Below are 55,141 nucleotides of genomic sequence, written 5' to 3'. Positions count from 1 at the left end.
AGGAGCCAATCAGAAGTAAACGCGAGTCCGAAAACCCAGCAAAACAATACGCCAGCCGGAAATTAGCTGACAAAAATGTCCGACCCTCACACGGGGGGTGAAGATCGGAACCAAAAAATATTTGGCACTGACATTCATCGACACACTATTGAGTTCTCAAAGAACACACGCACACGCCATCGAACCGATCTGATCGATTGTCCAGCGAGGCAACTTTTCCAGCCTAACGGGCCGACTCCTCGGAGTCAAGTTCCCGTTTCGGACTGGGTGTTCGTGTCAGGCGCTCCTCGTCCAACCTCGTTCCCCGATCCCGTAATCCCTGCTCTGAGCTGGGGTTTCGGTCCCGGTCGGTGTCCGTGTCGCTCTGACCTGGAATAAGTTACGTGGCGGAAAACGGAACGTCAAATCGCCTGGTCACGAACGTGTTTGCGCAGGTAGCGCCGCCCCGGAACGACAAGATCGCCGGGCGGGACCACGAGTTTGTGACCCAGCTCTCGGCGATCTCTTCCACGCATGAAGCAGAAAGGGGTGGGACCGCGTCCCACCCCTATGTTCAGCCCGCTCGACGGACTCCCGCGAAGTTCTTCTTGCCGCGCCGCAGCACCAACCAGCGTCCGTGCAGGTAGTCACCCTCCGAGGGCGTCCACTCCAGATCGGAGACACGCTCGTTGTTCACCGACGCCCCGCCCTCGTTGACCGCGCGTCGGGCCGCGCCGCGGCTCTCGCACAGGCCGGAGGAGACCAGCAGATCCACGATGGTGGCGGTGCCGTCGGCCTCGGCCACCTTGCCCTCGACCGCCGCCTCGGTGAGCGCCGCGGCCAGCGTGGACTCGTCGAGTTCACGCAGTTCACCGCGACCGAACAGGGCCTGGCTGGCGAGCTGGACCGCGCGGGTGTGCTCCTCGCCGTGCACCAGCGTCGTCATCTCAGCGGCCAAGCGGCGCTGCGCCTCGCGGGCGTGCGGGCGCTCGGCGGTGGCCTGCTCCAGCTCGTCCAACTCCTCCTTGGTGAGGAAGGTGAACCAGCGCAGGTAGCGCACCACATCGGCGTCGGCGGTATTGACGAAGTACTGGTACCAGGCGTACGGGCTGGTCATCTCCGGATCCAGCCACAGGCTGCCGCCACCGGTGGACTTGCCGAACTTCTTGCCGTCGGCCGAGGTGACCAGCGGGGTGGTCACGGCGTGGACGGATTCGCTGTCCACGCGGCGGTTCAGCTCCACGCCCGCGATGATGTTGCCCCACTGATCGGACCCGCCGACCTGCAGGCGACAGTCGTAGTTGCGGCGCAGCTGTACGAAGTCGTTGGCCTGCAGCAGCATGTAGCTGAACTCGGTGTAGGACATGCCGTCGGACTCGAGCCGCCGCTTGACGGTCTCGCGGGCCAGCATGACATTGACCGAGAAGTGCTTGCCGATATCGCGCAGGAAGGCGACGGCGCTCAGCGGACCGGTCCAGTCCATGTTGTCGGCGATGATCGCACCGGTCGGCGAATCGTCGAGGTCGACGAAACGCTCCAGCTGGGAACGGATGCGACCGGCCCACTCGGCCACGGTGTCGGTGGAGTTCATGGTGCGTTCGCCCACGTCGCGGGGGTCACCGATCAGACCGGTCGCGCCGCCCGCGAGCACGATCGGGCGGTGCCCGGCCTGCTGGAAGCGCCTCAGGGTCAGCAGCGGGACCAGATGTCCGGCGTGCAGGGAGGCCGCGGTCGGATCGAAGCCGGCATAGAGGGTCAGCGGGCCCTTCGCCAGGTCCGCCCGCAGGGCGTCCAGGTCGGTGGACTGTGCGATCAGTCCGCGCCAGGTCAGTTCATCGATGATGTCGCCGCTCACGTCACCCCATCTTTCCGCACGGATACCGCGGACCTGCGCAGAGGTCCGCCATTCGGGAATCGGACCCGGGAATCGGCGGGCGCGCCGGTGGTCCGCGGCCGAGTGTGCTCGACGGCGGGAAGTAGGGCGAGCGAATATCCGCGGCACACGGGGCGACGGAACCGGTCGGCCCCTTGCCCGGTCGGCGGGTCCGTCTTCAGGGCGGACGGATGGGCACGGCTGGCGATGGCCGCCGCGACGCGGGCACGACTGGCCTCCACCAGTTCATCGTGGGCGCGCGCGTCGGCCACGGGCCGGTTGCGCGGGGCGACGGTCACCCTTCTGGAATATCGGACCGCGGCCCGGGGGGCGGTGGGCCGTGCGAACAGGACCCGGACCGGGAAGCGGCCGTCTCAGGCTCCGGCGTCACGGGCTGAGGTGTCACCGGCCGAGGCGTCACCAGCGGAGCTTTCACCGACCGAGGTGTCACCAGCGGAGGTGTCACCGACCGAGGTTGCACCAGCAGAGGTGTCACCGGCCGGGGTATCACCGAGTCGCCGCTCCAGCTCGGCGACTCGATCCTCCAATGCCGTGATCCGCTGCCGCAGTTCGTGTTCGGCGGACGGCGGCGCATCGCGGGGTACGGGTCCGGCGGCGGCGAAGTGCGCGAGCACCGCCTTGCGCACGCGGTCGGCGTCGGCCCCCACCGCGACGAGGATCTGCGCGGCGACGCCCTCCCCTTCGCGGACGAGGGCGAGCAGCAGGTGCTCGGGTTGAATGGTGCTGTGGTGCAGCAGCAATGCCTCGCGCAGCGACAGCTCGAGCACCTTCTTGGCGCGCGGGGTGAAGGGAATGTGACCGGTGGGCTCGCCCTCGGCGGTGCCGATCATGGTCGCGACGCGTTCGCGCAGGGCTGGGAGTTCGACGCCGAGGTCGGCGAGCAGCGCCGCCGTGGTCCCGTCCGGCGCGGCCGCCAGGCCGAGCAGGATGTGCTCGGTGCCGATGTAGTTATGCCCGAGCAGGCGGGCTTCCTCCTGGGACAGCACGATGGCGCGGCGGGCGTTGTCGCTGAATCGTTCGAACATGGAACCGCCTGTGGGGTGTGGGTTCACTTCCACCGTAGTCCGTACGTCACCGCGCCGGGGGCGAAACTTCCAGCGTTCGCCGCGCGGGTCAGGCCGGGCGGTCGAGGCGCGGGGCGCGCGGACTGCGCCGGTAGGCCGAGACCGCCGGGGAGTCGCGCAGCCACAGCCGCCAGGGCTGATCGGCGGCGACACTGACGCCGACACGCGGGCCCACGCCGATGACGGAGGGGTCGGTGAGCTCCGGGCCGAGTTCGAGGCGGATCGGCGAGGCGGGATCGAAGAGCGGGGTTCCGTAGTCACCCAAGGCTATTCCGAGCGCGCTGCCGAGATTGCCGGGTCCGCGCGCCAGCGCGGCGTCGGTGCGGGCGGCGGGGCGTCGGGCGCGGGCCTGCTCGTGTCCGGCCGTGACCTCACCCGCGCGCAGCAGCACGGCGCCGGCGCTGCCGTCCGGACCGGTGGTGACGTTCACGCAGGTGTGCATGCCGTAACTGAGATAGACGTACAGCATTCCGGCCGGACCGAACATGACGGTATTGCGCGGGGTGCGGCCGGGGTACGAATGCGCGGCCGGGTCGGGCCACGGTCCGGACGGGTCGCTGCCGTATGCCTCGACCTCGACCAGGCGCAGGGCCACCGGACCGGACCACAGCGTCGCACCGAGCAGTCGCCGGGCGGCGGACAGGGGTTCCACGGCGAGTTCTGCAGCGCTCACGGGCATCCATTCTCCCCGATGCGTGATCTGGCCGAGCCGCCGCCGCTACCGAGCCTCTTCGGCCGGGCGCAGCCCACCGAGTTTGTCGGGGTTCACCTGGAAGCGCAGGTGCCGAATGCACCCGTCGAGAATGTCGAAGGTGATCACGCCCACCGGGTACCCGCCGAGTCGGCCGACAATGCCCAGTTCACCGTTGACGACGATGGTTTCGAGGCTGATGCCGGTGAGCACGGGTTTGTCCAGTACGCCCAGCAGCCAGCGGGCGACATGGTCGGGGCCGTGCAGCGGTCGGCGCGCCGCGGTGACCTTGCCGCCGCCGTCGTTCCAGAGGGTGACGTCCGGGGCGAGCAGTTCCATGAGCGCGTTGACGTCGCCGCCGTGGCAGGCCGCCAGGAAGCGGTCGGTGACCCGCGAGCGTGCCGCGGTATCGGTGTCGAAGCGGGGGCGGCGGGACCGGACGTGCCCGCGCGCCCGGTGCGAGATCTGCCGGACGGTGGCCTCCGGGCGGTCCAGGAATCCGGCGATCTCGGCGTGCGAGTAGCCGAACACCTCGCGCAGCACGAAGACCGCGCGCTCGACCGGGTTGAGGGTCTCGAGCACCACCAGCATGGCCGTCGATACGCTGTCGGCCGTCTCGGTCTCCTCGGCGGCCGAATCCGGTCCGGTGAGCAGGGGTTCGGGCAGCCACGGGCCGACATAGGTCTCACGGGTGGCGCGGGCGGAGGTGAGCCGGTTCAGCGACAGGTTGGTGACGGTCCGGACCAGGTAGGACTTCGGATGTTCGACCGAATCGCGATCCACCGTATGCCATTTCAGCCAGGCATCCTGCAGGATGTCCTCGGCGTCGGCGACGCTGCCCAGCATCCGGTAGGCGGTGCCGAACAGCAGGCGTCGGTGTTCGGCGAAGGGGTCGGCGGCCGCCGTATCGTGATTCTGGTCCCGCATGGTGCTCATCATCACCCGGCGCGCACACCCCTGCACGGATTCACCGGACCGGGGGTACTTGCGTGACAGTTCCGCCCATATGACCTGCGCCACTGCGCCCGGGGATGCGGGCGCGGGTGCCGGGGTGACGCGTGCCATGGAACATTCCCGCTGGTCACATGGTTGACCCTGAGCGGTGCCGCGGCACCCGCGGGCGGTGATCGGCGTCCGCGCCGAATCGTTGGAATGAGGTGTGATGGCCGTACAGGTCGAGGTCTGGACCGATATCAACTGCCCGTTCTGCTATCTGGGCAAGCGGCGGTTCGAGGAGGCGCTGCAGGGCTTCCCGCATCGGGACCAGGTACGGGTGGTGCACCGGTCCTTCGAACTGGATCCCACCCTGGACAAGGGGCACAGCGATGCGGTGATTGCGCATATCGCGGAGAAGTACGGGATCAGCGAGGCGCAGGCCGCGGCCAATGAGCGCGGTATCGGAGCACAGGCCGAGGCGGTGGGATTGACCTACCGAACCGAGGGGCGCGATTTCGGCAACAGCTTCGACATGCACCGGCTGCTGCACTTCGCGCTCGCGCAGGGACGGCAGGAAGCACTGCTGGACGCGCTGTACGAGGCCAATTTCGCGGATGCGCGGCCGCTGTTCGGCGATCCCGAGCGCTTGGTGGCGGTGGCGGTGGGTGCGGGATTCGACGCGGACCGGGTGCGTGCGGTACTCGCCGATCCGGACGCGTACGCCGAGGCGGTGCGCGCCGACGAGGCCGAGGCGGCCCGGCTGGGCGCGCGCGGTGTGCCGTTCTTCGTCTTCGATCGCACCTACGGCGTATCGGGCGCCCAGCCGTCCGAGGTGTTCGCGCAGGCGCTGGAGCGGGCGTGGAGCGAGCGGGAACCGGAACTCGAGGTGCTCGGCGGCGCGGATGCCTGCGGTCCGGACGGATGTGCTGTACCGCAGCGGGATTGAGCGGAGCCGGGTGGGATCGAAGGGCGGGATCGGGCGAGGGCGCGGTCGGCCGCCCCGCATCGGCGACCGACCGCGCGTGCCGCGACGCCTTGCGCGCGGTGGCGTGCGGCGGAAGGGGGATGCCCGGTTGTCCGGCACCCCCGAGAGTCGTCCAGGGCCGACGATAGTCCACCCGCCGCAGGTTGGAAGCTGAAGCGTTGCACTACTTTCTGGGGCTGGACGGCAAGTAGCGACTGTGCTCGCCGCCGCGGCGGGCAGTCGCTCATCGGCTCAGCGCCGCCCGGTGACCGCGCGGCGTGGCGCGCGAATTCAGGGTGTAGTCGGGGGCGATCTCCGGGCCTTGCCCGATGCGACTTCGACCTGCTGTTTTCTAGCGTCGAGGGATGTCATCGATACGCAGGTCGCGCATGCTGCGGCTATTCGTCGGCGCTGCCGCCGTGCTGGTGGTCGGCATCCTCACGCTCGCGGGCGGATTCGCCTGGATGTACTCGACGGCGGACATCTCCACCGTCGGGACGGTCGAGTTCGACCGTGAACTGGCGGTACCGCCGCTCGCGCCGTCCCGGGTGGAGGCCGACGGTACGCGCCTGTTCGAGCTCGAGATGCGTTCGGGACAGCGGGAATTCGAACCGGGCGTGGTCACGCCGACCTGGGGGTTCAATGGCGACCATCTCGGTCCGACGCTGCGGGCGCGGCGCGGTGAGCAGGTGCGGGTGACCGTGCGCAACTCGCTGCCGGAGACGTCGTCGGTGCATTGGCACGGCATGCACCTGCCCGCGGTGATGGACGGCGGACCGCATCAGCCGGTGGCGGCCGGGCAGACGTGGACGCCGCACTGGCTGGTCGATCAGCCCGCGGCGACACTCTGGTACCACCCGCATCCGCACGGGGAGACCGAATCCCACGTGCGGCGCGGACTGGCGGGCATGTTCATCCTCGATGACGACGCGGCCGACGGGTTGGCGCTGCCCCGCGACTACGGGGTGAACGATCTGCCGATCATCGTGCAGGACGTGCGTTTTCGCGATGGTGAGCTGAGTGGGGCCCACGAGATGTTCCGGGATGTCGGATTTCTCGGGGACCGGATCATGGTCAACGGCACGCTGTCGCCGTATCGCGAAGTGAGCGACGAGCTGATCCGATTGCGGCTGCTCAATGCCTCCACGGCTCGCATCTACAACTTCGGGTTCGCCGACGACCGGCGGTTCGCGCTGATCGGCACCGACGGCGGACTGCTGGAACAGCCGATCGAACTGGACCGCGTCCAACTGTCCCCGGCGGAGCGTGCCGAGATCGTGGTGCGGATGCGGCCCGGTGAGCGGCTGGTGCTGCGGGGACATCCGCTCGACGCCGGGTTGGACTTTTTCGGCCAGCGCTTCGCCGGTGGCGACGATCGCTTCGACATCCTCGAATTGCGAGCCGCCGAAACCCTGCGCCCCGCACCCGATGTGCCCGCCGCGCTGGTGTCCGCGCAGACACCCGACGGCTCGAACGCCGTGCGGGAGCGCACCTTCGACATCCGCTTCGCCCAGATCAACGGCCAGCCCATGGATATGAACCGCATCGACGAGACCGTCACCCGGGGCACCACCGAGATCTGGACGGTCCGCAATGCGGACGGCATGCCACACAACTTCCATGTGCACGATGTGCAGTTCCGGGTCCTCGCGGTGGACGGTTCACCACCGCCAGCCGCCCTGCGCGGGCCGAAGGATACCGTGTACATCGCACCGGGCGCGACCGTGCGGCTCGCTCTGCGATTCGACGGTCCCGCCGATCCGGACACGCCCTACATGTACCACTGCCATCTGCTCTGGCACGAGGATCTGGGCATGATGGGGCAGTTCGTGGTGGTCGACCCGGGTGGGTCCGCCGGGACGCCGGCACATCACGGCGACCACTGACGGAAGCGGTGACGCTCAGCGGTCGCCCAACCAGATCGGGCCCGCGAGCACCGGAGTGTGGGCGTCCACGATGTGCGCCGGCAGGTCGACGAGCCCCTGGGTGTTGCCGCGTTCCGGGGCCCGCTTCAGCGTGCGGTCGATGAACAGGGCGCGCAGGTCGCTGTAGTCGGGCACGGCTGGCTACCTTTCGAGAGTGCCGCGGTGCGCGCGGCCGCGGTGGACGGCGACCGTGGCCAGGGCGACCAGGGTCCAGACCGTGACGAGCGCTAGGCTCAGCCCGAGCAGATAGGGCCGATCGCGAATGGTGGGATTGTCGGCATTGGCGCCGCCGGGTGCGAGTACCGGTACGGCGATGAGCAGCAGGGTGACGGTGGCGACCGCACCACACGCGGCCGGAGCCCAGGCACGCGGCGGCAGCACCCGGCGGGCCGTGGTGCCGATGACCGCGCACAGGGGTGCGAAGACCGCGTCGTGGACGAGAATGCCGCCCGCGAACCAGAATACGATCGAGATGAGGTCGGTGCGGCTCATCGCCAGCAGATCGGTGATGCCCAGCGCCGCCAGCCACAGGCCGAGCAGCACGAGCAGGACGCGGATCGCGGTCACGGCAGCTCCTCGATGCGGGACAGCCATTTGGTCTGGAGGACGCCGGGGCGGTTGGGGGCGATGAGGCGGCACGGGTAGCCGTGGTCGAGGTTCAGGTCGGCACCGCCGATGCGGAGGGCGACGAGGGTGTCGGCGGCGATGACGTGCGGGCGCGGCAGCACCGAGACGCGGTAGATGCCGCTGTCCTCCAGCGAGGTGAATCGCACACCGCCGCCGCGGTATTCGCCGACCGCGGCGAGCAGGTCGCGCAGGCGCACCCCGGACCAGCGGGCGGTGGCGCTCCAGCCCTCCACGCATGTGATGGGGAGGTCGGCGTCATGCTGCGGCAGCCCCGCCAGTTCGGCCCGGGTGAAGGTGCGGCGGCGGTCGCCGACAGCGACGGTGAGGGTGTAGTCGGCCGCGGTGGCGCGCTGCTCCACGCCCGCCTCCAGGGCGGTGCGATTGATCGGAACTCCTTGGGGGCCTTGACCGCTGCGCGGGGCGAGGACGGCGATGCGGCGCAGGTACGGGACCGTCTGGCCCGCCGTCGACAGACCCGCCACCAGTGCGGCGACGGCGGCCGTACCCAGCAGTGTCCGACGTGAGATCCCGTGGCCCGCCGCGTTTTCGCTGTCGGCGGGTCGACGCAGGGCCGTTCGGATCACCGGCAGCTTCACCGCCAGGTGCACGGTGAGCGCGCCGACGGCGATATAGGCCATGGCGTAATGCGTGGTGGTGAAGAAGAACCGCCACGGGTAGTTCTGCGCGGTATTGAACAACCCGGTGACGAGCTGGAAGATCACCGAACCCACCAGCACCGCGATCGACACCCGCTCCAGGGCGCGCACCGGATCGCCCAGCAGCGGGCGGGCGAACAGGCGCGGATACACCGACCAGAGCTTGACCAGCAGCAGCGGAATGGCGACGACGCCGGATACGACGTGGGTGCCCTGGGTGACGCGGTAGAGCCAGACCGGATACGCGGGCCAGGCGAACCACTGCGGCGGATGCTGGATCCAGTGGCTCAGCAGGCCGGTGGCGAAGCAGACGAGTATCGCCGCGCCCAGGGCGATTCCGACCCGCGCGGCCACCTCCGGTCCGCGCGCGGGCGACACCCGGCGCGCGATGGCGGCGGGCAGCAGCGTCCCCCGCCCGCCCGCGACCGTGCTCGGCACCGCCGAACCGGCGGACGCGCTGTCCCCCACGCCCGCACCGGCAGCCGACGCCGCGGCACCCGCGGCATCGCCAACGCCCGGCGGTGTCGCCGCGGCTGGACGCGCACCGGTGGCCGCGCCACTCGGCGGCGGCTGCGCCGCGGCAGGCGGCGCGGTCGTTTCGGACGCGTGCGGGGCGATGTCGGGTGCCGGGATGTCGGGTGCCGGATCGTCCGGTGGTTCCGGGGTGGTCATGGGACGAGTTCCGGGTGGACCGCGCGGTGGTGGCGCATGGCCGTGGCGAAGCGGCCGTGTGCTCCGGCCGCGACCTGGAGGGCGTCGGCGTAGGTGTCGACATCGTTCAGCACGGGCAGTTCGTGGACGCGGTAGTGGCTGCGGTGCAGCATGTCTCGGGTCAGCTCGCCGGTGCGGGGGGTGGACATGGGCACCTCGGCGAGGGCGGGGGCGGCCCACGGGTCGGTCCAGCCCAGCGCCCACCAGCCGCCGTCGGCGGCGGGGCCGAAGACCGCGTCGGCGGGACCGGTGAGCTGGGCCGCCGCGCCGGTGAGCAGTTCCGGGGTGACCTGCGGGGTGTCCATGCCGATCTGCACGATGGGCAGGCCGAAGCAAGCCGCGTCGGCGTGGGCGTGCGCCAGGCGTTCGGCGAAACCGTCGCCGCGCTGCGGTACCACGGTGACATCGGCCAGCGCGCGGCCGATGTCGTCGGCCGCCTCGGCCGCCGTCAGGTCTCCCGTCCACGCGACCACCCGGTGCCGGACGGGGGCGGCGCGCATGGCGTCGAGGGTGTCCAGCAGGGCGGCGGCGGCCAGTCGCGCGCCCTCACGCGGCGTGAGCGGCGGGGTGAGACGGGTTTTGGCGAATCCCGCGATGGGGGCCTTCGCCACCACGAGCAGAGTGGCGGGCAGTGGTCCGGCGGTCGGTGCGGTCATCGAGTCCTCCTGCGGCCGTGGAATGCGGGCAGCGCGCCACAGGGCGCGAGTGGCAGCGTGCGGCGTGCGAGCCGCCGTCTGCGCGTCGGACTGCCCGCCCGGAGCACGGGGCCGTGCGGCGACTGTGGGCGCGCGTGTCGCGAGAGCCTCGGACCGCGCGGCGGGAGCGACAGAGTGCGTGGCGACAGCGGTGCGAGTGGTGTCATCGGACGCTCCAGAAATCGCGGATGGCGCGCAGGGTCCCGCGCACCGAGCCGGAGACCTTCGAGACGCCGTGGGTGCGGGGGCGGTAGGTGATATCGCGTTCGATGAGCGACCAGCCCGCTCCGGCCGCGGCCACCAGCAGTGCCAGCGGGTAACCGGAGCGCGGGTGCAGCGGGCCGAGGGCGAGCAGTCGGTCGCGGCGGGCGACGCGCATGGCCGCCACGTCGTGGACCGGCAGGCCGTAGCGGTGGCGCAGGCGGGCGGCCACCAGCACATTGCCCAGGCGGGCGTGCCAGGGCCAGGCGCCGCGGGCGGCGGGGCGGCGGCGGCCGACGACCATGTCGACCTCGGGTGCCAATTCGGCTACCAGCGTGGACAGCTCGCGGGGGTCCATGGAGCCGTCGCCGTCGAGGACGGCGACGATATCGGTGCGGGCGGACCGCACCCCGGCGTGCACGGCGCTGCCGTAGCCGGGGACGGATTCGGTGACGACGGTGGCCCCGGCGGTGCGGGCGACCGCGGCGGTGTCGTCGGTGGAACCGTTGTCCACCACGATCACCCGATAGCCCGCGGGGATTGCCGACAGTACGCCGGGTAGCGCACCGGCTTCATCGCGACACGGAATCACCACCGTGACGCAGGATTCCTCGTTCGATTCGGTCACGCCTAGACCGTAGGCCCGCGCGGGCCGGATGAACCCCAACACACCGATGACGAAAGTATGACGAGACCTGTGCGGATGCCCAGATCAAACGGTTGCCGGACGGTTGGCGGCCTAGGGTGGGTGCGTGCGGAAGACTGTCGTCATCGCTGCTGCCCGGCACCCGACGCGCCGGGCCGATCTCGGCTGGGCCCTGGCCGCGGCCGCCCTGGTGGCCGCGGCCATCATCGTCCCGCGAATCATGGGCAAACAATGGCGGGATCGGTTGTACGCCGGAGCCGCGCCACTGTTCGGCGAATGGCTGCCGCATATCGGCTGGGGCACCGGTCCGGTCATCGCCATCGCGGTGCTGGTGCTCGTGTACGGCCCCGGCCTCGCCGAACGCCTGTCCTGGCGGCGGCTGCTGGCCGCCACCTGGCTGACCGCGATCGCGTGGGCCGGTGCGCTCGCCCTGGTGGACGGCTGGCAGCGCGGCTTCGCGGGACGCCTCACCAGCCGCGACGAGTACCTGCACGAGGTCGGCGGGGTCACCGATATCGCGGCCATGCTGCGCGGATTCTCCGCGCGCATCCTGGATTTCCAGCCCGACTCCTGGACCACCCACGTCTCCGGACATCCGCCGGGGGCGCTGCTCGTCTTCGTCCTGCTGGACCGTCTCGGACTGAGCGGCGGCGGCTGGGCCGGGCTGCTGTGCGTGCTGGCCGGTTGTGGTGCGGCCGTGGCCATCCTGGTCACGCTGCGGGCGCTCGGCGCGGAGTGGCGCGCCCGCGCCGCGGCGCCGTTCCTGGCACTCGCCCCGGCGGCCGTCTGGCTGGCGGTGTCCGCGGACGCGCTGTTCGCGGGGGTCACCGCGTGGGCGGTGGCGCTGCTGGCGGTCGCGACCCGGCGCGGTGCGCGGTGGGTGCCGGCCGCGGTGGGATCCGGGCTGCTGTTCGGCTTCGGGCTCTACCTCAGCTACGGCCTGGTGCTGATGGCGGTGCCCGCCCTGGCGGTGCTCGCGGCGCGCGGGCTGCGACCCGTGCTCCCGGTGGTGGTCGGCATGCTGCTGGTGGTGGGCGCGTTCACGGCGGCCGGGTTCTGGTGGTTCGACGGTTACCACCTGGTGGTGGAGCGGTACTACCAGGGCATCGCCAGCGAGCGGCCGTACTCGTACTGGGTCTGGGGCAATCTCGCGGCCACGGTGTGCGCGGTCGGGCTGGCCTCGGTGGCCGCTCTGCACCGGGTCGCCCGCGAACTCCGTCCGTCCGCGCTGTGGCGAACGGCGGAAGCCTCCGCGAAACAGGCCGACGGCGCGGAGATGTCCCCGTCGGGGCCGCACCGGCACGACGATGGGGCTCCCGCTGCCGATCCCGTGCCGGAGGCGATCGCCGCGACACCGCGTTCGAGCGCGGCGAACGCCGCCGCACCGCAACCGAACACCGCGGCGCAGCCGCCGAGCGCATCGACGGCGAGTCTCCGCCGGGCGGCGTCATGGTCGGCCGCCGCGGACGAGCGCCCGGCGGCGAAGCGAGACGGCTCCGCTACCCGCAGACGACCGGCGGCCGTGCTCGGCGGTGCGCTGTCGGGGCTGCTGCGATGGCGGGCGATGGTCGATCCGGCGGCGCTCATGGCGGCCGCGGGGTTGGCGGCGTTGCTGCTGGCCGATCTCAGCGGGCTGAGCAAGGCCGAGACGGAACGGATCTGGCTGCCGTTCGGGCTGTGGGTGATCGCGGGGACCGCGCTGCTGCCGCGGCGGGATGTGCGGGCGTGGCTGGCCGTGCAGGCGGTCGGTGCACTGCTCGTCAACCATCTGGTACTCACGAATTGGTGACTGTCATGCGCATTCTGGTGGCCGATGATGATCCCGTGGTGCGGGAGGTGGTGCGGCGGTATCTGGAACGGGACGGACTGGAGGTCGTGGAGACGGCCGACGGTCCGCAGACCGCGGCGGTATTGGCGCGCAATGACATCGACCTCGCCATCCTCGATGTGATGATGCCGCCGCCGGACGGGATCGACCTGGTGCGCATGGTGCGCGGCGGACCGCATCCGGATACGCCGATCATCCTGCTCACCGCGCTCGGCGAGGAGGACGACCGGGTGCTCGGATTGCAGTCGGGCGCGGACGATTACGTGACCAAGCCGTTCAGCCCGCGCGAACTCGCCTTGCGCGTGGCCTCGGTGCTGCGGCGCGCCCGGCCCACTCCGAGCGCCGAGCAGGTGGTGCGCAGCGGGGAGATCGAACTGCGGCCCGCGGCCCGCGCCGTGCAGGTGGGTGGGGTGCCGGTGGAGTTGACCGCGCGCGAATTCGATCTGCTCACCTTTCTGCTGATCCATCCGCATCGGGTGTTCAGCCGCGACGAACTGCTCGCGGAGGTGTGGGGGTGGACCTTCGGTGACCTGTCCACCGTGACCGTGCACATCAAGCGGCTGCGCGCCAAACTCGGCGCGGCGCATCGCATCGACACCGTGTGGGGCCGCGGATACGCCTGGGGCCGCACCGAATCCGGTGAGGACGCGCCGCGTGCCGACTGATACGCCCGGCCTCATCGGCTACGCGCTCGCCGGATCGCTGCCGGTGGTCGTGGTCGGCGCACTGCTGCTGCGCTACACCCGCAATCGCGCCATGACCACGAGTATGGCCGTGCTGGTGTTGATTCCGACGTTGGCGACGCTCAGCGGCGTGGTCGCGGTGAGCGGGCTCATGTTCGACGACGCGCTGGCCCGCACCGCCACCGTGCTCGGGGTGGTCACGGCGGTGACGGTGCCCGCGGCCGTGCTGCTGGGGCGGGCGCAGGCGCGGGCCACGGTGTGGGAGAAGCAGATGCGCGAGCGGGAGCGGGCCGCGGAGCAGTCGCGGCGTGAGCTGATCGCGTGGGTGAGCCATGATCTGCGCACTCCGCTGGCGGGTATCCGGGCCATGGGTGAGGCGCTCGCCGACGGGGTGGTCGACGAGGGTGCGGAGGTGCGCCGGTACGCGGAGCGCATGGTGCGGGAGACCAATCGACTCTCCGCCATGGTGGACGACCTGTTCGAGATGTCGAAGATCAATGCCGGGGCGCTGCGGCTCACCCTGGAGCCGGTGGACCTGCGCGAGCTGATCGACGAGGTGCTGGCCGCCAACCAGCCGACCGCACAGCGCGCCGGAATCACCCTCACCGCACGTCAACCCGGGCACCGTATCGTGGTGGCGGGCAGCGACCGCGCCCTGACCCGGGTCCTCACCAATCTGGTCGCCAATGCCATCGCGCACACCCCACCCGGCGGCCGGATCGATATCGCGGCGGGCGCCTCCGACGGCCACGCCTGGACTCGCGTGGACGACACCGGCCCCGGCATCTCTCCCGTGGACCTGCCCCGCATCTTCGAAGCGGCCTACCGCGGCACCTCCGCCCGCTCCCCCGGCGCGGCCGAGCTGGGCAGCAGCAGCGGTATGGGCCTGGCCATCGCCGCCGGTCTGGTGGCGGCCCACGGCGGCGAGATCCACGCCGAGAACCGCGATCGCGGAGCCCGATTCGAGATCCGGCTGCCGCTGCTCGGCAACGGGGGGCAGTAGGCCGCGACGGCAGGGCGGGCCACTGTACGGACCCTGTTCCGCCGTCACAGCGAAGAATGCCCGCGACGGCCGAACCGTGCGGGGGTCCGTGGATACCGCGCCGAGGCCGCGAACCGACCGCGTGCGCACCTGCCGAGCGCGCGGCTCGCGGCTCGCGGCTCCGGGCTCACCGCACGGGAGCGCCGGGGTCACCAGGTGGGGGCACCGGCTCCCGGTGCCGGTCGCAGTGGGGCGGAGGCGAACTCGGTGAGGCCGAGGGTGGGGGTGACGGCGGCGGTGAAGTCGAGCATGCGGTGGGCGCGGGCGGGACTGGCGACGATGTGGCGGACGTCGCCGGGGCGGTAGTCGGCGGTGATCACCGGGGGTTTGCCGCCGTGGGCGGTGGCGAGGATCGCGGCCACCTCGCCGATGGTGACGGGGTGGCCGGAGGCGATGTTCAGCGGTACGAAGGCGTCCAGCGGGCGTTCGAGGGCGGCCAGGTTGGCGGCGGCGATATCGCGGACGTGCACGAAATCGCGGGCCTGGCGGCCGTCTTCGAAGACGCGGGGCGCCTCGCCCGCCTCCAGCGCCGAGCGGAAGATGGCCGCTACCCCGGAATACGGTGTATCCCTGGGCATTCCGTCACCGTAGACATTGTGGTAGCGCAGCGCCGTGACGGTGCAGCCGGTGGCGGTGGCCCATGCGGCGGCATAGTGCTCCTGCGCGAGTTTGCTCGCGGCGTAGAGGCTGCGTGGGCGCAGCGGGGCGTCCTCGTCGACCGGCGCCCAGGCCAGCGGTGCGCCGTCCGGGCCGAGCTGGTCGAAGCGGCCCTCGTCCAGATCCGCGCGGGTGCGGGGCGCGGGCTCGACGCGTTCGCCGCTCCGATCCACGTAGCTGCCCTCGCCGTACACCACCATGGACGAGGCCAGCACCAGGTGGCGGCACCGGGCCCGGTCCATGGCGGCCAGCAGGACGGCGGTGCCGAGATCATTGTGGCTGGCGTATGCGGGCGCGTCCTGCGCGCTGACGCCCGCGCCGACCACCGCGGCCTGATGGCAGACCGCGTCCACCCCGCGCAGCCGCGCGTCGAGCGCACCCGGATCGCGCACGTCCACCCGCTCGACGCCGGGTGGCGGCAGCGCCTCGGATCCGTGTGCGGCGGGCAGCATCAGATCCAGCGCGACCACCTCGTGCCCGGCGTCGGTGAGCGCGCGGTGGATGTGGGAACCGATGAAACCGGCCGCGCCGGTGAGCAATACACGCACGAATGTCCTCCGTCGATGTGGCTCGGCCCGGCACCGGAACACCGAGCGAGCGCGGGAATGTGGCCGCCCGGCGGCAACCCGGTCGAGCGTGCTGCGGGAACGCGCACGGTGGCCGTGGGCGCGGGTGTGACCGCTGATTCGGCGCAGTCCGGCACGCTCGACAGCCATCTGCACGATTGTGGTGCTTGTGCCCCTCCTTCGCCGCCGGACAGGCCGCCGACACGCGGTCCGTCAGCGTTTCGTCATCTCCGACCGCGCCGAACCGGTGTCGACCGCGCCGGTGCGGGCGGGTGGTTCCGAATCGGATCTTGCCCGCACGCCACATCCGGTGCAGAATTCATCACGTAGTGAATTCAACACTTGATGAATTGCAGGTGGCCCCATGACGGCACCCGATACCGCACCCGCCATCGACGTCGACGCCCTGTGCGTCGTGCGAGGTGGGCGGCGGGTACTCCACGACATCACGCTGACCGTGCCGCGCGGTCGCATCACCGGACTGCTCGGCCCCTCGGGCTGCGGAAAGACCACACTCATGCGCGGCATCGTCGGCACCCAGATCGTCGAATCGGGGACGGTGCGGGTGCTGGGTGAAGCGGCCGGATCGCGAGGGCTGCGCTCGCGGGTCGGCTATGTCACGCAGGCCCCGAGCATCTACGACGATCTCACCGTCACCGACAATGTCTCGTATTTCGCCGCGCTGTACGGCGCTTCGCGCGCTCAGGTGGCCGAGGCCATCGGCGCGGTGGGTTTGACCGATCATGCCGGGCAGCGCGGCAACCAGCTCTCCGGCGGGCAGCGCACCCGCACCTCGCTGGCCTGCGCCCTGGTGGCCGATCCGGAGGTGCTGATTCTCGACGAACCCACCGTCGGCCTGGATCCCGTACTGCGCGTGGAACTCTGGAAGGAATTCCACGCCCTGGCCGAGCAGGGCCGCACGCTGCTGGTCTCCAGCCATGTGATGGACGAGGCCGCGCACTGCGATCAACTGCTGCTCATGCGCGAGGGTCACCTGCTGGCCCAGCTCAGTCCCGACGAACTGCGCGCCGATACCGGCGAATCCAGTTTGGAGAACGCGTTTCTCGCCCTCATCGAGATGGGAGGACGGTCGTGACCACCCGCACCGGTCCCCGCCCGCTGGCCTGCTATGCGGCCACCACCGCGCGCATCCTGAAACAGCTGCGCGCCGACCATCGCACCGTGGCCATGCTGCTGCTGGTTCCGGCACTGCTGCTGACCCTGCTGTACTTCGTGTACCAGGATTCACCGACACCGCCGGGCGCGCCGCGGGTGTTCGATCGGGTCGGCATCAGCATGCTCGGCATTCTGCCGTTCATCGTCATGTTCCTGATCACGGCCATCGCCATGCAGCGTGAACGCAGCTCGGGCACCCTGGAACGGCTCATGACCACACCGCTGGCCAAGCTGGATCTGCTGGCCGGATACGGCTCGGCGTTCTCCCTGGCCGCGGGTGCGCAGGCGGGCGTCGCCTGCCTGGTGTCGTTCTGGCTGCTGGATCTGCGCGCCGCGGGCAGCGTCTGGCTGGTGCTGCTCATCGCGATCGTCGACGCCGTGCTCGGGGTGGCGCTCGGCCTGCTGGCCAGTGCCTTCGCGCGCACCGAATTCCAGGCCGTACAGTTCATGCCCGTGATCGTCGGGCCCCAGTTCTTCCTGTGCGGCCTGCTGGTGCCGCGTGAGCAGCTGCCCGACTGGCTGGAGGCGATCAGCGATGTGCTGCCGTTGAGCTACGCGGTGTCGGCGCTGCAAGAGGTGTCGAACAATCCCGGGGCCACCGGCGCGATGTGGCGGGATCTGCTCGTGGTGGCGCTGTTCGCCGCCGCCGCACTGGGTCTCGGCGCGGCGACGCTACGCCGGCGAACCGCGTGACGGAGCGCGGCGGACGCGGCGGGCGGCGGCCCGGTCGATCCGGCACCCGGGAGGCGATTCTCGACGCTGCCCGGGTGCGTTTCGCGGAGGTGGGATTCGACCGGGCGTCGATACGCTCCATCGCCGGCGCCGCCGGGGTGGATCCGGCGCTCGTGCACCACTACTTCGGCACCAAGCGGCAATTGCTCACGGCCGCATTGGATATCCCGGCCGACCCGAGCATCGTCACGGGGGCCATCGCGGCCGCGCCGCTGGATCGGTTGGGCGACACCATCGTCCGCACGGTGGTCGGCATCTGGGATTCGCCCATCGGCGTGCGGGCCGTGGCCGCCTTCCGCAGTATGCTGGGCGGCGGCGATCCGGCGCTGGCGCGGACCTTCCTGCTCGAGGTGGCGCTGAAAGACGTTCGCGCCCGGGTGGACTCACCCCCGGGCACTGGGACACAGCGGGTGGTGCTGGCCGCCTCGCAGCTCATCGGCGTGCTGGTGGCGCGCAAGATCCTCGAGGTCGAACCGCTCGCCTCCATGTCCGTGGACGAGCTGGCCGCCCAGGTGGGGCCGACGCTCCAGCGCTACCTGACCGGCGACCTGGCGACTTGACGGCTCCGAGCAGCAGGACCGCGGCGTGCCTCGATCCCCGGGGCCTCGGCGACCCAGCTGTCGAGGCGCACCATCATGCGCCGATTCGACGCCCCGGACGACGCTGTTATTCCGTGCCGCGATCCCCAGCTCCGGACCGGCCCCCGTACCCCGGCCGACGGACCCGTCAGTCCTGGAGGACGAACGCGGTGTGCTCCTCGTCCGACACCTCGCGGGCCTCGTCGACGAGCAGGACCGGGATGCCGTTGTCGACCGGGTACGCGCGGCGCAGGCGCGGGTTGTAGAGCACCGCGGCCCCCTGGTCGTCGTGGACCAGCAGCAGCGGGCCCTTGTCCTGCGGGCAGGCCAGCAGGCTGAGCAGGGTCGAGTCCAAGGTGATGTCCTCCGGCATGACCGATAACCTACCGGGCCGTCGCCGCGCGCTCACCGTCCGGTGCGGGCGGCGACGCGTCCTCGCCGTCGGTGCGCCTGACGCGCAGGTACCACCACTGCGATACCGCCAGGCCGAGCACTCCGGCCGCACCGGTGGCCAGCCCGATCTTCCAGCCCGGCGGACGCCAGGTCAGCACCAGTTCGGCGGAGTCCGTCCCGGCCGGAACATTCACCGCCACGAAGGATTTGGCGACGGTGGTGATCGGCACCGGCCGCCCGTCGAGGGTGGCGCGGTAGCCCGGCCAGCCGAGACGGGCGAACACCACCTGCCCGCCGCGCGCCGAGGACACCCGCACCCGGCTGGTGGTGTCGGTCTCCGCCACCGAGGCCGCGGTGACGTCGCGGGTGGCCGAGACGCGGCCGTTCGCGGTCGAGACGAGCCCGTCCTCGCGTTCCAGCACCCAGATGTAGCGGTCCCCGGGCCGATCCGCCCACCGCCACCCCGGCGGGGCGGCCTGCGCGCGCACCTCGGGGAACAGCGCCCGCTGCAAGACCACCCGGTCCAGCTTCATCAGGTCCACCGGCGGGCGGCCGGTGCTCGGCTCCGGCGCGAAGAGCCGCCGATACGCGTCCGGGCAGACACTGGAATCCCACCGCATGCAGAGCAGTTCGCCGAAGTAGAAGTGCCCGGTCGGGGTGTACCCGTTGACGTAGTCCAGTTCGAGCGATTTGGCGTAGTTGCCGAAGACCAGCGACCCGTACGCCCCGTCCAGGCTCTTGTCCTCCGGCCGCACGAGCGCGCGATCGGCGAGCTGAATGGTGGTGCCAGGGAAGTCCGGGAAGACCCGCGCCGCGTCCGACCGGTTCGTCGGCATGTTGTACGACATGGGTGTCGGCTGCGCGGCGCTCACCTGCCAGTACGCGATCGGGAACATGGCGACCACGACGGCCGTACACGCCGCCGCGCTCCCCCGCGTCCGCGCCAGCCACACCACCGCCGCCCCCGCCGCCACGATCACCGCCACCGACACCACGTGCCGCACCACATTGTGCGGATCGGCCGAGAACGAGCGCACCCACAGCGCCAGGATCAGCACCCCGGCCGCCACACTCCGCGCCCGCCACCGCGCCACCGTCCCGAATCGCCCGAGCAGCACGCACACCAGCACCAGCAGCGCGATGGCGATCATGGGCAGCACCCGGGCGGGCCAGCGCAGCGGACCGATGGTGCCGGGTCCGGCCGCCCACAGCAGCATGGTGAGCGCGAACAGCCCGGCGGAGACGAGGTCCCGCCAGTGTTCGCGCGCCGCCCGCCAGTCCACGAACGCCAGCGCCGGAATCAGGAACCAGGCGATATAGGTGACCGGCATCGGCTGCACGTATCCCCACCAGGAGGGGAAGGCAGGCAGGGTGGAGGGCAGGCTGGCGTTCAGCGATTCCGACCACGGCACCGTGAGGAACTGGTCGTTCACGACCTGGGCGGATCCCCGCCAGGTCACCTTGGCCGACAGCATGGAGGGCAGGAAGACCACCAGCCCGGCCAGCCCGGCGCACCCGCTCACCGCCGCCAGCCGTGCCACCGGCCACCAGGCCCGCCGCGACACCAGCTCACCCGCCGCCACCGCGCCCAGCATGAGCGCGGCCTCGATGGCCGGGAAGATGTACTGCGTCGAAATGGTCAGGTAGAGAAAGACGAAGACCGGTATCGGCCCGCTGTCTCCCCGGGTGTACCGCACCGCCGATGCCCACGCGTGCACCAGCCACGCGGTGCCGGTGAGCGCCGTCATCCAGCTGGCCTCGTCGAAGAACAGGAAGAATCCCGACAGCGGGAAGGCCACGCCCGCCACCGCCGCCCACGCCGGCCGGGCGCCGTAGACCAGGCAGATGCGGTACACGCCCAGCGCCGCGATGATCGAGAAGACCAGTTTGACCAGCGTGGCGTACAGCGCCATATTGTCGAAGGACGGCGCGAGCAGGTCGATGAGCAGCTGCGGCGGATTGAACAGCCCCGCATCGTCCATGGTGTTGTTGCCCGACATCCACTGCTCGGGCCACAGCACCGGGAACTCCCCCGCGCGCAGCGCCCGCCCCAGCCCCACCCACAGGCCGGTGTACTGGGATTCGGTGTCGTCGGTGTAGAAGTGCCGGGCATTGGCCAGCAGCACCGCCGCATAGCCGAGCAGCACGCCCACCACGGTGGCCGCGCCCCAGCGCAATACCGCTCGGCGGGAATCGGATTCGCCCGCGCCGCGGCCCGGTTCGGGGGCGACCCCGTCGGCGGGCACCGTCGAGACTGCACTGCTCGTCACGAGTTCCCCACCCTACCGGGAGTCACGGTTCTCGGCAGGCGCGCGACCGCGCGGCCGATATCCCGGACGGTGTCGGGCACCGTGTTAGAGTGCTCGCGGCTCGGGCTCCAGCCATTCCTCGAGGAGTACCGGCACGCGTACCGATCATCGAAAGTCGATTCAGCTGATGCCGATTCCCTCCCGACGCATGTACCACTCCGATATCGAGACCGACGCGGAGCATCCGATCCGGCCCGGTGTCGACCGGCCGCACGCGGTCTCGGTCGTGGTTCCGGTGTACCGCGGTGAGCACACCATCGCCGCGCTGGTCACCGAGCTGCACGCGCTGACCGAGGCCACCACGACGCCGGGCGGCGTCCCGTTCGCGGTCTCCGAGATCATTCTGGTGCACGATCACGGTCCGGACCGCTCCGACGTGGTCATACAGGAGCTGCGTGCCGCCTACCCCGAGGTGCGCGCCGTCTGGCTGAGCCGCAATTTCGGACAGGACGCGGCGACCATCGCCGGGATGTCGGCGGCGGGTGGCGACTGGATCGTCACCATGGACGAGGACGGTCAGCACGATCCGGCGTTCATCGGCGCGTTCCTGGACGCCGCGCTGGAGCGGCGCGCCGACCTGATCTACTCCAAACCGACGAACACCCGCCCGCACGGCTTCCTGCGCAATCTCACCTCGCGCGGCGCGAAACTGGTGCTGGCCACCGTCTTCGCCTTCCCGGATTCCACCCGCTTCGAAAGCTACCGGCTCATCCGCGGCGATATCGGCCGCCAGCTCGCCGATGTCGCCTCCAATGGCGTGTACCTGGACGTGGCGCTGACCTGGGTGGTCGGGACGGTCGCCCAGGTGCCGGTGACGCTGCGCGCGGAGGGCCGCGAGGAATCCGGGTACGACTATCGCCGCCTGTTCTCGCTGTTCTGGAAGATGGTGCTGTGCAGCGGAACCCGCGGCCTGCGCCTGGTGAGCATGCTGGGCGTCACCCTGGCGCTGGCCGGGGTGGCGCTGGCCGCGGTCGTGGTGTTCCAGGTGCTCACCCGCGAGAACTGGGCCCCCGAGGGTTGGGCGTCCACCATCGTGGTGCTGCTGCTGTGCTCGGGCGCGATCCTGTTCTCCCTCGGCCTGATCGCCGAATACCTGGGCGTGGCGCTGCACATCCTGGTGGGCAAACCGCTGTATCTGACCGTGGATTCGCCGACGCCGCGACCCGATGCCGCGCGCACCGCGGCCGTGAACCGCGAGGTCGAGCACGTCGGGGGCTGACCATCCGCCTCAGGGCCGCAGCAGGTAGAGCTTCTCCCGTCCGCCCGCGATGAGGCGGCGCTCCTCGACGTGTTCGGGGAAGCCGCGGAAGAGTTCGTCGAGGGTTTCCTCGTCGAAGCGCAGCGGCCGGGTGCCGTCTCCGGCGTCGGTGAGGCGTCCGCCGAGCCCGGCCATGGCGCGATGGCGGCTGCTGGTCAGATTCCGCACCGGTTCGGCGATGATCACCCGTTCCCGCGCGGCGTCGAGCATGCGGTCCAGGACCGGTTCCGGGTCGGGCAGGAAGTGGTAGAGGCTGCCCTGCATGATGACGTGGTCGGCGGCGGGCAGCGGGGTGTCCTCGCGCAGATTCCATACCTGTCCGCTGCCGCCCGCGCGGATCAGCCGGGTGATGAAACGCTCGTTGAGGTCGAGTCCGGTGTAGCGCACCGACTTCTTCCGCAGGTGCCGGGTGTAGAGGGTGGCCGGACCGCAGCACAGATCGAGCACCTCGGCGTGCTCGGGAACCAGGGCGGCGATGGCGCGATAGCGCGCGGCGTAGTGTCGGCCGTACAACCCGCGCATGAGCAGTTCGTAGACGGTTCCGTGCCGGTAGATGAAGCTGGTACTCACGTCGATCCTGAACAGTTGGCGGACAACGGCTTCCGTTGAACGCACTATGCCACCTGTCCGGTTCCTCCGCCTTTCCGTGTGGCGGGCGTCTCAGTGTGAGCGGCGGAACGAGATGTGCCGGTGCCCGAAGAAGCTGGCGACGGCGACCAGGCCCATCACCACCACGGCCGCGGGCTTCTCCGGACAGTGCAGGACCGACACCGCCACCTGGAGCAGCAGCAGGTTCAGCGCCAGCCCACCGGAATTGACGCCGACGAAGGCCACGAAGTCGCGCAGGGCGTGCCCGTGCACCCGGAAGACCAGGGTGCGGTGCAGCGTGAAGGCCACCACGATGCTGACGGCGTAGGCCAGCGCGGGGGCCAGCGCCACCGCGGCCGCCTTGGCGACGTGGCCCTCCAGCACGGTCAGCCAGCACACCGTGAGCGCCATCCCGAGCACCGTGTTGAAGCCGCCCACCAGCGCGAACGCGACCTCCTGCCGCCGTACCAGGCGCAGCAGCAGCCCGGGCGGCGCGGCCGCGGCGGGCTCGGCGGCGGTGCCGGAGTCCACCGTCAGCTCGGGCGAGTAGTCGGCGGTGCTCACGAAACCGAGCCTGCCAGTTCGCGTTCCGATTCCCCGGAGGACTCGCCGGGCGAATCCGGTGTGTCCGCGCGCCGCGACCGCACGTAGAGCCACTGCAGCACCGCGACTCCGAACACTCCGGCGGCACCGGTGGCCATGCCGATCTTCCAGCCCGGCGGCCGCCAGGTGAGCACCAGTTCCGCGTCCCGGGTGCCCGCCGGGATATCCACGGCCACAAAGGAGTTCGCGACCGTAGTGAAGGAGATGTCCTGTCCGTTCAGGGTGACGCGGTAGCCGGGCCAGCCCAGCCGGGCGAAGACCACGCGGCCGCCGTCGTCGGAGGTCACCCGGACCCGGCTGGTGGCATCGGTCTCCGCGGTCGAGGTCGCGGTGACGTCGCGGGCGTCGGCGACGCGGCCGTTCAGTCCCGAGACGGGGCCGCCGTCGCGCTCCAGCACCGAGATCCACTGGTCGTGGCCCGGGTAGTCCACCCAGTGCCACCCTTGCGGGGCGGGTTGAGTGCGGGCGTCGGGGAACATGGCCCGTTGCAGGATCACCCGGTCCAGCAGCATGAGGTCCACGACGGTGCGGCCGGTGGTCGGTTCGGGGGCGAACAGGCGGCGGTAGGCGTCCGGGCAGGTGCTGCCGTCCCAGCGCATGCACAGCATTTCACCGAAGTAGAAGTGCCCGTTGGGGGTGTAGCCCTGGACGTAGTTCAGCTCCAGGTCCTTGGCGTAGTTGCCGAAGACCAGGGAACCGTAGGCGCGGTCGAGCGATTTGTCCGGCGGGCCGATCAGACCGCGGTCGCCGAGCTGGATATTGCGGCCCTCGAAATCCGGGAACGCCGCCATCGCCTGCTGCCGGTCGGCGGGCAGATTCCAGGACATGAGATTCGGCTGCACCGCGCGCACCTGGAAGAACGCTATGGGGAACATGGCGGCGATGGTCAGCAGGCAGGCCGCCGCGATACCGCGGGTGCGGCCCACCGCGACCACGGCCGCGGTCAGCGCCGCGACCACCACCGCCGCGAGCACGTGCCAGCCGATGCGGTGCGGATCGGCGGAGAAGGTGCGCACCCACAGCAGCAGGATCAGCACCCCGGCCGCGACGGCGCGCCCGCGCCAGTCGCGGACCGTGCCGAACCGGCCCAGCAGCACGCACACCAGCACCAGCAGTCCGACGGCCAGCATGGGCAGTACGCGGGCGGGCCAGCGCAGCGGTCCGATGGTGCCCGGACCGGCGGTCCACATCAGCGCCATCACGGCGAACAGCCCGATGGAGATGAAATCCCGCCAGTGCTCGCGCGCCCGCCGCCAGTCCACGAAGGCCAGCGCCGGAATCAGGAACCAGGCGATATAGGTCATGGGCAGCGGCTGCACATAGCCCCACCACGAGCTGAACGCCGGATAGGCGCTGGGCAGACTGGCGTTCAGCGATTCCGACCAGGGCACCGTGAGGAACTGGTCGTTATTGATCTGCGCCGTGCCGCGCCAGCTCACCTTGGCCGACAGCATGGACGGCAGATACGTCAACAGCCCCGCAAGCCCGGCGCACGTCGCGACCAGTGCCAGTCGCGACACCGGCCCCCAGGAGCGAGCAGCGGTGCTCAGCAATTCCGACCACGGCGGGCGGAGGAGGTCGTACCCGACCCGTGTCGTGCCGCGGCGCGAGGTGATCGACAGCAGCCCGTCCACCGTCACGCGCAACGCCGACAGGATCAGGCGCTGCACCGGCCGCCAACCGTGGTGGCGGACGATTTCGCCCACGGCGACGGCGACGAGCATGAGCGCGGATTCGACCGCGGGGAAGACGTACTGCACCGAAATCGCCAGGTACAGGAAGACGAATACGGGAATCGGCCCGCCCTTCCCCCGCACATAGCGCACCGCCGACGCCCACGCGTGCAGCATGTACGCGGTGCCGGTGAGCGAGGTCATCCAGCTGGCGGTGTCGAAGAACAGGAAGAAGCCGGAGAACGGGAAGGCGACGCCCGCGACCGCCGCCCATTCCGGGCGCGCGCCGTAGACCAGGCAGACGCGGTACACGCCCAAGCCCGCGAGGATGGAGAACAGCAGTTTGACAATGGTGGCGTACACGGCGAGATTCGGCACCGAGGGCGCGATCAGGTCGATCAGCAGCTGCGGCGGGTTGAACAGGCCCGCCTCCTCCATGGTGTAGTTGCCCGACATCCACTGGTCGGGAACCATCGCCGGGAAGGTGCCCTCGCGCAGGGCGCGGCCGAGCATCACCCACAGTGGGGCGTACTGGGATTCGGTGTCATCGGTGTAGAAGTGGCGCGCGTCGGCCAACAGCACCGCCGCATAGCCGAGCACCACGCCGATCGAGGTGACGAACCCCCACCGGAACACCGCACGCCGCGTACCGAGAACTCCACTGTCCACCACGAGTTCCAGACCCTACAGGCAGGCCCCGGGAATTTTCACCGCACCCGCGCGCGGGCCGCGCGTTCGTCGGCGGCGATGCCGATTCCCGGCCGCCACACCGTGTTAGAGTTCGACGCTCGGGCTCTGCCGTTCGGCATGCGGTCGGACGATACGGGCCGTCGCCGACCGCCACGAGGGGGACCGAACTCCGGTGAGCACCGAACGCATCATCTTCAGCCGCCCGTTCCGGGCGAGCCGGGAGCTGGCGAATCTGGAAGCCGTGCTCGACTCGGACCACAGCCACGGCGACGGCCGGTTCACCGCGGCGGCCACCGCCAAACTGGCGGCCATCACCGGGACCCCGCACGTTCTGCTCACCACCTCGTGCACCCATGCCCTGGAAATGGCCGGGCTGCTGCTGGAACTCGGACCGGACGACGAGGTGATCGTCCCCAGTTTCGCCTTCACCTCCACCGCCACCGCCATGGCGCTGCGCGGGGCGACGGTGGTGTTCGCCGATATCGACTCCGCCACCGGCAATCTGGATCCGGACGCGGTGGCGGCCGTGGTCACCGAGCGCACCAAGGCCGTCGTGGTCATCCACTACGGCGGCGTGGGCGCGGAGATGGACCGGCTGCTGGACCTGGCGGCCACCCACGGCTTCGCCGTCATCGAGGACAACGCGCACGGGCTCGGCGGCACCTGGCGGGGGCGGTCGCTGGGAACGATCGGCACGGTCGGCGCGCTCAGCTTCCACGACACGAAGAACGTGCACTGCGGTGAGGGCGGCGCGGTGCTGCTCACCGACGACATCCTGATGGCGCGGGCGGAGATCATCCGGGAGAAGGGCACCGACCGGGCGCGGTTCCTGCGCGGCGCGGTGGACAAGTACTCCTGGCAGGACATCGGCTCCAGCTATCTGCCCAGCGAACTCAATGCCGCGGTGCTGGACGCGCAGCTGGCCGAGTTCGACACCATCCAGGCCAACCGGCACCGGGTGTGGGACGCCTACGCCGCCGGGCTGTCGGGCTGGGCGCGCCGCAACGATATTCGCCTGATGACCGTGCCCGCCGACCGCGAGCACACCGCGCACCTGTACTACCTGCGGGTCCCCACCGAGGACCGGCGCGACGACCTCATCCGCCACCTCGCCGAGCGCGGCATCGTGGCCCCGTTCCACTACGTGCCCCTGGACTCCAGCCCGGCCGGACTGAAACTGGGCCGCACCCCGGTGCCCTGTGTGCGCAGCGCCGAATTCTCCGCCACCGTGGTGCGCCTACCGCTGTGGCCGGGCCTGTCCGACGAGCAGGTGCGGCGCGTGATCGAGGAGGTCACGGCCTTCACGGTGTAGCCGCGCGGCGGGGCCGAGCGGCTGCACCGCACTGTCGGGTTCACTCGTAGAGGCGCTGCGCCAACTCCGCGGTCAGCACCTCGTACCGGTCGGATTCCCGGTTGTACCACCAGGTCCGGTCGCCGGGCCGCGGGCGGCCCTGGGCCTGCACCGCGCGGGTGGAGGGGCGGAAGGTGGAGCTGCGCGGGATCTCGTCGACCACGTAGACGAGATCGGGGCGCTGGTCCGGGGGCAGGGCGCGCAGCGCCTCGCCGACGTCCTCGGCCTCGAGGCGGTAGCCCGACCGGACGCTGAGCGCGGCCACCGCCAGGGTGCGGTCGCCGACCGGAAGTCCGTAGGCCACTTCCATATCGACGGCCGTGATGTCGTTGAGGACATCGACGATCGGATGGGTGTAGACCGGTCCGCGCGGGGTGTGGATGACGGTGTCGCGCCGGTCCATCAGCCAGTAGTCGCCGTCGCTGTCGCGGCGGAAGAGGTTCTCCGTCGGCATCCAGGCGTCGCCGGGCGCGAACACCCCGCGCAGCCCGCCCCGGGAGAGGTCCACCGAATCGGAGGCGGTGCCGATGAGCAGACCCACCTCGTTGTCGGCGCAGCGCCGCGCGAAACCCGAATCCTCGACCAGGATCTCGTCGGTCATGGGGTCGTAGGCGATGAGTTCGACCTTGGCGGTGCCGGGCACCGGCCGCCCCTTGGAGCCGATCTTCTGCCCGGACACGTTCGCCAGCACCACATCGCCTTCGATGGAGGCGTAGAACTCCAGCACCCGTGCGGGGGCGAAGCGCTCCTGGGTGCGCCGCCACAGCCCGGCGGGCATGCCCGAACCGATGAACAGGCGGATGGGGTGCGAGTGCCCGTTGGGGAAGGTGTCGGCGTCGAGGATGTCGCGCAGCATGGTCCAGGTGTAGGTGACGACGGTGACGCCGTAGCGGTGCACCTCCTCGGCGAACCGCGCCGGATCCAGCGACCGGGCCAGCGCGATCCTGCTGCCGCCCGCGATGGCACCGCCCAGACTCACCAGCAGTCCGGACGAATGGTGCAGCGGCGCGAGGCAGTACACGGTGTCGCGGCGATCCAGATCGGCCGCGGTGGCGGTGCCGAAGGCCGACAGCGCCCAGCGGTGGTTGGTGATGTACTTGACGTCGAAACGGTCGCCGGTCCCCGTCACCAGGACGAAGGCCAACTCACGCGCCAGGCCCGGATTCGGCCGGTACCAGCCGGGCAGGGCGACCTCGGCCGGATCGATCTGCTCCATGTCCACCACGTCGCCGCCGAGCGGGATGTCCAGGCCGCGGCTCTCGCCGCCGCCCAGCACCAGCGTGCGCAGCCCGGTCGCCGCGGCGTCGCGCAGATTCTCCGGATCGGCGATGAGCAGTCTGGTGTCGGTGAGCGCCACGGCCTGCGCGAGTTCACTGCCCGGTGCGAGCAATACGGCCACCGCGCCGAGTCGCGACAGCGCCGCGATGGCCACCAGGGCGCTGGGCCGGGTCTCCATGACCACGCCGACCCGGGTGGCCGGGCGCACGCCCACCGAGACGAGTCCGCGCACCACATTGTCGATGCGGGTGTTCACCGCGGCATTGGTGTGCACGCGGTCGTCGAAGAGGAAGCATTCGCGCTGCGGCGCGCGCCGTGTCTGCTCGTCCATCAGACGACCCAGCGAGATGCGGGTGTGCGGCTGGATCATGCCGAGGCGGGTCAGGCGCGGCAGGGCGCGCGCCGCCTCCCCGGTGAGCTCCACCGAGCCGCGCAGCGAATTGCTCGCCACGGTCTCGAGCGTCTTGCCGATACTGGTGCCGGCCTCGGCCAAAGTGGCGGCGGCGTGCACCATCCTGGTGAGGGTCGAACGCTGTCCGTTGCGCGCCACGTGCTCGGCCATGGGCGAGATATCCGCGGGGAGTTCGCCGTGCCCGTCCGCCCAGCGCACCCAGTCGCGCACCAGCGGCCAGGTGCGGGTGGTGGCGGTGCTGCCGGCGACCAGCCCGAAATGCCCGGCCACCAGCGACGCCTCGTACACCTCGGCATTGGGGGCGGCGCGCTTGATGCCGCGCACGGCGGCGGGCTGGCCGATATCGTCGACCTCGCCGACGAAGGCCAGGATCGGGCATTCGATATCCGCCAGCGAGATGGGCTGGTCGCGAATGACGAAGCCGCCCAGCATCATCCGATTGTGCTGGACGAACTGCTCGAGCAGGTCGGAGAGCGCCGGACCCGGGTAGCCGAGCCAGCCCTCGGCCTCCAGGAAGCGACGCTGCCGCTCCTTGGGCAGCAGTGCCTCGCGGTTGTGCAGCTGACGCAGGAAGTCCAGGCGCGCCCGCGCCGTCTTCACCGGATCGAGGGCCTGGAAGCCCAGCCGCACCATGGAATCGGTGATGGGCAGTCGGGTGAGCACATGGTCGGCGAGGAACTGCGCGACATCGGCTGCCAGCCCGTGCGGCAGTCCCAGCGGCATCCCGGCCACGATGTCGACCGGGCTGCCGAAGGTGACGATGCTGTCGACGTCCTTCCCACCGCGGTAGGCGGTGGCCTGGTAGGCGAACATGCCGCCCTGCGAGTAGCCCATGAGATGCACCGCGCGCCCGGTGATCTCGGCGACGGTGTCGATGGCGGCGCTCACGGCCAGCACATGGTCGGCCAGGTCCCGCTGCCAGCCACCCTCTTCCACCGCCGGAGAGCCGAAATCCACGACCCAGCAGTCGATTCCGGCGGCGTCGAGAATCCCCACCGCACCGTCGGCGGCGTTCACGTCCCACAGTTCGGCGCTCACCATGAGCGGCGGCACCAGCACCGCGACCGGGCGGCCGGGCGCGCTGGTGTCGGGGAAATAATGGCGCAGGCGATACATGCGCTTCCGCTCGACGACCTCGTACGGCGACGATTCGATGTCGTGAGCCAGCCCCCCGAACCGGATCACCTCGAGCCCGTTCTGCGCGGTGGCGACCAGCCGCTGCACGGGCCCCACGACGGACTTCGTATTGAATTTCACGACTTCTCCCAGACGTACCTCGACGTGACCTGCGTCACCCGCCCCAACGCGTTCAGACGAGCTTGTCACATGGTCAGCCTACTTCGTGGGCGCTGTGAGCAGCGCCATGCCACCTCCGGCGCGTCCTACACAAGCGAAGGAATACCCGCTCCGGAAGTATCCCGGTCGGTATTCATGCGATAGCGTCGAAATTGCGACACACGTCATGAGACTGCGGGCACAGGATTATTCCCGCATTCCGCTGCGACTCGCCGAGTCGTCGATCTACCATCGAATTGCTGGATCGCACTGTCGCGCATGTCATTTCACTCAAACCGACACATTCGCGGGCATACACGGCCCGCTATATCGCCGTGATCATCACCGGCCGCCGCGCCCAGGCGGCAATTCGAGGGTGAGGACTTCAGCATGACCATAGAAATGCCCGTCCAGGCCGAGACCAACGGCCGGAAGAGTCTCAGCACCGGCGCCGCCCACCGGTTGGCGCACACCACCAAATCCGAACCCCAGATGCAGGGCATCAGCTCGCGCTGGCTCACCCGATCACTGCCGTGGGTGCAGGTGAAGGGCGGTATCTACCGGGTCAACCGGCGGCTGACCTACACCGTCGGCAATGGTGAGGTGGAATTCCTCATCGACGGCGGCAAGGCGCGCGTCATTCCGCTGGAATTGACCGAAATGCCGCAATTGCATGGTTTCAATGACGAGGAGATCCTCGGCGCCATGGCGCGCCGCTTCGAACAGCGCGATCTCGAACCCGATACGGTCATCGCCGAATTCGGCAACCCCGTGGACCAACTGCTGCTGATCGTGCACGGCAAGATCGCCAAACTCGGCACCGGCGAGTTCGGTGAACACACCAAGGTCGGAATGCTGTCCGGCGGAGACTATTTCGGCGATCGAATGCTGACCGATCCGAATGCCATCTGGCCGGTCACCATCAAGACCGTCACACCCGTCACGCTGTTGGCACTGCCCCGCTCCGCCTTCGAGGAACTGCTCGACAACGCACCGCCGCTGCGGGATCGGCTCGATGCCGTGGCCGCCGCGGCGCAACACCCGCAGAACAAATACGGTGAGGCCGAAATCCGGGTTTCCTCCGGGCATTCCGGTGAACCACTGCTCGACGGCACCTTCGTCGATTACGACACCTCGCCGCGCGAATACGAGCTGAGCCTGGCGCAGACGGTGCTGCGGGTGCACACCCGAGTCGCGGACCTGTTCAACGACCCGATGGATCAGGTCGAACAGCAGTTGCGGCTGACCATCCAGGCCCTCTACGAGCGTCGCGAAAACGATCTGGTCAACAATCCGGAATTCGGGCTGCTGCACAACTGCGATCTCAAGCAGCGCATCTACACCGAATCCGGGCCGCCGACGCCCGACGATATGGACGAACTGCTGTCCATGCGGCGCAGCACCAGACTGTTCCTGGCACACCCCAAGGCCATCGCGGCCTTCGGTCGGGAGTGCAGCAAGCGCGGTATCTATCCGGATCCGGTGGAGGTCGACGGGCACCGGGTGCCCGCATGGCGAGGGGTGCCGATCTTCCCGTGCGGAAAGATCCCGGTCAGCGACACGCAGACCACCTCGATTCTCGCCATGCGCACCGGGGAGAAGGACCAGGGCGTCATCGGCCTGCACCAGACCGGGATTCCGGACGAGTACGAGCCGAGTCTGAATGTGCGCTTCAAGGGCATCGACGACCAGTCGCTCATCTCCTACCTGGTGAGCTGCTACTACTCGGCGGCGGTCCTGGTGCCCGACGCCCTCGGTGTTCTCGACAACGTGTTGGTCGCCCGACAGACCGACTGACCGGCAGCGCGCATCGGCCCGGAGCCGAACTTTCCCGCAGACAGCGCCGCCAGTTCGACAGCGCGTCCGCCCAGGCGGCGGACGCGTCCTCCCCGTGCGCCCAGCGCACGCAGTTTCCACCGAGAGGATGATCTGCCATGACCATGCTCCATCACGACGCCGAGGACAGCCCGGTCCTGCGCACCGATTTCCAGCGGTCGGTCGCCGCCTACTGGAACAACAACCCCAATGACGATCGGGTGAACACCAAGCTCGGCGAGGTCGACGGGCTGTACCACCACCACTACGGGGTCGGCGAGCCGGACTGGTCGGTCATCGAGGGGCCCGAGGAGACCCGTCAGGAACGCCTCGTCCGGGAACTGCACCGGCTCGAGACGGCGCAGGCCGATCTACTGCTCGACCACCTCGGCGACGTGCGGCCCGGCGACCGGCTCATGGACGGCGGATCCGGGCGGGGCGGCACCAGCTTCATGGCCAATCAGCGCTTCGGCTGCACCGTGGACGGGGTGACGATCTCCGAGTACCAGGCCGGATTCGCCAATGACCAGGCGCGCGAGCGCGGCGTCGCCGACAAGGTGCGATTCCACTTCGCCAATATGCTGCACACCGGCTTCGAGGCCGGGTCCATGCGCGGTATCTGGACCAATGAGACCACCATGTACGTGGACCTGTTCGAGCTGTTCGCGGAATTCGCGCGGCTGCTCGAACCCGGCGGGCGCTATGTGGTGATCACCGGCTGCTCCAACGATGTGACCGGCGGGCGCTCGGCCTCGGTGAGCTGGATCGACGCCCACTACGGGTGCAATATCCATCCCCGCAGCGAGTACTTCAAGGCGCTCGCCGCCAACAATCTGGTGCCCATCGCGGTCACCGACCTCACGCCCGCCACCATTCCGTACTGGGATCTGCGCACCCATTCGGAGCTGGCCACCGGGGTGGAGAAGCCGTTCCTCACCGCCTACCGGGACGGCAGCTTCCAGTACCTGCTGATCGCCGCCGATAAGGTGGGTAGGTGACCCTCGAATCCCCCGGCCTCGGCGCGGCCACCGATCGCGAAGCCCTGCCCGTCGAACTCGTCGACGAGCACGGCCGGGCGATCGGGGCCTGCCCCGTGGCGGAGGCGCATACCGCACCGGGACGACTGCACCGTGCGTTCTCGGTCATGCTCTTCGACGCCTCCGGGCGGATGCTCGTGCAGCAGCGGGCCGCGGTGAAGACCCGCTTCCCGCTGCTGTGGACCAATAGCTGCTGCGGCCACCCCGCCCCCGGGCAGCCGGTGGTCGAGGCGGCGGCGGTGCGGTTGCACGAGGAGCTGGGGGTGGCGGCAGATCTCACCGAGGTGGGCACCTTCACCTATCAGGCGACCGACCCTGGAACCGGGCGCGTCGAATACGAGTACGACCACGTGCTCATCGGCCGACTCGACGGCTTTGCGCCGCAACCGAATCCGGACGAGGTGGAGAACCTCGCCTGGCTGCGCCCGGACCGTCTCCGCACCGCGCTCGCCCACTCCCCCGAGACCCACACCCCGTGGCTGGCGCGGGTGCTGGACATCGCGGACCACGCGTTCCGAGCGCGGGGGTAGGCCACCCGTCAGCCGAATCCGCTTCCGCCACGAGCGGCGACGGAAATCGGCTGACACCGCGAACGGGGACGGAATCCGGCTGACACCACGGGCGGCCACGAAATCCAGCTGACATCGCAGGCACGCACGGAATCCAGCTGACACCACGGGCAGACACCGAACCCGGCTGACACCACGGGCAGACACCGAACCCGGCTGACACCACGGGCAGGCACCGAACCCGGCTACCGCCGCGGGCGAGCGCAGACTTTCGGTGACGGCAGGCGGCGCAGCGCCCGCGGCGAGCTCACCTCACCGAGAGCCGCCTTCGGCGCGGCCGTGGCGCGGCGTCGGTGGGCCCGGCAGCGGCGGGCACACCGTCGTGCCGTGCGCCCATCCCGGGCCGACAGGCACGTATCGGCCGCACAACGTCACTCGAGCATGGCGGCGCGCACCCAGCCGACGCCGGTCCGCACCCCGGGCCCCAGACAGCCCATGATCATCTCCGGAGTCATCATCTCGTAGCCCGCCGTGATCCGGACCCGGCCGCCCGCGCCCAGACCTGCGACGATCTCCAACTCACCCACGCTCGGCTGGGCCATGGTCACCGGCCACGACCCCGACACCGTGCTCACCGCACCGGAGGACCAGACGATCTCGACGGTGATCGGGCCGTCGGCGGGGCGCATGCAGTCCGACCACGCCTCGTGCACCCCGGTGAAGGTGCCGCCGGTGATACCGGGCCACCCGACGCAGTCCCGCAGCGATCCGACCGAGGTGAAGGTCATCGGTTTCGGCGTCATATCGATGCCGCCGTGCACCGCCGTCCACCGGAAGTCACCGTCGGCACAGCCGCCCACCACCGGCGGCGCGGGCGCGGGCGGCACCGCCGTGGAAGCCAGCGGCACCGCCACCAAGTCACCAGTCGGCACCGCCGCCGTGGGAGCCGCGAGCGCTAGCGCGCACGGCAGTATCGCGAGAACTGTCCCGGATCTCCACACGGGTGCGGACATTAACGCAGGTCAGCACCCATGCCGTGGATTCACCGTCGGATCGTCGTTTCCGATGCGGCGACGGTCGTCCGGCTACGCGTCCAGCAGCCAGTCGTTGGGGGCGAACAACTCGAAATGCACGCGGTCGGAGGGAATTCCGGCCGCCAGCAACTGTGCGCGCACCGCCCGCAGGAATCCGGTGCCGCCGCAGAGGTAGTAGTCCGCATCGGCGGGCAGTTCCATCCCCGCCGGATCGAAGGTCTGCCCCTCGTCCTGATACCAGGTGCGGTAGTCGGCATCGCGCAGGTCGGCGGTGAGTGCGCGGACGCGGACGCGCAGCGGATGTGCGGCGGCCGAGCGATCGCAGTGCAGCACCACGGTGCGCCGGGCCGACCCCGTGGCGGCCAGATACTCCAGCATGCCGACCATGGGCGTGACGCCGACCCCGGCGGAGATGAGCACCACCGGCGTGCTGGCCGCGGTGTCGAGGGTGAGGTCGCCGAACGGCAGCGTGATCTCCAGGCGGGTCCCCGCCACGGCATTGCGATGCAGCCACGACGACACCTCGCCCTCGGGTGTCGCCCGCTCGGCCGCCACCCGGCGCACGGTGAACGCCAGTCTGCCCGCGCCGGGCGCATTGACCAGGCTGTACTGGCGCAGCTGTCGAGCGCCGTCGGCGAGCGCCGCCCCGACCGAAATATATTGTCCGGGCCGGAAATCGGGCAGCGGCCGGGCCGGGTCCTCGGCTTCGACAATGAAAGTGACCACACCCGAGGCATCCTCGACCCGGTCGACCACGCGGACCCAGCGGAAGACATCGCCCGCCGCCACTCCGGCGGCCCGGTACAGCCCCTGCTCGAAGTCGATGAGGGTGCCGGCCATCAGCCAGTACACGCGATCCCAGGCCGCGGCCACCTCGGCCGTCACCACATCCGCGCCCAGCACCTCGACAATGGCGGCGAACAGATGCTCGTGCACGATCGCGTACTCGCCGGCGGTGACGCCGAGGGAGGCGTGCTTGTGCCCGATGCGGGAGAACAGGTCGCGCGGATGCGGCAGGTCCGGATTCACCAGGTGGGTGGCGTAGGTGGCGATGGCGGCGGCCAGGGCGCGCTGCTGCGCGCCCTGGGCCTGGTTGCCCCGGTTGAAGCGGTCGCGGAGGAGTTCCGGGTGGGCGGTGAACATCGTGCGGTAGAAGAGTGTGGTGATGTCGTCGATCCGGGCGCCCACCAGCGGCAGGGTCGCCCGGATCACCGCCGCGTGTTCGGGTTCCAGTTCCGGAACGACGTCCAGGGCCGGATCCATTGCGGTCGTCATGATGTCTCCTCGTGCTGTTCAGTCGACTGCCGGGGTGGCCGACAGATGCAGCAGTTCGACGGTCCGCGCGGTCACCAGGTCGGCGAGCGTGTAGTGGTCGAGCTCCCGATAGAACGCCTCCTGCGCATTCCGGAGAACATGCCGCAAACGGCAATTGCTCGCCAATGGGCAGGGATGTTCGCCGAGGCATTCGACGACTTCGGCATCTCCCTCGAGCCCGCGGACTATCGCGCCGACGGTCGCGGCGCGTCCTTCGTCGGTGAGGAATATGCCGCCGGAGCGCCCGCGATGAGAGGCGACGAAGCCGAGTTCGGCGAGTCGCGAGACGGCCTTGGCGACGTAATGATCCGAGGCATTGACTTGTCTCGCAACCAGTTTCGCTGTCACACGGGTATCGGCTTCGCCGCTGACCGCGAGGCGCATCATCGCCCGGAGTCCGAGATCGGTGAACCGGGAAAGCTGCATGGCTACACCGTACGTAATTCGGACAGGAGAAAGCGCATTCAGCGCGTGTGCGCTCAAATACAATTCGCCGTGCACATTTTGTCGGTTCGATCACAAGGACCAATTGCCCTATTCTTCACCGCGCGTACTTGATATCGCGACTATTCAGCAAACAAGTGGTGGCCGTGGCGGACATCGGTGCCCGGCGCGGCACAGGCCACACCCGGCTGGCAGCATGGCGGCCATGGATCTGGTCAGCGTGGAACGTATCGACGAAGCGGCGAAACTCCTCGCCCCCGTGGTGCGCCGGACGCCGCTGGTGGCGTCGCGGGTGCTGTCGGAGCGCACCGGAATGGAGGTGCGGCTGAAATGCGAGAACCTCCAGCGCACCGGGTCGTTCAAACCGCGCGGAGCGTACAACCGCATCGCCAATCTGCCGGAGGCCGAGCGAGCCCGCGGCGTGGTGGCGGCCAGCGCGGGCAATCACGCCCAGGGTGTCGCCTGGGCGGCCAGCTCGCTCGGCATCGAATCCACCGTCTTCATGCCCATCGGGGCTTCGCTGCCGAAACTGGTGGCCACCAAGGCATACGGGGCGACCGTGCATCAGGTCGGCGAAACCATCGACGAGGCCCTCACGGCCGCACTGGATTTCGCCGGGCAGACCGGGGCCACCCTGATCCACCCGTTCGACCACCCCGATATCGTCGCCGGGCAGGCGACGGTGGCGCTGGAGATCCTGGACCAGCTGCCGGACGTGGGCACCGTGGTGGTGCCGACCGGTGGCGGCGGACTGCTGGCGGGGATCGCGGTGGCGCTGCGCCACCTCGCCCCGCAGGTCCGGGTGATCGGGGTGCAGGCCGCCGATGCCGCCGCCTGGCCGGGTTCACTCGCGGTGGGCCGCCCGGTGCCGCTGGACCGCATGACCACCATGGCCGACGGTATCGCGGTGGGCCTGCCGGGGGCGGTGCCGTTCGCCCATGTCGCCGAGCAGGGGACGACCATCGTCACGGTGGACGAGGACGCGCTGTCGCGTGCCCTGCTGCTCTGCCTGGAGCGGGCCAAGCTGCTCGTGGAACCGGCCGGTGCGGCGGCGGTGGCGGCGCTGATGACCTGTCTGCCCGAGGAACTCGCGTTGCGGGGGCCGGTCTGCGCGGTGCTGTCCGGCGGGAATGTCGACCCGCTGCTGCTCACCCGCGTGGTCGGGCACGGTCTCAGCGCCGCGGGCCGCTATCTCGCGCTGCGGGTGACGATCTCGGATCGCCCCGGCAGCCTCGGCGCGCTGCTGGGTGAGGTCGGCCGCACCGGTGCCAGCGTGCTGGATGTGGTGCACTCCCGTACGGGGGCGTGGCTCGCGGTGGACGAGGTGGAGGTGGCGCTGACGCTCGAGACGCGCGGCGCGGCGCACCGTGACGATGTACTCCAGGCGCTGGCCGACGCGGGATACGCGGTGCGCGTACAGGACTGAACATCGCCGTCGCGATGGCGGGTGGTCACCGGCCGGCGAATGTCCACCCTCAGTGCGAACCGCCGAGTTCCAGCGCCAGCACGCCCGCGATCACCAGCCCGATGCCGCCGACCTGTATCAGGGTGAGCTTCTCGTTCAGGAACAGCGCGCCGATGACCGCCACGGCCACCACCCCCACCGCCGCCCAGATGCCGTAGGCCACGCCGACCGGCATCCCGCGCTTCAGCGCCTGCGACAGGCAGTAGAACGCCGCGCCGTAGCCGATGACCACGATGGTCGACGGGACGGGCTTGGTGAATCCCTCCGACAACTTCAGCGACACCGTGGCGGTCACCTCGGAGGCGATGGCCAGCGCCAGGAACAGCAGAGTCATGCCGGGGAGCGTATCCGGGCCGTCCGCGGGCACCGCCGCGGACGGCCCGGTGCGCTTGTCGCGCACCGAGGTCGGGCCGCGCGGGTCCGGTCGCTCAGCTCAGCCAGTCGCGGTGGGAGGCGGCGGTGGCGCGCACCTCGTCGAGTTGCGCGGCGACCTGCACACCGGCGGTGCCACCGCGGGCGTTGCGGGAGGCGATGGAGCCCTGCACGGTCAGCACCTCGCGCACGGCGGGGGTGAGCGCCGGGTCGACGGCGGCGAACTCGGCGTCGGTGAGCTCGTCCAGGCCCACGCCGCGTGCCTCCGCGGCGCGCACGCAGGCACCGGCGGCCTCGTGGGCGACGCGGAACGGAACGCCTTGGCGGACCAGCCATTCGGCGATATCGGTGGCGAGGGTGAATCCGGCCGGGGCCAGTTCGGCCATGCGGTCGGTGTGGAAGGTGAGGGTGGACACCAGTCCCGCGATGGCGGGCAGCAGCAGTTCCAGCTGCGCCACCGAATCGAAGACGGGTTCCTTGTCTTCCTGGAGGTCCCGGTTGTAGGCCAGTGGTTGCGCCTTGAGCGTGGCCAGCAGGCCGGTGAGGTTGCCGATGAGGCGGCCCGCCTTGCCGCGGGTCAGCTCCGAGACGTCCGGGTTCTTCTTCTGCGGCATGATGGACGATCCGGTGGACCAGGCGTCAGCCAGCGTGATGTAGCCGAATTCCGGTGTGCTCCAGATGATCACCTCTTCGGCCATCCGGGACAGGTCCACCGCGATCATGGCGAGCACGAACGCGGCCTCGGCCGCGAAATCCCGGGCGGAGGTGGCATCGATGGAGTTGGCCGCGGCGGCGTCGAAATCCAGTTCGGCGGCAATGGCTTCCGGGTCCAGCCCCAGCGAGGACCCGGCGAGCGCCCCGGATCCGTACGGCGACACCGCCGCCCGCTTGTCGAAGTCACGCAGCCGCTCGATATCGCGCAGCAGCGGATGCGCGTGCGCCAGCAGATGATGCGCCAGCAGCACCGGCTGCGCGGCCTGCAGATGCGTCTTGCCCGGCATCACGGCGTCCGGATGCGCGGCGGCCTGCGCGACGAGCGCGTCCACCACCTCGAGCACCCCGAAGGCGATGCGCCGCACCGCATCCCGCAGCCACATCCGAAACAGCGTGGCGACCTGGTCGTTGCGCGACCGCCCCGCCCGCAGCCGCCCCCCGAGCTCGGCCCCGACCCGCTCGATCAGCCCCCGCTCCAGCGCCCCGTGCACATCCTCGTCGGACTCCGACGGCCCGAACGCCCCCGACTCCACATCGGCCGCCAGCCGATCCAGCCCCGCGAGCATCCCCGACAGATCCGCGTCGGACAGCAGCCCGGCCTTGTGCAACACCCGCGCGTGCGCCTTCGACGCCCGCACATCGTAAGGAGCCAACGCCCAATCGAAATGCGTCGACTTGCTCAACGCCGCCATAGCCGCCGCCGGTCCCGACGCGAACCGCCCACCCCAGAGCGCGCCCTCATTGGTGCCGTGCTGCTCGGTCATCGTTAGTTGTCTCCTCCGGGTCGGATAGCGGTGATGGATGGACGGGGTCGATAGCAGCGATGGCCGCGTCCGCGAATGCGGCCACGGCCATCGTGGGCTGTTTCGAGGCTACTTCTTGCCGAGGTCGCGGCGGGCGGCGACCTTGGAGGAGAGGCCGTGGATCTGAACGAAGCCCTTGGCGAGGGACTGGTCGAAGGTGTCGCCCTCGTCGTAGGTGGCGAGGTTGAAGTCGTAGAGGGATTCTTCGGAGCGGCGGCCGTTGACGGTGACATTGCCGCCGTGCAGGACCATGCGGACGTCGCCGGAGACGTGCTGCTGGGTTTCGGCGACGAAGGCGTCCAGGGCGCGCTTGAGCGGGGAGTACCAGAGGCCGTCGTAGACCAGCTCGCCCCAGCGCTGCTCGACCTGGCGCTTGTAGCGGCCAAGCTCGCGCTCGATGGTGACGGCTTCGATCTCCTGGTGGGCGGTGATGAGGGCGATGGCGCCGGGGGCCTCGTAGATCTCGCGGCTCTTGATGCCGACGAGGCGGTCCTCGACCATGTCCAGGCGGCCGACGCCCTGGCGGCCCGCCCGCTTGTTCAGTTCGGTGATGGCCTCGAGCATGGTGACCGGGCGGCCGTCGATGGCCACCGGGACGCCCCGGTGGAAGGTGACGATGAGTTCGTCGGGGGCCTCGAAGTTGACGGTCGGGTCGACGGTGTAGTCGTAGACGTCCTTGGTGGGGGCGTTCCACAGGTCCTCGAGGAAGCCGGTCTCGACGGCGCGGCCCCACAGGTTCTGGTCGATGGAGAACGGCGACTTCTTGGACACGTTGATCGGCAGGTTGTTCTCACCGGCGAACTCGATGGCCTTCTCGCGGGTCCAGGCGTAGTCGCGGACCGGCGCGATGACCTTCAGATCGGGGGCGAGCGCGCCGATGCCGACCTCGAAGCGCACCTGGTCGTTGCCCTTGCCGGTGCAGCCGTGCGAGACGGTGTCCGCGCCGTGGTACTCGGCGGCCTCGACCAGGTGCTTGACGATGAGCGGCCGGGAGATGGCCGAGACCAGCGGGTAGCGGCCCATGTAGAGGGCGTTGGCCTGGATGGTCGGCAGGCAGTACTCGGTGGCGAACTCGTCACGCGCGTCGACCACGATGGACTCGACCGCGCCGCAGTCGAGGGCGCGCTGGCGCACATCGTTCATGTCCTCGCCGCCCTGACCCAGGTCGATCGCGACCGCGATCACCTCGGCACCGGTCTCCTTGCCGATCCAGCTGATGGCAACGGAGGTATCCAGCCCGCCCGAGTAGGCGAGTACGACGCGCTTGGTCATAGTCCGTGTGCTCCTCGATTAGTGCGTATGAGTCTGTACCGACCGGCCGCGTTCGCCTCCGGCTCCCTGCGCCGCGGCCCGCTCCGTCGTCCTGCAAATGATTATGCACGACGATGCAAGCCCATTCATAACCGGGGTGCCGAACACTCAGCGCGCGGCGACTCCGAGCCGCCGCGCCGCCGCCACCCGCAGCGCCCCCCACGGGGCGCGCCGCACCTCGACCGCCCGCGCCCGGCCGTATTCGACGGTATCGGACTCCACCTCGACGGTGAGCCGCCCACCGACGGTGTGGGCGTCGGCCTTGGGCGGTAGTTGGTACAACGGAATGATGACCGCTTCGAAGATCTGGGTGCTGCTGGTGTGCGCGGTGGCCGCGACCGTCGTCGCCGTCCGGCCCGCCGCGGCCGCGCCGGCCGAGGCGACGGTGCTGGACGTGTACTCCCCCGCCATGGATCGTGTCGTCTCCAATCGGGTGATCCCGGCGGCGAATGCCGGTGCGCCGACGCTGTACCTGCTCACCGGCGCCGGGGGTGGGCAGGACGGGATCTCCTGGTGGGACGACACCGATGTGCGGGAGTTCTTCGCCGACAAGAACGTCAATGTGGTGATGCCGATCGGCGGCGCGTTCACCCTCTACACCGACTGGATCGCCGACGATCCGATCGCGGGGCGCAACAAGTGGCAGACCTATCTGACCCGTGAACTGCCCGCCGCGGTCGACGCACGGTTCGCCACCAGCGGCCGCGATGCCATCGCCGGGGTGTCGATGAGCGCGGGTTCGGCGATCGACCTCGCCATTCAGGCCGGTGATCGGTACAGCGCGGTCGCCTCCTACAGCGGTTGCCCGTGGACCTCCGACGCCGCCGGGGTGGCCATGGCCGGTGCGGTGGTGCTGCGCGGCGGCGGCAACCCGGCGAATATGTGGGGTGCGCCCGGCGGCGAGGTGTGGCGTGCGCACGATCCGTATCTGCACGCGGAACGATTGCGCGGCAAGACCGTCTACCTGTCGGCCGCGTCCGGTGTGCCCGGAATCATCGACCGCAACGGCCTGCCCTCACCCGTCATCGAGGCCATCGCGAGTTCGTGCACGGGAGCGTACGCCGATCACCTGAATCGGCTGGGCATCGCCCCGATCCACGTGGACCGCCCGGCCGGATCCCATACCTGGGGCCAGTTCCAAACCGATCTGCACGATTCCTGGCCGCATCTGGCCCGCGCCATCGGGGCCTGATCAGATCCGAAACGCCTGCGCCAACCGCTCGTCGAGCCGCTGTCGCGCCGTGGCGAGCGAGGGGCCGTACCAGGTGAGGGCGCGCCCCTCCACCAGCGCGACGCGGATACCCGGAAACGCCTCCGGCCCATCGGTTTCGGTGAACACGTACGGCTCGTCCGGAAGTACGGCGAGTTCGACACCGGCGGTCAGCTCCCGCTCCGATACGGTCGGATAGCGCTCCGGCCGATCCGCGTGCACGAGTCGCAGCCCCAGCCGCCGAGCGAGGTCACCGGTGAAGGTGTCGCGGCCGACCACCATCCACGGGTCGCGCCACACCGGAATCACCGCGTCGCACAGCGATTCCGGCGGCGGCGCGGACCATTCCGCACGCGCCCGCTCGAGCCATTCCGGGACACCGGTGTCGAGCAAGCGCGCGAAAAGCCGTTCCAGGGACGAGAATGCCTCCTCCAGTGTCCGAATCCTGGTCACCCACACCGGGATTCCCATGTCCCGCAACCGCTCGACGTCGATGCGCCGGTTCTCCTCCTGATTGCACACCACCACATCCGGTGCGATCGCGCCGATTCGGCGCACATTCGGGTTCTTGGTCCCCCGGACGCGCTCGACCGCCAGATCACGCGGATGCGTGCACCAGTCGGTGACCCCCACCAGGAGATCAGGGCGGGTGACCGCGATCGCCTCGGTCAGGGAGGGGACCAAGGACACCACGCGCCGCACCGGCCGCCGCAGCGGAACCGGCGCACCGAGATCATCGAACAGTTCGGCGGCCACGGTCAGCGGGGTAGCAGGGAGGAAAGCCCACCGACGACGCCGTAGAGGGTATCCACGACCAATCCGACGGCCAGACCGGTGTACACCGACAACAGGTTGGGGTCCATGTCGGTCCAGGGTAGCCCGTTGCCCGGGGTCCGCTCAGCCGAAGGCGACGCGATCGAGCCAGCCGGTGAACAACTCACCGTCACCGAGAACCTCGATCGCGGCGGATTCCGGCGCGCGACGCCGGTGGATGACGAGCAGCAGCTCGGTCAGCGGCCCCCGCACCGCCACCGCGCAGCGCTCGTGCGCCCGCCGCCAGGTGATGCCCGCCCCGGTCAGGTCGATCACCCATTCGGCTTCCAGCTCCTCCGCGACGTCGGTGGCGTGCAGGTGCAGGGTGCGGCCCGGGCCGAGCAGTTCACGCACTCGCGGGCGTTGCTCGGGCAGGTCGGGCAACGAGCAGAGTTCCAGCCATTCGTCGATGGCGTCGGCCGCGAGATCCGGCTCCACCGTGAACTCCGCACCGACCGCGAGCGTGGCGTCGGCGCGATGCACGAGTGCCTCATGGGTGAATCGCCGCGCATAGAAATCGCTGGACCGCACGCCCGGCACCGGAGTCCAGAGCGGCAGTCCCTCGCCCGCCGCGGCCAGGGCGCCGGACAGCCGAGCCGAGGTCTCACCCAGCCACGGATCGATATCGGCGGACTTCTCGTCGACGAAAGCCGACAGCTCCCGGAACCGGAACTCGTCCTCCGGCAGCGGCTCCTGCACCCGGCGCTGCACGGCGGCGGCCGCCCAGCACTGGCCGCCGCCGACATGGCGAGCGAGCTGGCCGAGGTTCCAGTCCGGGCAGGTCGGGACGGGGGCGGTCAGGTCCGCGTTCTCGATGGCGGTGCGGAGGAGGTCGGTCTGGGTGATGATCTCCATGGTGTAGCGGTCGTATTCCAGAGGCATGCGACCACCGTAGATCGAACCCCGAGGCGCACCGCCGCATCGGCCACGGTTTCAGGCCAATTGCTCGATCTTGGCGGCCAATTCGGCCCCGCTCATCGGCTCCCGGGCGATGACGGCGATGGTGTCGTCCCCCGCGATCGTGCCCACGATCTCCGGCAGTGCGGCCCGATCCAGCGCACTGGCGAGGAAATGCGCCGCACCCGGCGGTGTCCGCAGCACGGCGATATTCCCGCTGGCGTCGGTGGAGACCAGCAGGTCGCCGAGGAGCTTCGACAATCGCTCGGTTCCGCCGGTCACGCCGCGCACGGGACTGCCGTCCTCGGGAACGACGTACACCCCGGCCCCACCGTCGGCGGCGCGCAGTTTCACCGCACCGAGCTCGTCGAGATCCCGGGACAGCGTGGCCTGGGTCGTTTCGATGCCTTCGGCCGCGAGCAGGGTCGCCAGTTCGGTCTGGCTGCGCACCTCGTGCTGGGACAGGATGGCGATGATGCGGGCCTGGCGGCCCGCGCGCGTCCGCGCGATGGCCGCACCCGAACGGGTGGGTGCGGCCGAGCGTCGCTCACCGCTCACCGCGCACCGCCTCGAATTTCTCCAGCAGCCAGACCAGCAGCGCTTTCTGGGCGTGCAGGCGGTTCTCCGCCTCGTCCCAGACCGCGCTGTGCGGGCCGTCGATCACCTCGTCGGTGATCTCCTCCCCGCGATGCGCGGGCAGGCAGTGCAGCACCGTCACGTCCGGTGCGGCGCGGGAGAGCAGGTCGGCGTTCACCTGGAAGGGGCGGAACGGGGCGACGCGGTCGCGGCCGTCGTTCTCCTGGCCCATGGACATCCAGGTGTCGGTGACCAGGGCGTCCGCGCCCTCGGCCGCCGCCAGCGGGTCATCGGTCAGGGCGATCTTGGCCCCCGTCTCGGCGGCGCGCGCCCGCGCCAGCTCGACGATCCACGGCAGCGGTTCGAAACCCTCCGGGGCGGCGATGGTGACGTTCAGTCCCGCCGTGACACCGCCGAGCAGCAGCGAGTGCGACATATTGTTCGCGCCGTCGCCGAGATAGGTGAGATTGCGCCCGGACAGGTCGCCCTTGCGTTCCCGCAGCGTCTGCAGGTCCGCCAGCACCTGGCACGGGTGGAACTCGTTGGACAGCGCGTTCACGACGGGAACCGTGGCGGCCGCGGCCATCTCGTCCAGGCGGGTCTGTTCGAAGGTGCGCCAGACAATGGTCTCCACGTACCGCGACAGCACCCGCCCGGTGTCGGCGAGGGTTTCCTCGCGGCCCAGCTGGGTGTCGCGGCCGTCCACCACGACGGCGTGCCCGCCCAGCTGTGCGATGCCCATCTCGAAGGAGAACCGGGTGCGGGTGGAGTTCTTCTCGAACATCACCGCCACCCCGCGCGGCCCCGCCAGCGGCTTGCGTCCCTGCGGATGCTGCTTCAGTTCCGCGGCGAGAGCGAGGATTTCGGCCTGTTCGGCGGGCGTGACGTCGTCGTCGCGCAGGAAATGCCGGATGGTCACTGTTGGGTCCCCTTCGCCTTGGCCTGCGCGGCGTCGAGAATGCCGGGCAGGTCGGACAGGAAGTTGTCGGCCTGGGTTTCGGTGAGCACCAGCGGCGGCGCGAGCCGAATCACGTTCGGTTTGGCGGGATTGAGCAGATACCCCGCATCGCGGGCGGCCTCGTCGACCTGCGCCGACACCGCGTCGGTGAGCTGGATGCCGATCAGCAGCCCCGCCCCGCGCACATGGTCCACCAGCGGGTGGTCGAGGGCGTCGATGCCGTCGATCAGCGTCTTGCCGAGCGATTCCACGTGGGTGAGCAGATCCTGCTCGTCGATCGTCCGCAGCACCGCCAGCGCCGCCGCGGCACAGACCGGATTGCCGCCGAAGGTGGTGCCGTGCAGTCCCGGCGTGAGCAGTTCCGCCGCCTCGCCCTGCGCCAGCACCGCGCCGATCGGCAGCCCGCCGCCGAGCCCCTTGGCCAGGGTGATCACATCGGGCACGATGCCCGCGGCCTGATGCGCGTAGAAGTGGCCGGTGCGCCCGATCCCGGTCTGCACCTCGTCCAGGATCAGCAGCGCCCCATGCTCTTTGGTGATGGCGCGGGCCCTCGCGAGATAGTCGGCCGGGGGCACCACGACCCCGCTCTCCCCCATGATGGGTTCGATGAACACCGCCGCGGTCCGATCGTCCACCGCGGCCGCGAGCGCCTCGGCGTCGCCGTAGGGCACGTGCACCACACCGGGCGGCATGGGCTCGAACGGAGCCCGTTTCGACACCTGCCCCGTCAGAGCAAGTGCGCCCATGGTGCGTCCGTGGAACGCCTCCTCGCAGGCGACTATCTTGGTCCGGCCGGTCAGCCGCGAGATCTTGAACGCCGCCTCGTTGGCCTCGGTGCCGGAATTGCAGAAGAACGCCCGGCCGTGCCCGTTTCCGAAGTGTGCGAGCAGCCGTTCCGCGAGTTCCAGGACCGGTTCGCTCGCATACAGATTCGAGGTGTGGCCGAGGGTGCCCAGTTGCTGGGTGACCGCCTCCAGAATCGCCGGATGCGCGTGCCCCAGACTGTTGACGGCGATGCCGCCGAGGAAGTCCAGATAGCGTTTGCCGTCGGCGTCGTACACCACCGCGCCCGCGCCGCGCGCCAGCGCGACCTTCGGGGTGCCGTAATTGTTCATCAGCACGGTGGACCACCGCTGCTGCAGGTCGGCTGTGTTGGTCATACATACTCCTGAGCCGGGGTGACCATCGTGCCGATGCCCTCCCCCGTGAATAGTTCCAGCAGCACCGAATGCGGCACCCGGCCGTCGATCACGTGCGCGGTCGGCACACCGCCGAGTACGGCCCGCAGGCAGGCTTCCATCTTGGGCACCATGCCCGCATCGAGTCGCGGCAGCAACTTCTCGAGTTCGGCGGTATCGATCCGGGTGGTCAGCGAGGACCGGTCGGGCCAGTCGGTGTACAGCCCTTCGACATCGGTGAGCACCACGAGTTTCTCCGCGCCGATGCCCTGTGCCAGCGCCGCCGCGGCGGTGTCGGCATTGATGTTGTGCACCACGCCGTTCGCGTCGGGCGCGATGGTGGACACCACCGGAATCCGGCCCGCGCCGATGAGATCCAGCACCGCGTCGGGATTGACCGAGGTGACATCGCCGACCAGGCCGATATCGGTGGCGATGCCGTCCACGTCGACGGTGCGGCGGGTGGCGGTGAACAGATGCGCGTCCTCACCGGAGATGCCGACGGCGTACGGACCGTGGGCGTTGACGAGTCCCACCAGTTCCCGGCCGACCTGTCCGAAGAGCACCATGCGCACCACATCCATCACCTCGGGTGTGGTGACCCGGAAGCCGCCCCGGAATTCGCCCCGCAGCCCGAGTCTGGTCAGCATGGCGCTGATCTGCGGGCCGCCGCCGTGCACCACCACCGGATGCACGCCGACGGTGCGCAGGAAGGCCATATCGGCGGCGAAGGCGCGTTTGAGTTCGTCGTCGACCATGGCGTTGCCGCCGTACTTGATCACCACGATCTTGTCGTGGAACTTCTGTAGCCAGGGCAGCGCGTCGGCGAGGACGTGCGCCTTGTCCAGCGCCGAGAGTTGTTCGTGCAGTGGGTTCATGAGCTGTAGGCCGAGTTCTCTTCGACGTATCCGTGCGAGAGGTCCGTGGTGCGGATGGTGGCCTCACCCGCGCCCAGTCCGAGGTCCACGACCACGTGGATGTCCGCGCCGGACAGGTCCACCTCGCGCGCTCCCGGAGCGCCGGTGCCGTCGACGCACACCGGAGCACCGTTGAAGGACACCGAGATCAGGTTGGGGTCCAGTTCGATCGGCGCGATGCCCACGGCGGCCAGCACCCGCCCCCAGTTCGGGTCCGAGCCGAAGAACGCCGTCTTGACCAGGCTGTCACGGGCGATGACACGGGCTGCGACCAGCGCCTCCTCCTCGCTCACCGCTCCCCGCACGGTGACGAGCACCCGCTTGGTGACGCCTTCGGCGTCGGCCATGAGCTGGGTGGCCAGGTCGTCGCAGATCGCGAGTACGGCGGCGTCGAGTTCCGCCTGGGTCGGCGTGACCTCGCTGGCGCCGTTGGCCAGCAGCAGCACGGTGTCGTTGGTGGAGCAGGAGCCGTCCACGTCGAGCCGGTCGAAGGTGCGGCCGGTGGCCTTGCGCAATGCCTCGTCCAGTTGGGCCGGGGTGGCCACGGCATCGGTGGTCAGCACCACCAGCATGGTGGCCAGCGACGGCGCGAGCATGCCCGCGCCCTTGGCCATCCCGCCCACGTTCCACTTGTCCCGGTGGTGGAACGCGGCTTCCTTGGGCACGGTGTCGGTGGTCATGATGGCCCGCGCGGCCTCCGCGCCGCCGGAGAGCCCGCCGCCCATCTCGTGCACGATCTCGGTGACCGCGGGAATCAGCTTGTCCATGGGCAGCCGGTCGCCGATGAGACCCGTCGAGCAGACCGCGATCTCCCCCGCGCCGGTCTCGGTGCCCCAGTTGCTCAGGGCTTTCGCGAGTTCCTCGGCGGTGGCGTGGGTGTCCTGGAATCCCCCCGGACCCGTACACGCGTTCGCGCCACCGGAATTCAGGATGACCGCGCGCAGCCGACCGCCGGTCAGCACCTGCTGCGACCACAGCACCGGTGCGGCCTTCACCTTGTTGCGGGTGAACACGCCCGCCGCCGCGTATTCGGGACCTTCGCTGAAGACGAGCGCCAGATCCGGCTTGCCGCTGGCCTTGATGCCCGCGGCGATACCGGCGGCACGGAAGCCCAGCGGCGCGGTGACGCCCTGGGTCCGGACCAGCTTGCCGTTCTCGAATGTCGTCACGGTGCCACTCCTACGGTGGAAAGTCCTGCGGTCTCGTCGAATCCGACGGCCAGATTCATGGATTGCACCGCGGCGCCCGCGGTGCCCTTGGTCAGGTTGTCGATCGCGCCGACCACCACCAGCACTCCGGCGTCGGCGTCCACCTGGACCTGGAGCGTGACGGCGTTGGAGCCGAGCACCGAACCGGTCTGCGGCAGGCGGCCTTCCGGCAGCAGGTGCACGAAAGGCTCGTCGGCATAGGCTTTCTCGTACACGGCGCGGGCCTGGGCGGCGTCCACCCGCACCGGCGCCGTGCAGGTGGCGAGGATGCCGCGCGCCATGGGCGCGAGGATCGGGGTGAAGGAGACGGTGACATCGGCGCCCCCGGCCGCCTTCAGGTTCTGCGCGATCTCCGGGGTGTGCCGGTGCGCGCCCGCGATGTTGTAGGCCCGCGCGGACCCCATCACCTCGGAACCGAGCAGGCCCACATCGAGTTTGCGCCCCGCTCCCGAGGTGCCGGTCACCGCGACCACGTGCACGCTCGGTTCGATGATGCCGGCGGCCGCGGCCGGGGCCAGCGCCAGACTCGCCACGGTCGGGTAGCAGCCCGGCACCGCGATGCGCCGCGCCCCGCGCAGGGCGTCCCGGCCGCCGGGCAGTTCCGGCAGTCCGTAGGGCCAGCTGCCCGCGTGCGGGCTGCCGTAGTACTTCTCCCACGCCGCCGCGTCGGTGAGCCGGAAGTCCGCGCCGCAGTCGATGATCACGGTCGACTCCGGCAGCTGCCGCGCGATGGCCGCCGACTGACCGTGCGGCAGTCCCAGGAAGACGATGTCGTGCCCCGCCAGTTCGTCGACGGTGGTGGGTGCGAGCACCCGATCGGCCAGCGGCAGCAGATGCGGTTGCAGTTCGCCCAGCGCCGTCCCGGCATTCGACCCCGCGGTCAGCGCCCCGATCTCGAGGCGCCCGGCTCGGTAGGCTGGATGCCCGAGCAGCAGGCGCAACACTTCGCCGCCCGCGTATCCGCTCGCACCGGCTACCGCGACCCGTACCGTGGGCCCACCCGAGGTATCCACCATGTGATGATTATGCACGAACGTGCAAGCTCATTCACGGGTGGGTGTCCGATCCGGCCCGCGATGCCGGTTCAGGGCTGGAACACCAGCAGCGGAACGTGCATTTCGGCCGAGGTCAGCGAGCCGTGATGACCGACCATGCCGGATTGCAGCGGTTCGACGGCCGACCGGACGATGCCCCCGCGCTGCCGGGCCACCACGACCAGATCGCCGATGCGGTCCAGACTTTCCGAGGTGACGGCCGGACCGAACCAGCCGCGCTGGACGGCATCGGCGCGCGGCACCACCTCGAAGCGGTCGCCCAGGAGTTCGGTCCACGCGGCGGCGACGTCGGAGGACGCGCCGTCGAGGGCGTAGACGTGGCGGGCGCGTGGTTCACCGCCCAACTCCCCCACGCCGTCGGCGAGCGCCGGATCGGTGTCGAAGTCGATGCGCTCGTCGACCTCCACCATGCCGTGGTCGGCGGTGACCAGCAGCGCGGCGTCGGCGGGCAGCCGCTCGGCGATGGCCGCCGCGGCGCGATCGACATTGGCGAGCTCGAACTTCCACGCCCGCGAGCCCGGACCGCGCACATGGCCGGTGGTGTCCAGGTCGGCGTGGTAGGCGTAGACCAGGGAGCGGTCGCCCTGTCGCAATGCGGTGAGCGCGCCGTCCACCAGATCACCCATGGACACGTCGAAGCGGAAGTCGCTGCCGCGGAACGCCGCTCGGGTCAATCCCGAGCCCGCCTGGAAGATCGGCCCCACCTGGGTGACCGAGACCCCGGCGGCCGCTGCCCGCTCGAAGACCGTCGGCCGGGGCTGGAACTGCTCCGGGACCAGTTCCTTCAGCAGATCCACCTTCGGTCCGGCTCCGAACAGCCCCCACTTCAGGGGCGTCATCAGCCGATCGTGTCCGGGCACCCGCAGCAGGTATCCCACCAGGCCGTGCTCCCCCGGCGGCACGCCGACACCCAGCGACGTCAGGCTGGTGGTGGTCGTGGTCGGGAATCCGGCGGTCAGGCTCCGCGGATCGGCGCTGGCCAGAAATGGCGCGACATCGGCGTGTTCGGCCAGCTGTTCGGCCCCCAGGCCGTCGATCAGCAGCACGCAGATGCGCCGCGCGTCCAATCCCAGTCCGAGCCGGTCGGTCTCCCCCGGAATCCCCAACCCGGCCAGTAGTGACGGGAACAGATCGGACAGCGATGCCTGTCCGTAGCGCGGCACAGTGAACACGTCTCCCACCATCCCAAGATCACAGATGCCGGGCAAGGACTATTCGGCGCGACGACCAGCGTCGGCGCGCCGGCGATCATGCCGTCCACTGGCGAACTACCAAGCAGTCGGTAGGGTGAACTCGTCATCGCCACCGGCACGAGGAACAGGTATGGCAGACAGGCAATCCGACGTCCCGCTCCGGCTGACCGGACGGTTCAACCATTTCGCGAGCACCCGCCTGGCCGGGGTGGCGCGGTTCTACGCCCGGCTGCACGGCAGGCTCTACAGCCGCTTCGGCGGCACCCGTTTCACCACCCTCGAGGGCAAACCGGTCTTCCGTCTGACGGTGCCCGGCCGCAAGTCCGGCGAACCCCGCCCGGTCATGCTCATGCTCGTCCGTGACGGCGACGACCTGCTGGTCTGCGGTTCCAACGGCGGCAATCCGGGCGAGCCGAACTGGTGGAAGAACCTCATGGCCGCGGGTACGGCGCAGGTGCAGGTCGGACCGGAGACCTGGCCGGTCACGGTGCGCCTGGTCGAGGACCGGGCGGAGTACGACCGGCACTGGCGGACCCTGGTCGCCGGATATCCGAACTTCGCCACCTACCAGGCGCTGAGCCCGCGACGGTTCCCGATCGCGGTGCTGCACCGCAGCGCCTGATCCGGTCGATCCACCGGCGACCGCCGGACACCGGACCACGGCGGGTCGCCCCGCTCCGCGCGCCGCCGGGTGACTTCGGCGCGGGGCGAGGTGACGCCGGTGGGGCGCGAGAGGCAGCACACGGTCTCGGCCGCGGTCGCCCGCGATCCCTGTCGCGGCGGGGTTCGCGTTCACGAGGACCAGACCGCGAGCTCCCCGCCGGGCATGGAGACGGCCAGGTAGTTCGGGCCGGTGACCGACCATGCCTCGAAGTACCGGTCCGGCTCGATCACCACCGTGCGACCGGTGTCGAGGGCGAGGTGGAGACCGCCGGAGTCGGGCACGGTGGCCGAGGTGATCACACCGTCGAGCAGGACCACCAGGTCACCGTTGTCGCGGGACGGGTCGCCGACGACGAAGTGTTCGACGCCGTTGGCCGTCTCGACGGCCAGTTCGCCCCCGATATGCAATTCGTACTCGCCCACGCCGAGGGCGAGCAGTGGCTCCGTCGACAGTACGCACAGGTTCCGGCCGGTGATCGGCAGTTCCATGGTGTTCCTCCTCGGGCTCCTTTCCACTGTGCCCGAGGGGCGGACCGGTGCGCCGTGGGCGCTCCGGTCCGTGTGTGGCCTCACAGCGCGGCCGCGACTGTGGGCTGTCGCACGCCCGGTCAGGCGTCGGCGAGGATGCCGAGCACCTGCTCGGAGAGGAAGAACGGCTCCAGCCGCTCGCGAATCAGCTTGGACAGCACACCGTTTCGCTTGGCCTGCTCGATGACCGCCGGACCGTAGCGCAGGATCTCACCGGCGATGTCCTCGCCGGAGAGTCCGAGTTCGGGCAGCATGGCGGCGAGGGTGTGATCGCCGTACTTGGTGAAGAACACGTCCACGCACTCGTCGACGAGCAGGCCGAAGTACTCCTTCTCGCGGGTGGTGAGCGCGATCCGGTAGATGAGCACGGCCAGTTCACGCAGTTCCTGCTGCGAGAGGTAGTCGCGCAGACCGCTCACCGGCTCCCCGGCGTGCAGATCCCAGAACTCCATGGCGGCGTCGTGCACGGGCGCGTCCCGCAACATCTCACGAATGGCGTTGTTGGTGCGCTTCAGCGCGAATTGCGCACCCTTACCGGCCATTTCACCGATGAAGGTACCGTCGCCGGCGGCCTTCTCGGCGGCCCTGCGGGCCTGCTTGGCGGCCGAGGTGCCCAGCGACACCAGCGATCCCACGCCCGGGATCTTGCCGGCCATCTGGCGGTTGGATTCCATGAAGTCGTTGATCAGCTTGTCCACGAACTTCGAGGCCACCGTGGCGATGAGCGGACTCTCGGTGAGCCGCTCCAGAATCCGCTCCTGCGCCTGGTGCATGCCGAAGATCTTCTCCAGCAGCTGTTCGACGGGTTCGCGGTCCACCACGTCGCCGAGGGTGTAATCGTTGTTCTCGGCGATATTGTCGTAGATGGAGTCGGCGAAGACGCTCACCACGTCCCGCAGCACGGGGCTGCCGCCGATCAGGTCTATCACGGTGGCGACGGTCTGCTTGGCATCGTCGATCCCGACGACCTCACGGAAGACCATGGTGTCGGCGACGCCGAGCACGGCCTCCACATCGCGGGCGACCACCTCGGCGAACCGGTCGCCGCTCACTTCTCCGACTAGGTATTCGACCTGGGCGTCCAGGAGTCGTTCTGCGATCTCACGCGGCTCGGTCATCGGCTTCCACCCATCTGCTGATCCGGGACCGCCCGCGCAGGTTACGGCTGATCGGAGTCCTGTTCGTGGACCGATTTCCGGATCTGCTCGAGGCGTTCCCGCGCGGCTTTCTCCCGCGCATCCCACTGTTCCTCGACGCTGCGGCCCACAGGTGTCTGCCGATCCAATTCGCCCATCCCCCGCGCGGTGCCGTAGCGCTGCTCGACCTTATCGCGAACTGACTCGAAAGTAGGGACTCCACCGGGCGAGTAACCGCCGACCGACTCGATACCCGGAGCCGGTTCCGGTATGCCGGAGGTCACAGGAGCCGCCCCGACCTGCCCGAACGCACCCGGCGCATCGGGCTGTGGATAGTTCGCGCCAATCTGAGTGTCGGTACTCACACCCACCGCGACCGGCACATGATCGGTGGTCGCGGCCAGTGAGGCCGCCACCTCGTGCAGCGCTCCCAGCGCGGCTCGTCCGTCGGTGGCGGATGCCACAACGGCGGCCACTTCGGCATCGGACAGGCCCGAGAGGGCTCTCGCGAGTTCACCGGCGTCAGTCATAGAGCCAGGTTACGCACCGAATCGGACATTCGGTGCGAAGTAATAGCGGCGGGCTCTGATTCCCGCCGCCATCGACCACCATCGAACGCCTCAGGCGAGGAGCACGAACAGCAGGCCCGCGACCGCGAAACTCACCACCGACAGCACCGTCTCGAGCACCGTCCAGGTTTGCAGCGTCTGCTTGACGGTGAGGGTCAACCGCCCAACCTCAGAGGGCCGGGCTTGCAACTCCACCGCCCGGCTGGCTGTCGGGCGGCCGGCTGCGTCCAGCACCTAGGCAGGTGCAGGGGCGGCTGACAACGCCCCGCTACCCCACAGCTTCGCCGCGCGGACAGCGATATTGTGGGAAGCGTTCCGGTCGGCGTGTTCAACGAAACCGCAGGACCTGCAACAGAACAGAGCTTGCCTCGGACGGTTGGCCCGATCCACGTGCCCGCATGACCGACAGGTCTGCGACGTGTAGGACGCGTCCACCAACACGACGGCCACCCCGGCACGACGCGCCTTGTACTCGATGAACGATCCGAGTTGGTGGAACGCCCAGGAATGCAATGCGGCCCGTTGGGGCTTGCGCAGCCGTACCCGCTCACGGATACCGGTCAACACTTCGAGACCGATACCGCATGCGGTGCGTTGTGCCTCGACCACAATGCGTCTACTGATGCGATGGTTGATATCCGCCGCGCGGCGGGATTCCTTGCGCCGCTGCCGCTTCAACACACGTTTCGCGGACCTGGTTCCCTTCGCCTGCAACTTCGCGCGTAACTTCCGCTGACGTTCACGGTGGCGACGCAGGCCGCGCCCGGCTGCCCGGTACCCGGTACTGGTGGTGGCGATATTCGCCAACCCGAGATCCACCCCGATCCAGCCGCCCGGTTCACTCTCCTCGACTTCGGGAACCTCGCAGGTCGCGTATAGAAACCACATCCCGTCACGGTGGACAAGATCGGTCTCCCCTTTCCGGTACATCCGTAGCGTTTCCAGCTGATCAGCCGATCCGGCGAAGAGAAGATCCTTCAACCGGCCCGCCGTCGTCCAGACAGACACCGTACAGTTCTCATGCTGCCAAGACAGGCACCGATCATCGAACGGCTGGGCGGCGTCCGACCGGAACCGGATCGGAGCGTTCTCGACCCGCTCGCGGCGGCGGCTGCCCTTCGGGCCGTAGTTCCCGGCGGCCAGGTTCGCCGCGCGAGTCGTGAAGGCGTCGGCCACTTTCCGGATCACGTGCAGCGTGGGCTGCGCTGACAGACCCATGGCTTTGACGTGCTGATAGTACTCGCGTTGCAACTCGACCCGACCACGCCTGACGGCGGATCGCGCCTGTTCAGCGAGCCATGTAGCAGCCGCGTTCGCGGTGCGGACGGTGTCAGCGAGCGC

51 protein-coding genes and 1 pseudogene (1 of these 52 running past the window's edge) are annotated in these 55,141 nt (G+C 69.8%); 16 read left to right on the top strand and 36 right to left on the bottom strand.

Annotated elements, in window-relative coordinates; translation table 11 throughout:
• Positions 1–553 precede the first annotated feature (553 nt).
• From tyrS to QMO76_RS03320, 4 genes are all read right to left on the bottom strand, one after another.
• Complete coding sequence (tyrS, locus tag QMO76_RS03335) at positions 554–1,834, bottom strand: tyrosine--tRNA ligase (protein WP_306359628.1); 1,281 nt, start codon at positions 1,832–1,834, stop codon at positions 554–556.
• A 392-nt stretch (positions 1,835–2,226) separates the two neighbouring features.
• Positions 2,227–2,898 carry a Clp protease N-terminal domain-containing protein gene (locus QMO76_RS35255; protein ID WP_372341874.1) on the bottom strand — a complete coding sequence of 224 codons (672 nt, stop codon included), beginning with the start codon at positions 2,896–2,898 and terminating at the stop codon, positions 2,227–2,229.
• Positions 2,899–2,986: 88 nt separating this feature from the next.
• On the bottom strand, positions 2,987–3,616 hold the full coding sequence (locus QMO76_RS03325) for a DNA-3-methyladenine glycosylase (RefSeq protein ID WP_306359627.1): 630 nt from the start codon (positions 3,614–3,616) through the stop codon (positions 2,987–2,989).
• Positions 3,617–3,655: 39 nt separating this feature from the next.
• Positions 3,656–4,555 (bottom strand): RNA polymerase sigma-70 factor, encoded by a 900-nt coding sequence (locus QMO76_RS03320; RefSeq protein WP_306359626.1) that lies wholly within the window; start codon positions 4,553–4,555, stop codon positions 3,656–3,658.
• A gap of 235 nt (positions 4,556–4,790) precedes the next feature.
• On the opposite strand from QMO76_RS03320, the gene QMO76_RS03315 reads away from it, so the two are divergent.
• Both QMO76_RS03315 and QMO76_RS03310 read left to right on the top strand, forming a co-directional pair.
• The gene (locus QMO76_RS03315; protein ID WP_306359625.1) at positions 4,791–5,510 is read left to right on the top strand and encodes a DsbA family oxidoreductase; all 720 of its coding nucleotides are present in this window, start codon (positions 4,791–4,793) and stop codon (positions 5,508–5,510) included.
• 383 nt (positions 5,511–5,893) lie between these two features.
• Positions 5,894–7,414 carry a multicopper oxidase family protein gene (locus tag QMO76_RS03310; RefSeq protein WP_306359624.1) on the top strand — a complete coding sequence of 507 codons (1,521 nt, stop codon included), beginning with the start codon at positions 5,894–5,896 and terminating at the stop codon, positions 7,412–7,414.
• 15 nt (positions 7,415–7,429) lie between these two features.
• Here QMO76_RS03310 and QMO76_RS03305 read toward each other — a convergent pair whose 3' ends face one another.
• The 5 genes from QMO76_RS03305 to QMO76_RS03285 form a co-directional block, all read right to left on the bottom strand.
• A complete protein-coding gene (locus QMO76_RS03305; protein ID WP_306359623.1) occupies positions 7,430–7,588 on the bottom strand; it encodes a hypothetical protein in 159 nt (52 codons plus the stop codon).
• A 6-nt stretch (positions 7,589–7,594) separates the two neighbouring features.
• Entirely contained in the window at positions 7,595–8,020 is a 426-nt protein-coding gene (locus QMO76_RS03300) for a hypothetical protein (RefSeq protein ID WP_306359622.1), read from the bottom strand.
• The gene (locus QMO76_RS03295) at positions 8,017–9,408 is read right to left on the bottom strand and encodes a molybdopterin-dependent oxidoreductase (RefSeq protein WP_306359621.1); all 1,392 of its coding nucleotides are present in this window, start codon (positions 9,406–9,408) and stop codon (positions 8,017–8,019) included. Before QMO76_RS03295 ends, QMO76_RS03300 begins: the two co-directional genes overlap by 4 nt.
• On the bottom strand, positions 9,405–10,103 hold the full coding sequence (locus tag QMO76_RS03290; protein WP_306359620.1) for a DUF2064 domain-containing protein: 699 nt from the start codon (positions 10,101–10,103) through the stop codon (positions 9,405–9,407). The genes QMO76_RS03295 and QMO76_RS03290 overlap by 4 nt, the downstream gene beginning before the upstream one ends.
• 202 nt (positions 10,104–10,305) lie before the next feature.
• On the bottom strand, positions 10,306–10,971 hold the full coding sequence (locus QMO76_RS03285) for a glycosyltransferase family 2 protein (protein WP_306359619.1): 666 nt from the start codon (positions 10,969–10,971) through the stop codon (positions 10,306–10,308).
• A 238-nt stretch (positions 10,972–11,209) separates the two neighbouring features.
• On the opposite strand from QMO76_RS03285, the pseudogene QMO76_RS35250 reads away from it, so the two are divergent.
• The 3 genes and pseudogenes from QMO76_RS35250 to QMO76_RS03270 all read left to right on the top strand — a co-directional run.
• Positions 11,210–12,193: pseudogene (locus QMO76_RS35250) on the top strand (hypothetical protein); the annotation flags it as partial.
• A gap of 590 nt (positions 12,194–12,783) precedes the next feature.
• Positions 12,784–13,482, top strand: a complete 699-nt coding sequence (locus QMO76_RS03275; RefSeq protein WP_306359617.1) for a response regulator transcription factor — start codon at positions 12,784–12,786, stop codon at positions 13,480–13,482.
• Positions 13,472–14,503, top strand: a complete 1,032-nt coding sequence (locus tag QMO76_RS03270) for a sensor histidine kinase KdpD (protein ID WP_306359616.1) — start codon at positions 13,472–13,474, stop codon at positions 14,501–14,503. The genes QMO76_RS03275 and QMO76_RS03270 overlap by 11 nt, the downstream gene beginning before the upstream one ends.
• A gap of 188 nt (positions 14,504–14,691) precedes the next feature.
• Here QMO76_RS03270 and QMO76_RS03265 read toward each other — a convergent pair whose 3' ends face one another.
• Positions 14,692–15,747, bottom strand: coding sequence for an NAD(P)-dependent oxidoreductase (locus QMO76_RS03265; RefSeq protein WP_306359615.1), 1,056 nt, complete (start codon positions 15,745–15,747; stop codon positions 14,692–14,694).
• 382 nt (positions 15,748–16,129) lie between these two features.
• Between QMO76_RS03265 and QMO76_RS03260 the strand changes: the two genes are divergently transcribed.
• The 3 genes from QMO76_RS03260 to QMO76_RS03250 are packed head-to-tail and all read left to right on the top strand — an operon-like array spanning position 16,130 to position 18,233.
• Positions 16,130–16,861 carry an ABC transporter ATP-binding protein gene (locus tag QMO76_RS03260; RefSeq protein WP_306359614.1) on the top strand — a complete coding sequence of 244 codons (732 nt, stop codon included), beginning with the start codon at positions 16,130–16,132 and terminating at the stop codon, positions 16,859–16,861.
• On the top strand, positions 16,858–17,634 hold the full coding sequence (locus QMO76_RS03255) for an ABC transporter permease (protein WP_306359613.1): 777 nt from the start codon (positions 16,858–16,860) through the stop codon (positions 17,632–17,634). Before QMO76_RS03260 ends, QMO76_RS03255 begins: the two co-directional genes overlap by 4 nt.
• Complete coding sequence (locus QMO76_RS03250) at positions 17,631–18,233, top strand: TetR family transcriptional regulator (RefSeq protein WP_306359612.1); 603 nt, start codon at positions 17,631–17,633, stop codon at positions 18,231–18,233. The genes QMO76_RS03255 and QMO76_RS03250 overlap by 4 nt, the downstream gene beginning before the upstream one ends.
• Before the next feature lie 166 nt (positions 18,234–18,399).
• On the opposite strand, the gene QMO76_RS03245 is transcribed toward QMO76_RS03250, so the two are convergent.
• Positions 18,400–18,612, bottom strand: a complete 213-nt coding sequence (locus QMO76_RS03245) for a Trm112 family protein (protein WP_306359671.1) — start codon at positions 18,610–18,612, stop codon at positions 18,400–18,402.
• 22 nt (positions 18,613–18,634) lie between these two features.
• Positions 18,635–20,791, bottom strand: coding sequence for a hypothetical protein (locus QMO76_RS03240; RefSeq protein ID WP_306359670.1), 2,157 nt, complete (start codon positions 20,789–20,791; stop codon positions 18,635–18,637).
• A 289-nt stretch (positions 20,792–21,080) separates the two neighbouring features.
• On the opposite strand from QMO76_RS03240, the gene QMO76_RS03235 reads away from it, so the two are divergent.
• On the top strand, positions 21,081–22,172 hold the full coding sequence (locus QMO76_RS03235; protein ID WP_306359611.1) for a glycosyltransferase family 2 protein: 1,092 nt from the start codon (positions 21,081–21,083) through the stop codon (positions 22,170–22,172).
• 9 nt (positions 22,173–22,181) lie between these two features.
• On the opposite strand, the gene QMO76_RS03230 is transcribed toward QMO76_RS03235, so the two are convergent.
• The 3 genes from QMO76_RS03230 to QMO76_RS03220 all read right to left on the bottom strand — a co-directional run bounded on the left by QMO76_RS03230 (position 22,182) and on the right by QMO76_RS03220 (position 25,678).
• Entirely contained in the window at positions 22,182–22,781 is a 600-nt protein-coding gene (locus tag QMO76_RS03230; RefSeq protein ID WP_306359610.1) for a class I SAM-dependent methyltransferase, read from the bottom strand.
• 90 nt (positions 22,782–22,871) lie between these two features.
• Positions 22,872–23,363 (bottom strand): GtrA family protein, encoded by a 492-nt coding sequence (locus QMO76_RS03225; RefSeq protein WP_306359609.1) that lies wholly within the window; start codon positions 23,361–23,363, stop codon positions 22,872–22,874.
• Positions 23,360–25,678, bottom strand: a complete 2,319-nt coding sequence (locus tag QMO76_RS03220; RefSeq protein WP_372341888.1) for a hypothetical protein — start codon at positions 25,676–25,678, stop codon at positions 23,360–23,362. Before QMO76_RS03220 ends, QMO76_RS03225 begins: the two co-directional genes overlap by 4 nt.
• Before the next feature lie 259 nt (positions 25,679–25,937).
• Here QMO76_RS03220 and rffA point away from each other — a divergent pair, with 259 nt between their 5' ends.
• Entirely contained in the window at positions 25,938–27,077 is a 1,140-nt protein-coding gene (gene rffA / locus QMO76_RS03215) for a dTDP-4-amino-4,6-dideoxygalactose transaminase (RefSeq protein ID WP_306359607.1), read from the top strand.
• A 40-nt stretch (positions 27,078–27,117) separates the two neighbouring features.
• Here the strand turns inward: rffA and QMO76_RS03210 are convergent, their stop codons facing one another.
• The gene (locus tag QMO76_RS03210; RefSeq protein ID WP_306359606.1) at positions 27,118–30,063 is read right to left on the bottom strand and encodes an acyl-CoA synthetase; all 2,946 of its coding nucleotides are present in this window, start codon (positions 30,061–30,063) and stop codon (positions 27,118–27,120) included.
• 408 nt (positions 30,064–30,471) lie between these two features.
• On the opposite strand from QMO76_RS03210, the gene QMO76_RS03205 reads away from it, so the two are divergent.
• From QMO76_RS03205 to idi, 3 genes are all read left to right on the top strand, one after another.
• Positions 30,472–31,878 carry a family 2B encapsulin nanocompartment shell protein gene (locus QMO76_RS03205; RefSeq protein WP_306359605.1) on the top strand — a complete coding sequence of 469 codons (1,407 nt, stop codon included), beginning with the start codon at positions 30,472–30,474 and terminating at the stop codon, positions 31,876–31,878.
• A 137-nt stretch (positions 31,879–32,015) separates the two neighbouring features.
• Positions 32,016–32,894, top strand: coding sequence for a geranyl diphosphate 2-C-methyltransferase (locus tag QMO76_RS03200; RefSeq protein ID WP_306359604.1), 879 nt, complete (start codon positions 32,016–32,018; stop codon positions 32,892–32,894).
• Positions 32,891–33,463 (top strand): isopentenyl-diphosphate Delta-isomerase, encoded by a 573-nt coding sequence (gene idi / locus QMO76_RS03195; protein WP_306359603.1) that lies wholly within the window; start codon positions 32,891–32,893, stop codon positions 33,461–33,463. The genes QMO76_RS03200 and idi overlap by 4 nt, the downstream gene beginning before the upstream one ends.
• 410 nt (positions 33,464–33,873) lie before the next feature.
• Here idi and QMO76_RS03190 read toward each other — a convergent pair whose 3' ends face one another.
• The 3 genes from QMO76_RS03190 to QMO76_RS03180 form a co-directional block, all read right to left on the bottom strand.
• Entirely contained in the window at positions 33,874–34,374 is a 501-nt protein-coding gene (locus QMO76_RS03190) for a hypothetical protein (protein ID WP_306359602.1), read from the bottom strand.
• 153 nt (positions 34,375–34,527) lie between these two features.
• Entirely contained in the window at positions 34,528–35,751 is a 1,224-nt protein-coding gene (locus QMO76_RS03185) for a globin domain-containing protein (protein WP_306359601.1), read from the bottom strand.
• 18 nt (positions 35,752–35,769) lie between these two features.
• Positions 35,770–36,216 (bottom strand): Rrf2 family transcriptional regulator, encoded by a 447-nt coding sequence (locus QMO76_RS03180; protein WP_306359669.1) that lies wholly within the window; start codon positions 36,214–36,216, stop codon positions 35,770–35,772.
• A 214-nt stretch (positions 36,217–36,430) separates the two neighbouring features.
• On the opposite strand from QMO76_RS03180, the gene ilvA reads away from it, so the two are divergent.
• Positions 36,431–37,660: a threonine ammonia-lyase gene (gene ilvA, locus QMO76_RS03175; protein WP_306359600.1), complete on the top strand. Its 1,230-nt coding sequence runs from the start codon at positions 36,431–36,433 to the stop codon at positions 37,658–37,660.
• 49 nt (positions 37,661–37,709) lie between these two features.
• On the opposite strand, the gene QMO76_RS03170 is transcribed toward ilvA, so the two are convergent.
• The 4 genes from QMO76_RS03170 to QMO76_RS03155 form a co-directional block, all read right to left on the bottom strand.
• Positions 37,710–38,033 (bottom strand): multidrug efflux SMR transporter, encoded by a 324-nt coding sequence (locus QMO76_RS03170; protein WP_306359599.1) that lies wholly within the window; start codon positions 38,031–38,033, stop codon positions 37,710–37,712.
• 94 nt (positions 38,034–38,127) lie between these two features.
• Entirely contained in the window at positions 38,128–39,549 is a 1,422-nt protein-coding gene (argH, locus tag QMO76_RS03165) for an argininosuccinate lyase (RefSeq protein WP_306359598.1), read from the bottom strand.
• Between the two features lie 108 nt (positions 39,550–39,657).
• A complete protein-coding gene (locus QMO76_RS03160) occupies positions 39,658–40,860 on the bottom strand; it encodes an argininosuccinate synthase (protein ID WP_306359597.1) in 1,203 nt (400 codons plus the stop codon).
• 147 nt (positions 40,861–41,007) lie between these two features.
• Positions 41,008–41,181 (bottom strand): hypothetical protein, encoded by a 174-nt coding sequence (locus QMO76_RS03155; protein ID WP_306359596.1) that lies wholly within the window; start codon positions 41,179–41,181, stop codon positions 41,008–41,010.
• A 7-nt stretch (positions 41,182–41,188) separates the two neighbouring features.
• On the opposite strand from QMO76_RS03155, the gene QMO76_RS03150 reads away from it, so the two are divergent.
• On the top strand, positions 41,189–42,091 hold the full coding sequence (locus QMO76_RS03150; protein ID WP_306359595.1) for an alpha/beta hydrolase family protein: 903 nt from the start codon (positions 41,189–41,191) through the stop codon (positions 42,089–42,091).
• Here the strand turns inward: QMO76_RS03150 and QMO76_RS03145 are convergent, their stop codons facing one another.
• The 9 genes from QMO76_RS03145 to QMO76_RS03105 form a co-directional block, all read right to left on the bottom strand.
• The gene (locus QMO76_RS03145) at positions 42,092–42,865 is read right to left on the bottom strand and encodes a helical backbone metal receptor (protein ID WP_306359594.1); all 774 of its coding nucleotides are present in this window, start codon (positions 42,863–42,865) and stop codon (positions 42,092–42,094) included.
• Between the two features lie 141 nt (positions 42,866–43,006).
• Positions 43,007–43,804 carry a maleylpyruvate isomerase family mycothiol-dependent enzyme gene (locus QMO76_RS03140; RefSeq protein WP_306359593.1) on the bottom strand — a complete coding sequence of 266 codons (798 nt, stop codon included), beginning with the start codon at positions 43,802–43,804 and terminating at the stop codon, positions 43,007–43,009.
• A 51-nt stretch (positions 43,805–43,855) separates the two neighbouring features.
• A complete protein-coding gene (locus tag QMO76_RS03135; RefSeq protein ID WP_051037122.1) occupies positions 43,856–44,377 on the bottom strand; it encodes an arginine repressor in 522 nt (173 codons plus the stop codon).
• Entirely contained in the window at positions 44,367–45,314 is a 948-nt protein-coding gene (argF, locus tag QMO76_RS03130) for an ornithine carbamoyltransferase (RefSeq protein WP_306359592.1), read from the bottom strand. Before argF ends, QMO76_RS03135 begins: the two co-directional genes overlap by 11 nt.
• The gene (locus QMO76_RS03125; RefSeq protein WP_306359591.1) at positions 45,311–46,513 is read right to left on the bottom strand and encodes an acetylornithine transaminase; all 1,203 of its coding nucleotides are present in this window, start codon (positions 46,511–46,513) and stop codon (positions 45,311–45,313) included. Before QMO76_RS03125 ends, argF begins: the two co-directional genes overlap by 4 nt.
• The gene (gene argB, locus QMO76_RS03120) at positions 46,510–47,409 is read right to left on the bottom strand and encodes an acetylglutamate kinase (RefSeq protein WP_306359590.1); all 900 of its coding nucleotides are present in this window, start codon (positions 47,407–47,409) and stop codon (positions 46,510–46,512) included. The genes QMO76_RS03125 and argB overlap by 4 nt, the downstream gene beginning before the upstream one ends.
• On the bottom strand, positions 47,406–48,617 hold the full coding sequence (gene argJ / locus QMO76_RS03115; RefSeq protein ID WP_306359589.1) for a bifunctional glutamate N-acetyltransferase/amino-acid acetyltransferase ArgJ: 1,212 nt from the start codon (positions 48,615–48,617) through the stop codon (positions 47,406–47,408). Before argJ ends, argB begins: the two co-directional genes overlap by 4 nt.
• Positions 48,614–49,672 carry an N-acetyl-gamma-glutamyl-phosphate reductase gene (gene argC, locus QMO76_RS03110; RefSeq protein ID WP_306359588.1) on the bottom strand — a complete coding sequence of 353 codons (1,059 nt, stop codon included), beginning with the start codon at positions 49,670–49,672 and terminating at the stop codon, positions 48,614–48,616. Before argC ends, argJ begins: the two co-directional genes overlap by 4 nt.
• Before the next feature lie 68 nt (positions 49,673–49,740).
• Positions 49,741–50,883, bottom strand: a complete 1,143-nt coding sequence (locus tag QMO76_RS03105; RefSeq protein ID WP_306359587.1) for an alkaline phosphatase family protein — start codon at positions 50,881–50,883, stop codon at positions 49,741–49,743.
• Positions 50,884–51,034: 151 nt separating this feature from the next.
• Between QMO76_RS03105 and QMO76_RS03100 the strand changes: the two genes are divergently transcribed.
• Complete coding sequence (locus QMO76_RS03100) at positions 51,035–51,526, top strand: nitroreductase/quinone reductase family protein (protein WP_306359586.1); 492 nt, start codon at positions 51,035–51,037, stop codon at positions 51,524–51,526.
• Positions 51,527–51,696: 170 nt separating this feature from the next.
• Here the strand turns inward: QMO76_RS03100 and QMO76_RS03095 are convergent, their stop codons facing one another.
• From QMO76_RS03095 to QMO76_RS03080, 4 genes are all read right to left on the bottom strand, one after another.
• A complete protein-coding gene (locus tag QMO76_RS03095; protein ID WP_306359585.1) occupies positions 51,697–52,056 on the bottom strand; it encodes a DUF6188 family protein in 360 nt (119 codons plus the stop codon).
• A 119-nt stretch (positions 52,057–52,175) separates the two neighbouring features.
• A complete protein-coding gene (locus tag QMO76_RS03090; RefSeq protein ID WP_306359584.1) occupies positions 52,176–53,213 on the bottom strand; it encodes a hypothetical protein in 1,038 nt (345 codons plus the stop codon).
• 41 nt (positions 53,214–53,254) lie between these two features.
• On the bottom strand, positions 53,255–53,761 hold the full coding sequence (locus QMO76_RS03085; RefSeq protein ID WP_306359583.1) for a PspA/IM30 family protein: 507 nt from the start codon (positions 53,759–53,761) through the stop codon (positions 53,255–53,257).
• A gap of 273 nt (positions 53,762–54,034) precedes the next feature.
• Positions 54,035–55,141 carry the 3' portion of a transposase gene (locus QMO76_RS03080; protein ID WP_306359582.1) on the bottom strand. Its footprint extends 51 nt past the window's final position, so the window shows 1,107 of its 1,158 coding nt (coding positions 52–1,158); the start codon falls outside the window, past its right edge; its stop codon occupies positions 54,035–54,037.

The sequence above is a fragment of the Nocardia sp. CC227C genome (assembly GCF_030767025.1).
GTDB lineage: Bacteria > Actinomycetota > Actinomycetes > Mycobacteriales > Mycobacteriaceae > Nocardia.
Note: the sequence above shows the minus strand (reverse complement) of the source record. Positions and strands in the feature narration are given on the sequence as shown.

Coding starts and splice junctions, on each gene's coding strand:
- QMO76_RS35255 (WP_372341874.1), bottom strand. CDS start 2,898: ATGTTCGAACGATTCAGCGACAACGCCCGCCGCGCCATCGTGCTGTCC.
- QMO76_RS03325 (WP_306359627.1), bottom strand. CDS start 3,616: ATGCCCGTGAGCGCTGCAGAACTCGCCGTGGAACCCCTGTCCGCCGCC.
- QMO76_RS03320 (WP_306359626.1), bottom strand. CDS start 4,555: ATGCGGGACCAGAATCACGATACGGCGGCCGCCGACCCCTTCGCCGAA.
- QMO76_RS03315 (WP_306359625.1), top strand. CDS start 4,791: ATGGCCGTACAGGTCGAGGTCTGGACCGATATCAACTGCCCGTTCTGC.
- QMO76_RS03310 (WP_306359624.1), top strand. CDS start 5,894: ATGTCATCGATACGCAGGTCGCGCATGCTGCGGCTATTCGTCGGCGCT.
- QMO76_RS03295 (WP_306359621.1), bottom strand. CDS start 9,408: ATGACCACCCCGGAACCACCGGACGATCCGGCACCCGACATCCCGGCA.
- QMO76_RS03290 (WP_306359620.1), bottom strand. CDS start 10,103: ATGACCGCACCGACCGCCGGACCACTGCCCGCCACTCTGCTCGTGGTG.
- QMO76_RS03275 (WP_306359617.1), top strand. CDS start 12,784: ATGCGCATTCTGGTGGCCGATGATGATCCCGTGGTGCGGGAGGTGGTG.
- QMO76_RS03260 (WP_306359614.1), top strand. CDS start 16,130: ATGACGGCACCCGATACCGCACCCGCCATCGACGTCGACGCCCTGTGC.
- QMO76_RS03235 (WP_306359611.1), top strand. CDS start 21,081: ATGCCGATTCCCTCCCGACGCATGTACCACTCCGATATCGAGACCGAC.
- QMO76_RS03205 (WP_306359605.1), top strand. CDS start 30,472: ATGACCATAGAAATGCCCGTCCAGGCCGAGACCAACGGCCGGAAGAGT.
- QMO76_RS03200 (WP_306359604.1), top strand. CDS start 32,016: ATGACCATGCTCCATCACGACGCCGAGGACAGCCCGGTCCTGCGCACC.
- QMO76_RS03185 (WP_306359601.1), bottom strand. CDS start 35,751: ATGACGACCGCAATGGATCCGGCCCTGGACGTCGTTCCGGAACTGGAA.
- QMO76_RS03180 (WP_306359669.1), bottom strand. CDS start 36,216: ATGCAGCTTTCCCGGTTCACCGATCTCGGACTCCGGGCGATGATGCGC.
- ilvA (WP_306359600.1), top strand. CDS start 36,431: ATGGCGGCCATGGATCTGGTCAGCGTGGAACGTATCGACGAAGCGGCG.
- QMO76_RS03170 (WP_306359599.1), bottom strand. CDS start 38,033: ATGACTCTGCTGTTCCTGGCGCTGGCCATCGCCTCCGAGGTGACCGCC.
- argH (WP_306359598.1), bottom strand. CDS start 39,549: ATGACCGAGCAGCACGGCACCAATGAGGGCGCGCTCTGGGGTGGGCGG.
- QMO76_RS03160 (WP_306359597.1), bottom strand. CDS start 40,860: ATGACCAAGCGCGTCGTACTCGCCTACTCGGGCGGGCTGGATACCTCC.
- QMO76_RS03150 (WP_306359595.1), top strand. CDS start 41,189: ATGACCGCTTCGAAGATCTGGGTGCTGCTGGTGTGCGCGGTGGCCGCG.
- QMO76_RS03140 (WP_306359593.1), bottom strand. CDS start 43,804: ATGCCTCTGGAATACGACCGCTACACCATGGAGATCATCACCCAGACC.
- QMO76_RS03125 (WP_306359591.1), bottom strand. CDS start 46,513: ATGACCAACACAGCCGACCTGCAGCAGCGGTGGTCCACCGTGCTGATG.
- argB (WP_306359590.1), bottom strand. CDS start 47,409: ATGAACCCACTGCACGAACAACTCTCGGCGCTGGACAAGGCGCACGTC.
- argC (WP_306359588.1), bottom strand. CDS start 49,672: ATGGTGGATACCTCGGGTGGGCCCACGGTACGGGTCGCGGTAGCCGGT.
- QMO76_RS03100 (WP_306359586.1), top strand. CDS start 51,035: ATGGCAGACAGGCAATCCGACGTCCCGCTCCGGCTGACCGGACGGTTC.
- QMO76_RS03095 (WP_306359585.1), bottom strand. CDS start 52,056: ATGGAACTGCCGATCACCGGCCGGAACCTGTGCGTACTGTCGACGGAG.
- QMO76_RS03090 (WP_306359584.1), bottom strand. CDS start 53,213: ATGACCGAGCCGCGTGAGATCGCAGAACGACTCCTGGACGCCCAGGTC.
- QMO76_RS03085 (WP_306359583.1), bottom strand. CDS start 53,761: ATGACTGACGCCGGTGAACTCGCGAGAGCCCTCTCGGGCCTGTCCGAT.